Origin of the sequence: Gramella sp. Hel_I_59, assembly GCF_006714895.1 — a bacterium.
Classification (GTDB): domain Bacteria; phylum Bacteroidota; class Bacteroidia; order Flavobacteriales; family Flavobacteriaceae; genus Christiangramia.
Genome location: NZ_VFME01000001.1, coordinates 2,652,888 through 2,710,558, shown reverse-complemented (window position 1 = coordinate 2,710,558; position 57,671 = coordinate 2,652,888). Strand labels below are relative to the sequence as shown.

General features: G+C 36.6%; 59 protein-coding genes (2 of these 59 cut by a window edge). 45 read left to right on the top strand and 14 right to left on the bottom strand.

The features are described from left to right. The 7 genes from JM79_RS12510 to JM79_RS12480 form a co-directional block, all read left to right on the top strand. Window positions 1-19 carry the 3' portion of a nucleotide exchange factor GrpE gene (locus JM79_RS12510; RefSeq protein WP_141878469.1) on the top strand. It extends 575 nt beyond the left edge of the window, so the window shows 19 of its 594 coding nt (coding positions 576-594); the start codon falls outside the window, past its left edge; its stop codon occupies window positions 17-19. A 31-nt stretch (window positions 20-50) separates the two neighbouring features. After that, window positions 51-1,178 (top strand): molecular chaperone DnaJ, encoded by a 1,128-nt coding sequence (dnaJ, locus tag JM79_RS12505; protein WP_141878468.1) that lies wholly within the window; start codon window positions 51-53, stop codon window positions 1,176-1,178. Between the two features lie 206 nt (window positions 1,179-1,384). Next, window positions 1,385-2,314, top strand: a complete 930-nt coding sequence (locus JM79_RS12500; protein WP_141878467.1) for an ABC transporter ATP-binding protein — start codon at window positions 1,385-1,387, stop codon at window positions 2,312-2,314. Further along, on the top strand, window positions 2,307-3,605 hold the full coding sequence (locus JM79_RS12495; protein WP_141878466.1) for an ABC transporter permease: 1,299 nt from the start codon (window positions 2,307-2,309) through the stop codon (window positions 3,603-3,605). Before JM79_RS12500 ends, JM79_RS12495 begins: the two co-directional genes overlap by 8 nt. A gap of 1 nt (window position 3,606) precedes the next feature. Further along, window positions 3,607-4,542: a mechanosensitive ion channel domain-containing protein gene (locus tag JM79_RS12490; protein ID WP_141878465.1), complete on the top strand. Its 936-nt coding sequence runs from the start codon at window positions 3,607-3,609 to the stop codon at window positions 4,540-4,542. Beyond that, complete coding sequence (locus tag JM79_RS12485; RefSeq protein WP_185739497.1) at window positions 4,532-5,431, top strand: DUF6268 family outer membrane beta-barrel protein; 900 nt, start codon at window positions 4,532-4,534, stop codon at window positions 5,429-5,431. Before JM79_RS12490 ends, JM79_RS12485 begins: the two co-directional genes overlap by 11 nt. Beyond that, on the top strand, window positions 5,431-6,597 hold the full coding sequence (locus JM79_RS12480; RefSeq protein WP_141878463.1) for a sigma-54 dependent transcriptional regulator: 1,167 nt from the start codon (window positions 5,431-5,433) through the stop codon (window positions 6,595-6,597). Before JM79_RS12485 ends, JM79_RS12480 begins: the two co-directional genes overlap by 1 nt. Here JM79_RS12480 and JM79_RS12475 read toward each other — a convergent pair. Next, complete coding sequence (locus tag JM79_RS12475) at window positions 6,594-7,199, bottom strand: hypothetical protein (RefSeq protein WP_141878462.1); 606 nt, start codon at window positions 7,197-7,199, stop codon at window positions 6,594-6,596. The genes JM79_RS12480 and JM79_RS12475 overlap by 4 nt on opposite strands. Before the next feature lie 78 nt (window positions 7,200-7,277). On the opposite strand from JM79_RS12475, the gene JM79_RS12470 reads away from it, so the two are divergent. From JM79_RS12470 to JM79_RS12450, 5 genes are all read left to right on the top strand, one after another. Then, window positions 7,278-8,159: a PPK2 family polyphosphate kinase gene (locus JM79_RS12470; protein ID WP_141878461.1), complete on the top strand. Its 882-nt coding sequence runs from the start codon at window positions 7,278-7,280 to the stop codon at window positions 8,157-8,159. A gap of 110 nt (window positions 8,160-8,269) precedes the next feature. Next, window positions 8,270-9,631 carry a M20/M25/M40 family metallo-hydrolase gene (locus JM79_RS12465; RefSeq protein ID WP_260443488.1) on the top strand — a complete coding sequence of 454 codons (1,362 nt, stop codon included), beginning with the start codon at window positions 8,270-8,272 and terminating at the stop codon, window positions 9,629-9,631. A gap of 74 nt (window positions 9,632-9,705) precedes the next feature. Beyond that, on the top strand, window positions 9,706-11,070 hold the full coding sequence (locus tag JM79_RS12460; protein WP_141878459.1) for an MATE family efflux transporter: 1,365 nt from the start codon (window positions 9,706-9,708) through the stop codon (window positions 11,068-11,070). Between the two features lie 3 nt (window positions 11,071-11,073). Then, complete coding sequence (locus tag JM79_RS12455) at window positions 11,074-11,304, top strand: hypothetical protein (protein WP_141878458.1); 231 nt, start codon at window positions 11,074-11,076, stop codon at window positions 11,302-11,304. Beyond that, window positions 11,305-11,871: a phosphatase PAP2 family protein gene (locus JM79_RS12450; RefSeq protein ID WP_141878457.1), complete on the top strand. Its 567-nt coding sequence runs from the start codon at window positions 11,305-11,307 to the stop codon at window positions 11,869-11,871. It begins immediately after the preceding gene. On the opposite strand, the gene meaB is transcribed toward JM79_RS12450, so the two are convergent. Next, window positions 11,868-12,944: a methylmalonyl Co-A mutase-associated GTPase MeaB gene (gene meaB / locus JM79_RS12445; RefSeq protein ID WP_141878456.1), complete on the bottom strand. Its 1,077-nt coding sequence runs from the start codon at window positions 12,942-12,944 to the stop codon at window positions 11,868-11,870. The genes JM79_RS12450 and meaB overlap by 4 nt on opposite strands. Before the next feature lie 104 nt (window positions 12,945-13,048). Here meaB and JM79_RS12440 point away from each other — a divergent pair, with 104 nt between their 5' ends. After that, window positions 13,049-13,477 (top strand): organic hydroperoxide resistance protein, encoded by a 429-nt coding sequence (locus tag JM79_RS12440; protein ID WP_141878455.1) that lies wholly within the window; start codon window positions 13,049-13,051, stop codon window positions 13,475-13,477. 2 nt (window positions 13,478-13,479) lie between these two features. On the opposite strand, the gene JM79_RS12435 is transcribed toward JM79_RS12440, so the two are convergent. Next, complete coding sequence (locus JM79_RS12435; protein ID WP_141878454.1) at window positions 13,480-14,079, bottom strand: DUF2911 domain-containing protein; 600 nt, start codon at window positions 14,077-14,079, stop codon at window positions 13,480-13,482. Window positions 14,080-14,304: 225 nt separating this feature from the next. On the opposite strand from JM79_RS12435, the gene JM79_RS12430 reads away from it, so the two are divergent. Genes JM79_RS12430 through JM79_RS12415 form a run of 4 tightly spaced genes read left to right on the top strand, consistent with a single transcriptional unit; the run spans window position 14,305 to window position 17,491 of the window. Further along, complete coding sequence (locus JM79_RS12430) at window positions 14,305-14,796, top strand: sigma-70 family RNA polymerase sigma factor (protein ID WP_260443429.1); 492 nt, start codon at window positions 14,305-14,307, stop codon at window positions 14,794-14,796. Beyond that, entirely contained in the window at window positions 14,780-15,391 is a 612-nt protein-coding gene (locus JM79_RS12425) for a hypothetical protein (RefSeq protein ID WP_141878452.1), read from the top strand. Before JM79_RS12430 ends, JM79_RS12425 begins: the two co-directional genes overlap by 17 nt. Continuing rightward, entirely contained in the window at window positions 15,372-16,775 is a 1,404-nt protein-coding gene (locus tag JM79_RS12420) for a DUF4097 family beta strand repeat-containing protein (RefSeq protein WP_141878451.1), read from the top strand. The genes JM79_RS12425 and JM79_RS12420 overlap by 20 nt, the downstream gene beginning before the upstream one ends. Window positions 16,776-16,813: 38 nt before the next feature. Continuing rightward, window positions 16,814-17,491 (top strand): peptidoglycan DD-metalloendopeptidase family protein, encoded by a 678-nt coding sequence (locus JM79_RS12415; protein ID WP_141878450.1) that lies wholly within the window; start codon window positions 16,814-16,816, stop codon window positions 17,489-17,491. A 32-nt stretch (window positions 17,492-17,523) separates the two neighbouring features. Here JM79_RS12415 and JM79_RS12410 read toward each other — a convergent pair whose 3' ends face one another. The 9 genes from JM79_RS12410 to JM79_RS12375 form a co-directional block, all read right to left on the bottom strand. Further along, window positions 17,524-18,000 carry a DUF4199 domain-containing protein gene (locus JM79_RS12410; RefSeq protein WP_141878449.1) on the bottom strand — a complete coding sequence of 159 codons (477 nt, stop codon included), beginning with the start codon at window positions 17,998-18,000 and terminating at the stop codon, window positions 17,524-17,526. A 300-nt stretch (window positions 18,001-18,300) separates the two neighbouring features. Continuing rightward, the gene (secA, locus tag JM79_RS12405; protein WP_141878448.1) at window positions 18,301-21,654 is read right to left on the bottom strand and encodes a preprotein translocase subunit SecA; all 3,354 of its coding nucleotides are present in this window, start codon (window positions 21,652-21,654) and stop codon (window positions 18,301-18,303) included. An 87-nt stretch (window positions 21,655-21,741) separates the two neighbouring features. Further along, window positions 21,742-21,963, bottom strand: a complete 222-nt coding sequence (locus JM79_RS12400) for a DUF2795 domain-containing protein (protein WP_008272287.1) — start codon at window positions 21,961-21,963, stop codon at window positions 21,742-21,744. Window positions 21,964-22,115: 152 nt separating this feature from the next. Then, complete coding sequence (locus JM79_RS12395; protein WP_141878447.1) at window positions 22,116-22,688, bottom strand: cob(I)yrinic acid a,c-diamide adenosyltransferase; 573 nt, start codon at window positions 22,686-22,688, stop codon at window positions 22,116-22,118. Window positions 22,689-22,768: 80 nt separating this feature from the next. Then, window positions 22,769-22,942: a hypothetical protein gene (locus JM79_RS16150; protein WP_185739496.1), complete on the bottom strand. Its 174-nt coding sequence runs from the start codon at window positions 22,940-22,942 to the stop codon at window positions 22,769-22,771. 48 nt (window positions 22,943-22,990) lie between these two features. Then, on the bottom strand, window positions 22,991-23,695 hold the full coding sequence (locus JM79_RS12390) for an ABC transporter ATP-binding protein (protein ID WP_141878446.1): 705 nt from the start codon (window positions 23,693-23,695) through the stop codon (window positions 22,991-22,993). 43 nt (window positions 23,696-23,738) lie between these two features. Then, window positions 23,739-24,545, bottom strand: coding sequence for a class I SAM-dependent methyltransferase (locus tag JM79_RS12385; RefSeq protein ID WP_141878445.1), 807 nt, complete (start codon window positions 24,543-24,545; stop codon window positions 23,739-23,741). A 78-nt stretch (window positions 24,546-24,623) separates the two neighbouring features. Then, on the bottom strand, window positions 24,624-24,983 hold the full coding sequence (locus tag JM79_RS12380) for a four helix bundle protein (protein WP_141878444.1): 360 nt from the start codon (window positions 24,981-24,983) through the stop codon (window positions 24,624-24,626). Between the two features lie 70 nt (window positions 24,984-25,053). After that, window positions 25,054-26,928: an ABC-F family ATP-binding cassette domain-containing protein gene (locus JM79_RS12375; protein ID WP_141878443.1), complete on the bottom strand. Its 1,875-nt coding sequence runs from the start codon at window positions 26,926-26,928 to the stop codon at window positions 25,054-25,056. Window positions 26,929-28,185: 1,257 nt separating this feature from the next. Between JM79_RS12375 and JM79_RS12370 the strand changes: the two genes are divergently transcribed. The 3 genes from JM79_RS12370 to JM79_RS12360 are packed head-to-tail and all read left to right on the top strand — an operon-like array spanning window position 28,186 to window position 32,318. After that, the gene (locus tag JM79_RS12370; protein WP_141878442.1) at window positions 28,186-28,974 is read left to right on the top strand and encodes a polysaccharide biosynthesis/export family protein; all 789 of its coding nucleotides are present in this window, start codon (window positions 28,186-28,188) and stop codon (window positions 28,972-28,974) included. Continuing rightward, on the top strand, window positions 28,974-31,442 hold the full coding sequence (locus JM79_RS12365; protein ID WP_141878441.1) for a tyrosine-protein kinase: 2,469 nt from the start codon (window positions 28,974-28,976) through the stop codon (window positions 31,440-31,442). Before JM79_RS12370 ends, JM79_RS12365 begins: the two co-directional genes overlap by 1 nt. 18 nt (window positions 31,443-31,460) lie before the next feature. Further along, the gene (locus tag JM79_RS12360) at window positions 31,461-32,318 is read left to right on the top strand and encodes an ABC transporter permease (RefSeq protein ID WP_141878440.1); all 858 of its coding nucleotides are present in this window, start codon (window positions 31,461-31,463) and stop codon (window positions 32,316-32,318) included. 23 nt (window positions 32,319-32,341) lie between these two features. On the opposite strand, the gene JM79_RS12355 is transcribed toward JM79_RS12360, so the two are convergent. Further along, entirely contained in the window at window positions 32,342-33,082 is a 741-nt protein-coding gene (locus JM79_RS12355) for a hypothetical protein (protein ID WP_141878439.1), read from the bottom strand. A gap of 306 nt (window positions 33,083-33,388) precedes the next feature. On the opposite strand from JM79_RS12355, the gene JM79_RS12350 reads away from it, so the two are divergent. From JM79_RS12350 to JM79_RS12255, 20 genes are all read left to right on the top strand, one after another. After that, window positions 33,389-34,120 (top strand): glycosyltransferase, encoded by a 732-nt coding sequence (locus JM79_RS12350; RefSeq protein ID WP_141878438.1) that lies wholly within the window; start codon window positions 33,389-33,391, stop codon window positions 34,118-34,120. A 487-nt stretch (window positions 34,121-34,607) separates the two neighbouring features. Next, window positions 34,608-35,540: a hypothetical protein gene (locus JM79_RS12345; RefSeq protein ID WP_141878437.1), complete on the top strand. Its 933-nt coding sequence runs from the start codon at window positions 34,608-34,610 to the stop codon at window positions 35,538-35,540. A gap of 2 nt (window positions 35,541-35,542) precedes the next feature. Beyond that, window positions 35,543-36,355 (top strand): polysaccharide pyruvyl transferase family protein, encoded by an 813-nt coding sequence (locus JM79_RS12340; RefSeq protein ID WP_141878436.1) that lies wholly within the window; start codon window positions 35,543-35,545, stop codon window positions 36,353-36,355. 24 nt (window positions 36,356-36,379) lie between these two features. After that, on the top strand, window positions 36,380-37,231 hold the full coding sequence (locus JM79_RS12335; RefSeq protein WP_141878435.1) for a class I SAM-dependent methyltransferase: 852 nt from the start codon (window positions 36,380-36,382) through the stop codon (window positions 37,229-37,231). After that, window positions 37,224-38,015 (top strand): FkbM family methyltransferase, encoded by a 792-nt coding sequence (locus JM79_RS12330; RefSeq protein ID WP_141878434.1) that lies wholly within the window; start codon window positions 37,224-37,226, stop codon window positions 38,013-38,015. The genes JM79_RS12335 and JM79_RS12330 overlap by 8 nt, the downstream gene beginning before the upstream one ends. Before the next feature lie 153 nt (window positions 38,016-38,168). Then, a complete protein-coding gene (locus JM79_RS12325; RefSeq protein WP_141878433.1) occupies window positions 38,169-39,440 on the top strand; it encodes an ABC transporter ATP-binding protein in 1,272 nt (423 codons plus the stop codon). After that, a complete protein-coding gene (locus JM79_RS12320) occupies window positions 39,440-40,111 on the top strand; it encodes a sulfotransferase family 2 domain-containing protein (protein WP_141878432.1) in 672 nt (223 codons plus the stop codon). Before JM79_RS12325 ends, JM79_RS12320 begins: the two co-directional genes overlap by 1 nt. Then, complete coding sequence (locus tag JM79_RS12315) at window positions 40,104-41,021, top strand: methyltransferase domain-containing protein (protein WP_141878431.1); 918 nt, start codon at window positions 40,104-40,106, stop codon at window positions 41,019-41,021. Before JM79_RS12320 ends, JM79_RS12315 begins: the two co-directional genes overlap by 8 nt. Next, the gene (locus tag JM79_RS12310; RefSeq protein ID WP_141878430.1) at window positions 41,018-42,298 is read left to right on the top strand and encodes a glycosyltransferase; all 1,281 of its coding nucleotides are present in this window, start codon (window positions 41,018-41,020) and stop codon (window positions 42,296-42,298) included. Before JM79_RS12315 ends, JM79_RS12310 begins: the two co-directional genes overlap by 4 nt. Before the next feature lie 94 nt (window positions 42,299-42,392). Next, on the top strand, window positions 42,393-43,181 hold the full coding sequence (locus tag JM79_RS12305; RefSeq protein ID WP_141878429.1) for a glycosyltransferase family 2 protein: 789 nt from the start codon (window positions 42,393-42,395) through the stop codon (window positions 43,179-43,181). Between the two features lies 1 nt (window position 43,182). Continuing rightward, the gene (locus JM79_RS12300) at window positions 43,183-44,010 is read left to right on the top strand and encodes a glycosyltransferase family A protein (protein ID WP_141878428.1); all 828 of its coding nucleotides are present in this window, start codon (window positions 43,183-43,185) and stop codon (window positions 44,008-44,010) included. A 4-nt stretch (window positions 44,011-44,014) separates the two neighbouring features. Further along, window positions 44,015-44,872: a glycosyltransferase gene (locus JM79_RS12295; protein WP_141878427.1), complete on the top strand. Its 858-nt coding sequence runs from the start codon at window positions 44,015-44,017 to the stop codon at window positions 44,870-44,872. Next, window positions 44,872-45,759 (top strand): glycosyltransferase family 2 protein, encoded by an 888-nt coding sequence (locus tag JM79_RS12290; protein ID WP_141878426.1) that lies wholly within the window; start codon window positions 44,872-44,874, stop codon window positions 45,757-45,759. Before JM79_RS12295 ends, JM79_RS12290 begins: the two co-directional genes overlap by 1 nt. A gap of 27 nt (window positions 45,760-45,786) precedes the next feature. Then, window positions 45,787-46,689, top strand: a complete 903-nt coding sequence (locus tag JM79_RS12285; protein WP_141878425.1) for a glycosyltransferase family A protein — start codon at window positions 45,787-45,789, stop codon at window positions 46,687-46,689. 40 nt (window positions 46,690-46,729) lie between these two features. Continuing rightward, on the top strand, window positions 46,730-47,776 hold the full coding sequence (locus tag JM79_RS12280; protein WP_141878424.1) for a hypothetical protein: 1,047 nt from the start codon (window positions 46,730-46,732) through the stop codon (window positions 47,774-47,776). Further along, complete coding sequence (locus JM79_RS12275; RefSeq protein ID WP_141878423.1) at window positions 47,773-48,603, top strand: glycosyltransferase family A protein; 831 nt, start codon at window positions 47,773-47,775, stop codon at window positions 48,601-48,603. Before JM79_RS12280 ends, JM79_RS12275 begins: the two co-directional genes overlap by 4 nt. Before the next feature lie 4 nt (window positions 48,604-48,607). Further along, a complete protein-coding gene (locus JM79_RS12270; RefSeq protein WP_141878422.1) occupies window positions 48,608-49,582 on the top strand; it encodes a glycosyltransferase family 2 protein in 975 nt (324 codons plus the stop codon). A gap of 70 nt (window positions 49,583-49,652) precedes the next feature. After that, window positions 49,653-50,402: a class I SAM-dependent methyltransferase gene (locus JM79_RS12265; RefSeq protein WP_185739494.1), complete on the top strand. Its 750-nt coding sequence runs from the start codon at window positions 49,653-49,655 to the stop codon at window positions 50,400-50,402. Next, window positions 50,399-51,139 carry an FkbM family methyltransferase gene (locus JM79_RS12260; RefSeq protein WP_141878420.1) on the top strand — a complete coding sequence of 247 codons (741 nt, stop codon included), beginning with the start codon at window positions 50,399-50,401 and terminating at the stop codon, window positions 51,137-51,139. Before JM79_RS12265 ends, JM79_RS12260 begins: the two co-directional genes overlap by 4 nt. 23 nt (window positions 51,140-51,162) lie before the next feature. Then, complete coding sequence (locus JM79_RS12255) at window positions 51,163-51,939, top strand: FkbM family methyltransferase (protein WP_141878419.1); 777 nt, start codon at window positions 51,163-51,165, stop codon at window positions 51,937-51,939. Between the two features lie 4 nt (window positions 51,940-51,943). On the opposite strand, the gene wecB is transcribed toward JM79_RS12255, so the two are convergent. Further along, window positions 51,944-53,026, bottom strand: a complete 1,083-nt coding sequence (wecB, locus tag JM79_RS12250; RefSeq protein WP_141878418.1) for a UDP-N-acetylglucosamine 2-epimerase (non-hydrolyzing) — start codon at window positions 53,024-53,026, stop codon at window positions 51,944-51,946. Between the two features lie 150 nt (window positions 53,027-53,176). On the opposite strand from wecB, the gene JM79_RS12245 reads away from it, so the two are divergent. The 5 genes in view from JM79_RS12245 to JM79_RS12225 are tightly spaced (at most 20 nt apart) and all read left to right on the top strand, a layout consistent with a single transcriptional unit that may run on beyond the window. Continuing rightward, window positions 53,177-54,448, top strand: coding sequence for a glycosyltransferase family 4 protein (locus JM79_RS12245; protein ID WP_141878417.1), 1,272 nt, complete (start codon window positions 53,177-53,179; stop codon window positions 54,446-54,448). Between the two features lie 12 nt (window positions 54,449-54,460). Further along, window positions 54,461-55,543 (top strand): glycosyltransferase, encoded by a 1,083-nt coding sequence (locus tag JM79_RS12240; RefSeq protein WP_141878416.1) that lies wholly within the window; start codon window positions 54,461-54,463, stop codon window positions 55,541-55,543. Between the two features lie 20 nt (window positions 55,544-55,563). Beyond that, on the top strand, window positions 55,564-56,241 hold the full coding sequence (locus JM79_RS12235; protein WP_141878415.1) for an acylneuraminate cytidylyltransferase family protein: 678 nt from the start codon (window positions 55,564-55,566) through the stop codon (window positions 56,239-56,241). Further along, window positions 56,238-56,879, top strand: a complete 642-nt coding sequence (locus JM79_RS12230; RefSeq protein WP_141878414.1) for a hypothetical protein — start codon at window positions 56,238-56,240, stop codon at window positions 56,877-56,879. Before JM79_RS12235 ends, JM79_RS12230 begins: the two co-directional genes overlap by 4 nt. A 13-nt stretch (window positions 56,880-56,892) precedes the next feature. After that, a protein-coding gene (locus JM79_RS12225; RefSeq protein WP_141878413.1) for an N-acetylneuraminate synthase family protein crosses the window boundary here: on the top strand, window positions 56,893-57,671 show its 5' portion. Its footprint extends 262 nt past the window's final position; 779 of the gene's 1,041 nt are visible here — the first part of the coding sequence; the start codon lies at window positions 56,893-56,895; its stop codon lies beyond the right edge, outside the window.

Sequence of the window (57,671 nt, the reverse complement as noted above, 5' to 3'; positions counted from 1 at the left end):
AGTGGTTACAGGAAAATAAAAACGCTTTTACAGAATTGTAAAAACACAGTATGAAAGAAGATTATTACGAAATATTAGGCGTAAGTAAAGACGCTTCAGCAGCAGAGATCAAGAAAGCATATAGAAAACTGGCTTTGAAGTATCATCCGGATAAGAATCCTGGTGACTCCTCAGCTGAAGATATGTTTAAAAAATCTGCTGAAGCCTATGAGGTATTAGGAAATCAGGAAAAACGTGCTAAATATGATCGTTTTGGTCATCAGGCCTTCGATGGCGGCGGCTTCGGCGGTGGCGGCGGTGGTATGAATATGGATGACATATTCAGCCAGTTTGGTGACATCTTTGGCGGTGGCTTTGGCGGAGGCGGAGGTTTCTCCGGTTTCGGCGGCGGCTTTGGTGGAGGACAGCGACGTGCAAAAGGGAGTAACCTTAGAATTCGTGTGAGCCTAAACCTTGAAGAGATTGCCAACGGTTGCGAAAAGAAGATCAAAGTAAAGCGTAAGATTCAGGCTTCTGGGACTACTTATAAAACCTGTACTACGTGTAACGGGTCAGGTCAGGTGACCAGAGTCACTAATACCATACTTGGTAGAATGCAAACTGCTTCTCCATGTACTACATGTGGTGGGTCAGGACAGATCATTGACAAAAAACCCGAAGGTGCAGATGCTCAGGGGCTGATTATGAAGGAAGAAACTGTTTCTATTAAGATTCCAGCAGGAGTTGAAGATGGAATGCAGTTAAAGGTTTCTTCAAAAGGAAATGATGCTCCGGGTAACGGAATTCCTGGTGATCTGCTAGTTGCGATCGAAGAGAAGGAGCACCCGAGCTTACAACGTGAAGGTGATAATCTTCACTATGACCTTTATATAAGTTATTCTGAAGCAGCACTTGGTACTTCAAAAGAGATTGATACGGTAACTGGAAAAGTTCGTATCAAGATCGAAGAAGGAGTGCAGTCTGGAAAGATTTTACGTCTTCGTGGTAAGGGTATTAGTAGTATTAATGGCTACGGAAAAGGAGATTTGCTGGTTCACGTAAATGTGTGGACTCCAAAAACCTTAAATAAAGAACAGAAAGAATTTTTCGAGAGAATGGCTAATGACGATAACTTCCAGCCGAATCCAGAGAAAAGTGACAAGTCATTTTTTGAAAAAGTAAAAGATATGTTTTCATAAAATCCAATTTTAAGAAAATTTTTATATATTTGATTATCGCTAAGTCTTTTAGCGATAATTTTTCTTTTTCATAGCAATTTTTTTCCCATCCTTAATTTATTGAGGGTGGGTTTTGTTTTTAGGGACTTTTTTGAATAATAAAATCTTCATAATCGACTTTTTCTCTATTGCTATTTCTATATCTTTAACATATTATAAAGAACTCTATGGATAATCTTTTGGTTGCCGAGAATGTCTACAAGCGCTTCGGAAAATTTACAGCTCTCAACGATGTTTCTCTAAGTATCCCACGCGGAAGTATTTTTGGACTTTTAGGTCCCAATGGTGCAGGAAAAACTACCTTTCTCAGGATAATTAACCAGATCACCATGCCAGATGAAGGCAAGGTATATCTTGATGGCAAACCATTACATCCAGATGATATCGCCCATATTGGCTACCTGCCGGAAGAAAGAGGGCTCTACAAATCCATGAAAGTTGGAGAACAGGCACTATATCTGGCAAGATTAAAAGGATTGAGTAAAGCTGAAGCTAAAGAACGGCTTAAATACTGGTTCGAAAAGCTGGAGATAGAGGAATGGTGGGATAAAAAAATCCAGGAATTGTCTAAGGGAATGGCTCAGAAAGTACAATTTGTGATCACCGTTCTACACCGTCCAAAGCTTCTGATTTTTGACGAACCCTTTAGTGGGTTCGATCCGGTGAATGCGAATCTTATCAAAGACGAGATACTGCAATTAAGAGAAGAAGGAGCTACTATTCTATTCTCTACTCATCGTATGGAAAGCGTGGAGGAGCTTTGCGATTATATAGCACTAATCCATAAATCGAATAAATTACTGGATGGCCCAATCAACGAGATCAAAAAAGCATATACTTCAAACACTTTCGAAATTGGTTTGGAAACGGCAGATAAAAATGCTTTGTATGCAGACCTGCAGTCAAAATTTGAAGTTGGACCCGCTAAGTACAAGAGTATTCAGGATGATCTTAAGCTGACCATCAAAGTTGGTGATAAAGACAATTCTAATGAGTTGCTTAGATATTTACTCAGCCAGGCGAAGGTGAACCATTTTGTGGAGGTAATTCCTTCAGTAAACGATATTTTCATTAAAACTGTGACTCAGAATGCGTAATTTAAAGTTGATCATTAGCAGGGAATATCTTGCCCGGGTACGCAATAAGACCTTCATTGTGATGACATTTTTGAGTCCGCTCATCTTTGTGGGAATGATCATGTTGATCGCTTATTTGAGTATGCTCAATAGTACCGATCAAAAGATCATTGGAATTCATGATGATACAGGAATTTTTGCTGAAGAGTTTAAAGATGGAGAGCAGGTTCAATATCTGGATCTATCAGAAAAAGATCTTCAGCTTGCCAGGACTCAGGTGCTGGAAAATGAATATTTCGGACTCATCCATATCTCTCCCCTCAATTCTATTAGCGGCAAACCAGATACGATCGAATTCTTCGGAAAAGAGACACCCGGTTTTGGAACTATAGAGAATATAGAGAAAACCATTTCAGATAAATTAACCCGTAAACAACTAATTGATAAAGGAATAGATGTTTCAGAAATAGATAAAGCGAGAGCAGATGTTAGCGTGGATATCCAGAATTTCTCAGGTGAGAAAAGTTCGAAAATGTCTAATTATATCAAGATGTTCTTTGGTGGTGCAGCCGGTTATCTGCTTATGATGTTCATTATCATTTATGGTAATATGGTCATGCGTAGTGTGATTGAGGAGAAAACCAATAGGATTATTGAGATCATTGTTTCTTCAGTAAAACCCTTTCAATTATTACTGGGGAAGGTTCTGGGAACCAGTCTTGCGGGACTAACCCAATTCGTAGTCTGGGTAATTCTTGGAAGTGTACTATTATTAGGATTGTCTACTTTCTTAGGTATTGATCCTATGGCAGCACAGACACCGGCCACTGTGGCGATGGAAAATGCTGGGAATCCAAAGATCAATCAGCTTGTGATCGATATTCTGAAGTTACCGTATGCCAGCCTGCTTAGTTTCTTTGTGATCTATTTTATTGGCGGATACTTTTTGTACAGTTCGGTTTATGCGGCGATTGGAGCTGCGGTAGATAGTGAAACTGATACACAGCAATTTATGTTTCCGGTTATTCTACCTCTTATTTTAGGGATCTATGTAGGTTTCTTTTCCGTAGTGGAAAATCCGCACGGGACCGTATCAACCATATTTTCATTTATACCTTTCACATCACCTATTGTAATGCTCATGCGTATTCCGTTTGGGGTGCCATGGTACGAGATCTTAATTTCCATCATTATTTTAATTGGAACTAATTTCGCAGTACTTTGGTTATCGGCAAAAATTTATCGTGTGGGAATATTGATGTACGGGAAAAAACCAAGCTATAAAGAATTGTATAAGTGGCTTAAGTATTAGAATGCAGGACGATCAATCTACAAAAGAGAAAGTTACAGAAGTAATTGAGGAGGATATCTGGGGTTTGATACAGGATTTCTGGAACGCCGGATTCAGTTATCAGATAGGAGGCGATGATGTAAAGATCACCGTTGGAATGGTCATTATTGTTATCCTGTCCTTTCTATTGACCAGCGTGGCATTACGATTAATTCGATCTTTCATCACCTCAAAATTGATGGACGAAGACAAGATGAAGTTTATAAGCGTCTTCAAATTCATCAAATACTTTGTTTATCTTACGGTGATCCTGATCACTTTAAGCTCCACGGGTGTAGATGTAACTATCTTGCTTACAGCTTCTGCCGCGTTATTTGTTGGACTTGGTCTGGCTTTGCAGGAATTATTTCAGGATGTAATTGGTGGTATATTTATCATTCTTGATAAATCACTTCTGGTTGGAGACATTATAGAAATGGATGGCCGGGTGGCCCGGGTATTCGAAATTAAACTAAGAACTACCAGGGCTCTTACGAGAGATGATAAGGTAATGATCATCCCAAACCATAAATTTATAAGCGATACAGTATATAACTATACGCAAAACCATAAAACCACCCGGGAATCGGTTAAAGTGGGAGTTGCTTATGGAAGTGATGTTGAAAAAGTTAGAACAATCCTTCTGGAATGCGCAAAGGAGCAGAAAGGTATTTTAAAGAAGCCTGAGCCATTCGTGCTTTTTGAAGATTTTGGAGATTCTGCTTTAATGTTTGCGTTACATTTCTATGTGTCAGACAGCTTTGTAGACCCTAAGGTGAAGAGTGAATTGAGATTCAAGATCAATGATAAGTTCAGGTTGAACAATATCACCATTCCATTCCCGCAGCGAGATGTACATATGTTTTATCCGCCAGGGAATAAAATTCCTAACAATCAAACTACTGAGAATGATGCATAAGTCCTGGATTTTGATACTATGTTTGCTGGGTTTTTCTTTTCTGAATGCCCAGACAGCTGATCTTGCCAGGATCGAATACACTTATTTTCCGCAGAAAAATTCAGATAACTCCTTCCGAAGGTTTAGAGCACAGGTAGCCTATCCTATTGCTTTAAAAAAAGATGGTGCTTACCTGGTGCCGAGCGTAGAATACAGGAACGTAAATTTCAAATTTGAAGATCCTACAGGATTTCAAACAACAGATCTTGATAGGTTTCAGTCTTTTACCGGTTCTTTAGGTTACACTTTTAAATTTGGTAACGACTGGAGATTCGGTGCCGAAGGAGGATTGAAGATAGCTTCAAATTTTTCTGAAAATACCATACTGGCAGATGATCTTATCTATACTGGTTCTGTATTCTTTGTGAAAATAAGAGATAAGGAAGAGGTAGAAATTCCTTGGAGACTTATTCTTGGGTTACGTTATAGTACTACTACCGGGTTTCCATTTCCATTGCCTATCGTGAGCTACTATAGAAAATGGGCAGAAAACTGGTCATATACGGTCGGAATCCCGAAGACCAATATGAAATATCATTTTAGCGAAAACAGTGAATTACAGGCCTTTGTTACGTTGGATGGATTTTTCGCGAATATTCAAAGAAATATTGACACTCAGCCTTTAGTTTTTAATGATAGACCAAAGGCAGAAAGTATATCCATGACAATATTGCTGAGTGGTTTAGGTTATCAATATAGCATTACCGACCATTTGAAGCTTTATATTTATGGCGGACATACTTTATTGAATGATATAAGGTTGCGTGATGCAGATCGTGAGGATCTGTACACGATCAATGAAACAAATACATTTTACGCGAGAAGCGGAATAAAATTTACAATATTCTAATGGCAAAAATATTACTGATAGAAGACGAAGCAAGCATAAGACGAGTGCTGAACAAAATACTGAGTGAAGAAAGTAAGGATTATCATGTAACCGAAGCTGAAGACGGACTTGCAGGAATGGAACTGGTGAAAAATGAAGATTTTGACCTGATCCTTTGTGACATCAAAATGCCGAAAATGGATGGTGTGGAAGTACTTGAAGCGACTAAAAAGATCAAGCCAGAAATTCCTGTTGTAATGATCTCTGGACATGGAGATCTTGATACCGCTGTAAATACCATGAAGGCCGGAGCTTTTGATTATATTTCAAAACCACCGGATCTTAATAGATTACTGAATACTGTTCGAAATGCACTTGATCGCAAAGAACTAGTCGTGGAAAATACTCGACTGAAGAAAAAGGTAAGCAAGAACTATGAAATGATTGGGGATTCTGAAGAGATCAGCAGGATCAAAGGCATGATTGAAAAAGTTGCTCATACCGATGCAAGGGTTCTTATTACCGGTCCAAATGGAACAGGAAAGGAACTTGTTGCGCACTGGTTGCATCAGAAGAGTGATCGCTCTAAAGGACCTATGATCGAGGTGAATTGTGCTGCGATCCCTTCAGAATTGATCGAAAGTGAACTATTCGGACATGTAAAGGGAGCTTTTACTTCAGCAAATAAAGATAGAGCCGGGAAATTTGAAGCGGCTAATAAAGGAACTATTTTTCTCGATGAGATTGGGGATATGAGTATGTCTGCTCAGGCAAAAGTTTTAAGAGCCCTTCAGGAAAGTAGAATTTCAAGGGTTGGAAGTGACAAGGATATTAAAGTAGATGTAAGAGTAGTCGCGGCCACAAACAAAGACCTTAAAAAAGAGATCGAGGAAAATAATTTCAGAGAAGATCTTTACCATCGTCTTGCCGTGATCCTTATCGAAGTTCCTGCTTTAAAAAATAGAAAAGACGATATCCCGCTCCTGGTAGAACATTTTAGTGAAAAGATCGCTACAGAACAGGGAACTAATAAGAAAGAATTCACTTCAGAAGCTATCGAAATGCTAAAGCAAAGTGAATGGCGTGGAAATGTACGAGAACTTAGAAATGTGGTGGAAAGGCTTATTATTCTTGGTGGTAAGGAAATTACCAGGGAAGATGTGGAGCTCTTCGGAAGCAGGTTCTAAGGTCTTTTATTTCTAGGCTTTTTAGGATCGTACTTAAGAAAATACATGGTGTCTCCACTTGGATGGTCCCATTCATGAAAAAGATCAAAACCAACCCGTTGGTAAACGATAGCATTCGTTCTACCGCGGGTTTCTGCATATAATTCCAGACCTGTATCATGTGCAGTTCTAAAGAAAACATCTTTCATTTCCTTTCCTACCTGCGTATCTGCGCCTCGGTATTCCTTTAGAATTCCCCAGAACCAGCAGTATAGATATTCACCTTCCTGAGGACGTTGATTCTTAATGTACTTCTGTGTCTTGAGAATGTCTAGCGCATTTTTCACTCCGGTTACATTAGCAACCAGCTTGAGTTGAGACCATAGATCTTTCCAGATATTATTATCCTTCTTACTGGTTTTGAAAAGAATGGCGATACCCTGGCGATTTTCAGAAACGATAAGTGCATCTTTCTCAATTGCCTTTTCTACCATATGCGTAGCGAGATACCTGAATCTCTCGTCACGGTTTTCATCATTTTTAACGACATCCATAGAAGAAGGGATCTCCTTTAAAAGTGTAGTGACCTTATCGATGATATCTTTTCTCTCTAATTTGTCCAAGCCGAATGAATTTGTGGCGAAGATAAAAAAATTAACTTTTATAAAGATCGTATCTTTAGTGGTTCATTTAATAATCTTATGAAGAAAATAGACCATACCCAGCTCAAAGTAACCGGTAATATTAAACTAAAAGAGAAGCCTACAAAGATTGAGATGGAAGCTTCAGAAGATAAAATTAAAGATAAGCTCATAGATGTACGCAAAAAGCTTGGCGACTGGCAGGATGTACTTTATGCGCACCATAAATATAGCGTGCTGGTTTGCCTGCAGGGAATGGATACTGCGGGAAAGGACAGTTTGATCAGGGAGGTTTTTAAAGACTTTAATAGTAGGGGAGTGGTGGTGCACAGCTTTAAAACACCTTCTCACAAGGAGCTAAAGCATGACTATTTGTGGCGTCATTATATCGCTTTGCCCGAGCGTGGTAAATTCGGCGTGTTCAATAGAACTCATTACGAAAATGTGCTTGTCACAAGAGTCCATCCCGGGTATATCATGAATGAAAATATTCCTGGCATCAACAGCGTTGAAGATATAGATGAAAACTTCTGGGATCAGCGTTTCGAACAGATCCGGAATTTTGAGGATCATATTGCACATAATGGAACGATCATTTTTAAATTTTTCCTGCACCTTTCCAAAGATGAGCAACGTGATCGATTATTGAGAAGGCTGAATAAGCCCAGCAAGAACTGGAAATTTTCTCCGGGTGATCTTAAGGAAAGAAAACTCTGGGATAAATACCAGGATTGTTATGAAGCTGCGATCAATAAAACTTCTACGGAAAATGCTCCGTGGTACATCATCCCGGCAGATGATAAGCCAACGGCAAGATACCTGGTTGCAAAGATTCTGAAAGATGAACTTTCAAAATATAAGGAAGTGCAGGAACCGGAACTTGCTCCGGAAATCCTGGAAAATTTAGATCAATACAAAGAAGAATTAAATGCTGAAAAATAGCAACTTCAGTTTTTGAACTGTTTAAATTCTTTTAATTTGCGACCAAATCCCAATTAATGAAAAAATTACTCTGTACCCTGGCGCTGTCTTTCTTCGGAATTCATTCAGCAATGATCGCGCAATCTTCAGATTCTCTAAATATCAGGAAGATCTATGATATGTCGCTGCTAAATGGAAAAAGCTATGAGTGGCTGGATCATCTGTCCAATCAAATAGGCGGTCGTCTATCTGGTTCTTTCAATGCTGAACAAGCGGTGGATTATACCAAAAAAGAACTGGAGAATTTAGGTCTTGACAAAGTCTGGTTGCAACCGGTGATGGTTCCAAAGTGGACTCGCGGAGAACGGGAATTTGCTTACGTACAAACAGGTCCTGGCGATACCCGTAATGTGAATATTACGGCTCTTGGTGGTTCTATTGCTACTGCTGAAGGTGGTACGAAAGCACAGGTGATAGAAGTACAGGGATTGGAACAATTAAAAGAATACGGGGAAGAGAAGATAAAAGGAAAGATCGTTTTTTATAACCGACCTATGCGCGCAGATCATATACTTACTTTTGAAGCTTATGGTGGTTGTGTGGATCAACGTTATTCTGGGGCCGAGGAAGCAGCTAAATATGGAGCTGTTGGTGTTATCGTACGTTCTATGAATCTTAGAATGGATGATCTACCACATACCGGTTCTATGAGTTATGGTGAGTTAACAGAAGATCAAAAGATACCGGCGGCGGCGATTTCTACCAACGACGCCGCATATCTAAGCAGTATGCTAAAGATTCAGAACGACCTGCAGGTCTATTTTAAAATGAATTGTAAGAACTTTCCAGATGTACAATCATATAATGTAATTGGTGAAATTACTGGTTCTGAAACTCCAAATGAGATCATGGTAGTAGGTGGTCACCTTGATTCCTGGGATCTTGGAGATGGTGCTCACGATGATGGTGCAGGAGTGGTGCAATCTATGGAAGTCCTTAGATTACTGAAAGAAACCGGGTATCAACCTAAAAAAACGCTACGTGTTGTATTGTTCATGAATGAAGAAAATGGTCTTCGTGGTGGAAATAAATATGCTGAGGTTGCAAAGGAAAAAAATGAAGATCATGTATTTGCGCTTGAAAGTGATTCGGGAGGATTTACTCCAAGAGGGTTTACTTTTAACGCGAGCGATTCTCAATTCAATAAAGTTCTGTCCTGGAAGCCACTTTTCGAGCCTTACCTGATCCATTATTTTGAAAAAGGAAGTGGTGGAGCTGATATTGGTCCGCTTGAAGGTGGCGATACGGTGCTTGCTGGATTGAGACCTGATTCCCAACGCTATTTCGATTATCACCATGCCGCGAACGATACTTTTGATGCGGTGAATAAAAGAGAACTGGAATTGGGTGCGGCAACAATGGCTTCCCTGGTTTATCTTGTAGATAAATACGGACTGGAATCTATCTCCAATACACCGCAATTGAAGAAGTAGGAAGAGAATTATTTTAAGGTCATTTCTTTAAAAGATATTTAAAGGCTCTACCTTTGCAAACTTAAATTCAAGCTTTGCAATTATCAGCTTATACGAAAGAATTCGGTAAAAACCTGAACATCGCCTACCCGGTGATGCTCGGGCAATTAGGGCATGTGATGGTAGGCCTTGTTGATAATTTGATGATCGGGAGATTGGGTGCCGCTCCACTGGCTGCAGTTTCCCTGGGAAATGCCCTGGTTTTTATAGCGATGTCTCTGGGTATAGGCTTTAGTTTTGCTATTACTCCGCTTATTGCTGAAACCGATGGTGCGAATGATGTAGAAGGTGGGCGAAGCTATTTCCACCACGGTCTTATTCTGTGTACTCTGAATGGCTTGTTCTTATTTATTATTCTGCTTATCGCAAAACCTCTGCTGTATTACCTTGATCAACCACCAGAGGTAGTGGACCTAGCCATTCCTTATCTTAATATTGTGGCTCTTTCCATGTTGCCGTTAATGGCCTTCCAGGCGTTCAAACAATTTGCAGACGGACTCTCACAAACCAGGTATGCGATGTATGCGACCTTACTGGCGAATGTGGTGAACGTTATTTTCAACTATATACTTATTTATGGGATCTGGATCTTTCCACGACTGGAGCTTGAAGGAGCTGCCTGGGGAACCCTGATCTCAAGATTTTTTATGCTCTGGTTCGTTTGGGAGATCCTCCGTAGGAAATCCAAATTTGCCGAATACTTCAAATGGTCTAAAAAGGAAATGCTGAAATGGAGTATTTTCAAAAGACTGTTATCCCTAGGATTTCCGACAGCTTTACAAATGCTTTTCGAAGTAGCTATCTTTACCGGAACGATCATTCTGGCTGGAAACCTGGGAACGAATCCGCAGGCTGCAAACCAGATCGCTCTCAACCTGGCAAGTATGACCTTTATGATTGCGGTTGGTTTGGGTGTAACGGCAACTATTAGAGTCGGCAATCAGGTAGGATTAAAGAAATACCGGGAACTAAGACGAATAGGAATATCGATTTTCCTGTTGGTTTTCCTTATTGAAGCTGTATTCGCACTTTTATTTGTACTGCTGAAGGATATTTTACCAACATTTTATATAGACAATGCTGAAGTGATCTCACTTGCCGCACAATTGCTGGTGATAGCAGCCTTATTTCAATTAAGTGATGGCATACAGGTCGTGATCCTTGGCGCTTTGAGAGGACTACAAGACGTAAAGATCCCCACGGTATTCTGTTTTATCGCTTACTGGATTATCGGATTTCCGGTGAGTTTCTATTACGGCCAGCCAGAAAGGCTTGGTAGTATGGGAATCTGGCTCGGTTTACTGGCTGGTTTAACAGCTTCAGCTATTATGTTATATTTCCGATTTAATTATCTAAGCCGAAAATTGATTAGAACTATAGAAGCAAAATTAAACACATAAACTATGGAATTACCAAAGTTCATATTAGGTGATAATACTGATTATCCTGAATCTATTTTTGTGGTACATACCGAATTCCCACGCTTTGTTATCGACCTCAAAGACGATGAAGTAGAATGGCTGGAAGAATTTGATAAAGAGGATGAAAAGGAATTATCTGGTGAAATGGAAGGCATCATTAAAGATGCTTCTGAATTTTATGACCGCGAAGTAAGCAGGTACGAAGAGAACTAAATGGAGAAATTAGTAGCCCTGGACAAAGAACTTTTTCTGTATCTCAATAACCTGGGTGCAGAAGAGTGGGACTGGCTCTGGATCGCGATCAGTGATAAATGGATGGCGATTCCATTATACGCGCTATTGCTCTATTTGATATTTCGAAAATTCGGATGGAAGGCCACGCTGCTTACGATGGTGGTAGTAACACTGCTCATTACGGCTACAGATCAGCTGGCAAATTTATTTAAACATGGATTTGAAAGACCCAGACCATGCCGGCAGGAAGGAGTCATGGAATACGCCAGGTATGTTGCAGAACGATGTGGCAGGTTCGGTTATTTCTCTGCTCATGCTGCAAATTCAACTGGAGTGGCTGTTTTCCTCGGACTTTTATTCCGAAGAGCGTATCCAAAAATGCTTTTATTATTGAGTATCTGGGCCCTTGTGGTTTCATATAGCCGGATCTATCTGGGAGTACATTATCCAGGAGATGTAGTTACCGGTATTTTGATAGGAATAAGTTTTGGATTCTTATTCCATGAACTAAGGAAATATCTTTTTCTGAAGTTTCTGAAAGACTAGGATAATTTCAGCAGTGCACGGGCGGCAGTGAATGCAGTAGTTTTATTTTCTTCAATCAGTCTGAGTTGCTTTTCAAGTTCTATTTTAACCTTAGCATCATTGTAAAACTGACTTTTCAGGTGATCGTTAATACTCTGAAATAACCAGAACTTGTTCTGTTCCTGCCTGTTGTGTTCGAAATGGCCGTTATTGTCGGTGGAATTTTTAAACTCCGTAATCATTTCCCATACTTCGGAAATCCCCTTTTCGTATAAAGCACTAATTAATTGTACCTGTGGTTTCCACTCACTCGGTTTTGGCGGGTAGAGTTGAAGCGCACGTTTGAATTCGAGTCTTGCTTCACGGGCAGCTTTTTGATTCTCGCCATCAGCTTTATTAATTACGATCGCATCTGCCATTTCTACGATACCGCGTTTAATTCCCTGTAATTCATCACCGGCACCAGCCAGTTTCAGCAGTAAAAAGAAGTCGGTCATACTATGAACTGTCGTTTCACTCTGCCCAACACCAACGGTTTCAATAAGAATGACATCAAATCCTGCTGCTTCACAAAGCAGAATGCTCTCCCTTGTTTTCCGAGCGACACCTCCTAAAGAATCCCCACTTGGCGAAGGACGAATAAAGGCATTTTTCTGAGTGACCAGTTTCTCCATTCGGGTTTTATCTCCCAGGATACTTCCGTGAGATACCGAGCTACTGGGATCTACCGCCAGAACCGCAACCTTTTTTCCCTGATTTATAAGATAGGAACCAAAACTTTCGATGAAAGTACTTTTTCCAACTCCGGGAACTCCGGTAATCCCAACGCGAATCGATTTCTTGGCGTGGGGCAATGCTCCTTCCACGATTGCTTCAGCCATTTCTTTATGCTTCAGTTGATTGCTTTCCACCAGAGTGATACTTCTTCCTAAAGCAGTCTTATTTCCTTTCAGCAAATCTTTCAGCAAAGATTTTTCCGAACATTTTTTGCGGCGGGAATCTCTTATTCTTCGGGCAGATTCTGCACTAACATTTCCTGAGGAATTATTGCTTTGAGATTCGCTTAGCGCAGACTTATGCTGATGTTCGTTCAAAATGAAGCGGTAATTTTTATGAGAAAATTATGACTAGCTTTTTCAGGCATCTTTAAATGCTTGGTATATTGGAGAAAACTAAATTACTTAAATTATTTTACGCAATGAAGAATTTGTATAAAACTACAGTCACTACTCAGGGAGGTCGTAACGGGCATACTCGTAGTGAAGATGGTATACTGGATATGGAATTGAGAAAACCTAAAAGCCTTGGTGGTGAAGGTGGAGACTATTCTAACCCGGAACAATTATTTGCAGCGGGATACTCCGCATGTTATGGTAGTGCTTTGGAGCATGTTGCAAAACAACACAAGATCGATCTTGGAGATTATAGCGTTACAGCTACAGTAAAACTAGGTCAGACAGATTCTGGAAATCTTCAGCTTTCTGCAATTCTGGATACCTACATTCCAGGAGTTGATGTGGAAACGGGTGAAAAGCTGGTAAATGAAGCTCACGAAGTTTGTCCTTATTCCAGAGCTACCAGAGATAACATCGACGTTACTCTAAACCTGATGCTGGACGAAGACTAATATCATCCAGATATAATAGTATTAGTTGAGGCGCCTGCAGGCGTCTCTTCTTTTTTTATAGGGATCTCTATTTTTACCTGATCCCAGACAAGTTCCATGGAAATAAAGTCGCCGGCTTCTTCAAAGGAAATAGTGAATTGCTCGGTAATTTCAGCAGATTTCTCAACTGGTCTCTCCAATACCAAAGCATCAAATTGCGGATCTCTATAAGCTTTTTTATCCATGTCTATTCCCCAGGGATACATTTGATCGTTAAAGATCACCTTCCAGCTATCCTGCTTCGGAATGCTCCAAAGAGTATATTTTCCAGCTTTCAATAGACTTCCATCAACTAGAATATCTGAAGAGGTTTCAAAAGTTGTAGCTTCGTTTGCACCGGTTCGCCAGACTTCATCATAAGGTACAAGTTTACCGAAGATCTCGCGATCTTTTCTGTAGGGCCGGTTGTAAAATACCTCCAGTCCTATCCCGTTCTGCTCATAAGTAGCAACATCCTCAGGACTATGAGCTTTCGTAGTATATCTCATTATAAGCATTGTAAGTAAACCAGCGATGATCAATCCTCCGGCAATACTCAAGCCTGTTTTTAGTTTAGAGTTCATTTTCTAGCATTTATTATAACCTATCCAATAAACCTGCCATAAGGTTTACTTGCGCTAATCGCTTTAAATGTAAGAATATAGAGCGATTGTGAAATAAATTTCGGAATTTTTGCAACGCGGACTTTATTGGTTCGTCTTTAGAATGAACTAACCCATCAAAAACCAATCAAATTGATACAGCATAAGCTAATAGAAGCTTGCCAAAACAACAGCCGCAGGGCCCAGTTGAAGCTGTACAACAAATATTGTGACGGGATGTACTATGTGGCGTTGAGATTTATGAAGGATACGATGGAGGCCGAGGATGCCATGCAGGAAGCATTTATCAAAGCTTTCTCTAAGTTACATCAATTCAATGGCGAGGTCACTTTTGGTGCCTGGTTAAAGAAGATCGTGATCAATAAATGTCTGGACAAACTCAAGGCAAGAAAATTGGAACTGGTAGCCATCAACGAGCAAACGCTTGGTACCGTAGAAGAAGAGAATGACTGGCAGGTGGATGACGGGATCGGGATAGAAGAAGTGAAATTGAAAATGCAGGAGCTGCCCGAAAAATACAGGTATCCTTTGATGTTGTTTTTAGTGGAAGGCTACGATCATGAAGAAATAAGCGAAATCCTGGATATAACCCAGGTGGCATCCAGAACTCTGGTGCATAGAGGAAAAAAGAAATTGCAGGAAGAATTAAAATACTTGAGTCATGGGACAGGATATTAGGAAGATGTTTCAGGAGAAGCCGGAACAGGAAGAACAGAAACTTCAGTCAGGGCACCAACAACGCTTTGAAGATCGATTGAATAAGGCTATGCCAGTGGAGAAAAAGAAGAACAATTTTTATTTCCTCCAGATAGCCGCAGGACTTATGATCGCACTTGCTGTGGGAGCATTCTTATACTTCAGTAATAACGAAGCTGAAACAGTGAACTCACCGCAAATTGTGGAAACTCCTTCCGAAGAAAAAGTAGAAAGTGAAGAAGTTCCCGGAACAGACTACAGGTTGAGCGATGTCTCCCCTGAGTTTAAGAAGATCGAAGATTATTATATGGCCAGTTTAAATATACAATTGGCTAAACTGGACATGACGCCAGGAAATAAAGAACTTATAGATGCATTTATGAGAAAACTGGAAACTCTGAATGATGAATACATCGCACTTAACGCGGAAATTCAGGAGACCGGTTTGAATGAGGAAACAGTGGAAGCTATGATCGCGAACTTGCAGCTTCGACTGGATCTTCTGAAGAAATTGAAGAACAAATTAGATGAAATCGAACAATCAAAAGACCTTAAAAATGAAAACTATCAAGCATAAATATATGTTATTGATGCTGCTCTTTATCACGGCAGGATCGTTTGCTCAAACAAGCAAACTGAAGAATTCCTATAAGACTTCAGCAAATGTGACCGTGGAACTGGATTCCAGGTATACCAATATCATTGTAGAGAACTGGGATAAGAACGAGGTTGCCGTGGAAGCCTATCTAAACGGAAATTCCGGTAACAAAAAAGCTACGAAAGAACTACTGGAAAACTGGCAGGTAAAAACCTCGAAAAATGGTGATCGTGTAAAGATCAAATCCAGTGGAGGAGGTAACACCAATATGAACATGAATCTTGACCTGGACCTTTCAGGACTTGAAGAGCCATTGTCTATGCTGCCGGAAATGCTGCAACCTATGATGAATGAACTAGTGGGGCCTTTATTGGCTAATATTGCACAAAATCCGCTACCGGAAGGTTTTGCTGATGATATGGAGGAAATGAAATTCGATTATAGCGCTTATAAAAAAGACGGTGACAAGTACCTTGAAAAATGGGAGTCTAAAATGGACAAAAAGTTTGGCAAGGAATACGAAGCGAAGATGGAGAAGTGGGCTGCTGAGGTTGAGAAGAATTCTGAAGAATGGGAAAAAGAATATGAAGTGAAGATGGAAGCCTGGGGCAAGGATTTCGAAAAAGACATGGAAGCCTGGGGTGAGAAATTCGGAAAGAAAATGGAAGCCTGGGGAGAAAACTTCGGAAAACAGTTCGAAGCCAATATGGAAGCTAATGGCGGACTTATGTTTACCGGGAATAGTGACGGAGTTTCATCAAAAAATCAGAAAACCATCAGGATCAAAGTTCCGAAGGATGCAAAACTGGAACTGAACGTTCGTCATGGTGAGTTAAAACTTGGGAGTACCATAAAAAATCTGAAAGCCGATCTGTCTCACAGTCGGCTGTCAGCCAATAGACTCACTGGAAAAGATACAAGGGTAAAGGCAGCGTACACACCGGTGAAAGTCGCTTACTGGGACTATGGAGTGCTTTCAGCAGAATTTGTGAAGAACTGTATAATAGACAAGGCGGTGAGTATCAAGCTGGAGTCTAATAGTAGCGATGTGGTAATCAATGAACTTCAAAAAACAGGAGTGCTTAGTGGTAGCTTTGGAAAGCTGGACATTAAAAATCTTGGTTCAGGATTTCAGGATCTTAATATCAGTCTGGAAAATAGCGATCTGGAACTCAGTGTACCTGAAACTGCTTTTAATTTCAGTTTCAATGGAATGCAAAGCAATATTAAGCACCCAGCCGGCATGAAGTTGAAATCCACAAAATCCTATGATAACGAGATGCTGAATGGTTACTTTAAATCGAAAAACGGAAGCGGTAATATTACGATCAAGGCAAATTATAGCGATGTATTGATAAATTAAGATCTAGCCCTTACATTTGGCTTACTAAGCTGAACGCAATGATGGAATTTTCCGAATTTATAAAGAGTCTTACTTCAGAATTCACACCAGTTATAGGTGGAGAGTATGCACAGGAAGACTATGAGTATATTGATCTCTCACAAAATAACAGAGATCTGCTGAAACTGGAAGTGGCATCATCTGCCGCTTTTTCGGTTTTCATAGATGAATTTCTGAGAAACCGATCGGCTAAAGCTGCGTATGGTGGTTATAATGAACTACGAACTTTGTATAACCGTAGTGAATTGTTCAATCATTCGAGTTCGAATAGAAATATTCATATAGGGCTGGATGTTTGGGTTCCTGCTTATTCAGATATCATAACTCCGCTAGATGGGGAGGTGCATAGCTTTCAGGATAATTCAAATTTCGGAGATTATGGACCTACGATTATTTTAGAGCATCAGCTTGATGGACAGTCATTCTATACCTTGTACGGACATTTATCCCGCGCCTCACTGGATAATTTGGAAACAGGAATGCAATTCCAAAAAGGAGATAAAATTGCTGAACTCGGAGATTACGCCGAAAATGGCGATTATGCACCGCATTTACATTTTCAGATTATCAAAGATATGCAGGGCAGGACAGCAGATTATCCAGGCGTGGTTCGAAAAGAAGAGCTTGAAGATTATTTGCAGAATTGTCCTGATCCTAATCTATTATTGAAAATTTAGAAGCCTCTCTTCGGAATTATATACCTAGCAATCTATTTTCTTCGAATGAACAGCGCAACAATGGCTGAGGTCACCACTCCAACAACCAGCGCAAAGAAGAACGACTGAAGGATATAGGAAGTAAGATTAAAATATTCTTCCGCAGCTTCACGAGTCATACTGCCTCTTTCAACTGTATGATCTATAATATTCGGAAAGTATTCTGGTGTTATGAAAGTGTGAGTGATATACTGCGCCAGCGGAGTTAAGATAGCCACGACGATGCTCACCACAATTCCAGAAATGAATCCCTGAGACCAGTTCATCTTACCTTCGAAGAAATTCTTCCTTTTATCCAGCAACGCGAGTACGTAAATTACGATCGCTACAATTCCAAAGAAATTAGTGTAGATCGCATGCTTGGCGATAAGTTCATCATGCCAGCCCAGGGATTTTTCCAGGAACATCCATAATAAGGATACTATGCTAAAAATTATTCCCCATTTAATTTCGATCGCGAAGCGTTTCATACTGATGATTTATTTTGTTAAAATTACTAAAAAAATACATTAGTAGAAATCCGAAACCTGTTTTAAAATCTGATTCTAATAAGGGTTTTAGTCTCATTTTTTGGAGAGTGTTCATTCATGAATAGGGTTAAAATACTCAGGCAACGTCACCACCTTAAGATAGTATGGAGCACTGAGTCTGCCGAAGTGCGGTTATTTACTCTGTTTTAACTAATCCATCCATAAAAAGCTCAATCATATTAACGCATAAAAAAAGCCTGAAGTTTTACTTCAGGCTTCTATATATAAGATCAAGTTCTATTAGTCTACAAGAACCCAGTCTCCTTTATCTAACAATGGGATCGCTTGTTTGAACTTCATGTCTTTAGTTTCACCACTTAATACGTTCTTTAAGGTAACCTTATCGTTTCTACCAATTTTAGGTCGGTCTCTAGTGATGGTTTCAGTAATCTCCGGTTTACGCTGAGTATTACCAACCGCGCGACTTTGAGCAGCACGTTCATCCATATTGGGGATCTCTTCCTTCTTAGTTTCAACTTTCTCTTTCTGTTGAACCTGCCTTGCTTCCTGGATATTAGGAACGCTCGCCGTTGGAATCTCTCCTTTGAATAGGAAGGACATCACATCACGGTTTACGGTTTCCAGCATTGCTTTGAAAAGTTCAAAAGCTTCGAACTTATAAATAAGCAATGGATCCTTCTGCTCATGAACAGCTAACTGAACACTCTGCTTTAACTCATCCATTTTTCTTAAGTGAGTCTTCCAGGCTTCATCAATGATCGCGAGAGTAATATTCTTCTCGAAATCTTTAATTAATTGCTTTCCTTCAGTTTCATAAGCTTTCTGAAGATTAGTAACTACGCTTAATGTTTTCGTGCCATCCGTAAAAGGAACAGAAATACGCTCGAAGTTATTTCGCTCATCTTCATGAACCTGTTTGATAACCGGGAATGCACGTTCAGCATTATGAGCCATCTTAGTATCGTAATGTGAGTATGCAGCCTTATAGACCTCTCCAGCAAGCTTCTGAGGGGTCATTTTTTTGAATTCTTCTTCGGAAACAGGAGAACTCATAGAGAAATTCCTGATCAATTCAAATTCAAAATTCTTATAATCCTCAGCTCCTTTATTGGTTTCAGCAATATTTTCAGAAATATCAAAGATCATATTGGCAAGATCCACACGTAACCTGTCTCCGAATAGAGCATGGTAACGACGCTTATAGATCACCTCACGCTGAGCGTTCATAACATCATCATATTCCAGCAAACGCTTACGAACTCCGAAGTTATTCTCCTCTACTTTCTTCTGAGCACGCTCAATAGACTTGGAGATCATGGAATGCTGAATAACTTCACCTTCTTCCAGACCCATACGGTCCATTAGTTTGGCGATTCTTTCAGAACCAAACAATCTCATCAGGTTATCTTCAAGAGACACATAGAACTGAGAACTACCCGGGTCACCCTGTCTACCAGCACGACCACGCAACTGCCTGTCCACACGTCTCGAATCATGACGCTCGGTACCAACAATCGCCAGACCACCAGCTTCCTTCACTTCCTTGCTCAATTTAATATCGGTACCACGACCAGCCATGTTAGTGGCGATAGTTACGATACCGGCATTACCAGCTTCAGCAACAATATCGGCCTCCTGCTTGTGACGTTTCGCGTTCAATACGTTGTGAGGTACATTCCGTAGCTTCAGCATACGACTGAGTAATTCCGAAATTTCAACGGAAGTAGTACCAATAAGTACCGGTCTGCCCGCATTCGAAAGATCGGTCACATGATCGATCACCGCATTATATTTCTCGCGTTTGGTCTTATAAACCAAATCTTCTTTATCATTTCTGGCAATAGGTCGGTTGGTTGGAATTTCCACCACATCAAGTTCATAGATCTCCCAGAATTCACCGGCTTCAGTTACCGCGGTACCCGTCATCCCCGAAAGTTTGCGGTACATTCTAAAGTAATTCTGAAGCGTTACCGTAGCAAAGGTCTGTGTTGCATCTTCGATCTTCACATTTTCCTTAGCTTCGATCGCCTGGTGGAGTCCGTCACTATAACGACGACCATCCATGATACGACCGGTTTGCTCATCTACGATCTTCACTTTGTTATCCATCACTACATACTCTGTGTCTTTTTCGAAGAGGGTATAGGATTTTAGTAACTGGCGAAGCGTATGAATACGTTCACTTTTAACCGAATATTCTCTGAATAATTCTTCTTTCTTTTCAGCTTCTTCTTCTGCAGAAAGACCTTCTTTTTCGATTTTTGCGATCTCCATACCAATTTCAGGCATCACGAAAAAGTCAGGATCATTTTCTCCGGAAAGAAACTCAATCCCTTTATCGGTAAGATCGATCTGATTGCTTTTTTCTTCGATCGTAAAATACAGCTCGGCATCCACCTTCGGCATTTCACGATTATTATCCTGCATATAGTGATTCTCGGTTTTCTGCAATAATTGCTTAACACCTTCTTCACTCAGGAATTTGATCAATGCCTTATTCTTCGGAAGACCACGATATACTCTCAATAACTGAAAACCACCTTCTTTGGCGTCACCTTCCTTGATCAGTTTCTTAGCTTCAGCAAGTACTTTTAAAAGATATTTACGCTGAACTTCAACGATATTAGCGATCGCAGGCTTCAATTCCATAAATTCATGCGTATCACCTTTAGGTACAGGACCAGAAATGATCAATGGAGTACGGGCATCATCAATTAATACTGAATCCACCTCATCCACGATCGCATAATTATGCGGGCGTTGTACCAGATCATCGGGAGCATGAGACATATTATCTCTCAGGTAATCAAAACCGAATTCATTGTTGGTTCCGTAGGTAACATCAGCATTATAAGCTTTTCTACGAGCGGCAGAGTTTGGACGATGGTAATCAATACAGTCTACACTTAAACCGTGAAACTGAAAGATAGGGGCCATCCACGCGCTATCACGTTTTGCCAGGTAGTCATTTACAGTCACCAGGTGTACTCCGTTTCCGGTAAGAGCATTCAGGTAAACAGGCAAAGTTGCCACAAGGGTTTTACCTTCCCCGGTATGCATCTCTGCAATTTTCCCCTGGTGCATAGCCACACCACCAATAAGCTGAACGTCATAGTGGATCATATCCCAGGTTACCGGCTTTCCGGCTGCATCCCAGGAGTTGTTCCAGATGGCGTGATCACCTTCAAGATTTACATAATCTTTTTCTGCGGAAAGTTCTCTATCGTAAGCAGAGGCCTGAACCTTTAATTGCGGATTATTACAGAAACGTTTTGCTGTCTCTTTAACAACTGCAAAGGCTTCCGGAAGAATATCGTTTAGAACTGCTTCAGAAAGCTCGTAAGATTTATCTTTAAGCGCATCAACTTCAGCATAGATATCTTCCTTACGGGTGATATCATCAATTTCATCAGCTTCCTTATTTAGCGCTTCTATCTTATCTCTAACTTCTTTAGTAGCATCAGAGATCTGAGTTTTAAATTCAGATGTTTTTGCACGCAATTCATCCAGGCTCATCGCTTCGAACTTAGACTCAAGAGCCTTGATCTTATCTACGATGGGTTGAATCGATTTTACGTCTTTCTTGGATTTATCTCCAACGAAAGCTTTTAATACGGTATTTAAAAAACTCATAGTGGTTTTTTTATTTAAGGGGTTCAAATTTACGCAAAAAAAAAGCCTCATGATTGAGACTTTTCCCTAATTTCTACGTGTTATATTTTAATATTCATCCTCATTCCAGAGGTAATCTTCATCTGTTGGATAATCCGGCCAGATCTCTTCAATAGAATCATATGAATCACCTTCATCTTCTATTGCCTGTAAATTTTCGACAACTTCAAGCGGTGCTCCTGTTCTAATTGCGTAGTCTATTAACTCGTCTTTGGTGGCCGGCCAGGGTGCATCACTTAAATAAGATGCTAATTCTAAAGTCCAATACATTGATTAATCGGGTTTTAAATTTTGGCAAAAATAATTTTTTTGCTCTAATAGCCAAGAAAAAAATCTATTATTTACTCAATAATGATAAGAACGTAAAGATTTCGATCATTATTTGCATTATTCACAATGAATATGATGAAAATCTAATTGAATTAGGATTTTTTTGGAATCCATTGAATTTCTTCAGCTTGCAAGGAATGAGACAACATCCGTGCCAGCACAAACAGGTAGTCTGAAAGTCGGTTTAAATAAACCAAAACCTGATCCTGAAATGGTTCAATGTCATATAAGGCGGTAGAAATACGTTCGGCTCTTCTACAAACGCAACGTGCTATGTGACAGAATGACACGCTTTGATGTCCGCCAGGTAATACGAAATGCGTCATTTCAGGCAACTCCGTATTCATCTCGTCGATCGCATGTTCCAGTTTTTCAATATCAGCATCAGATACTTTAGGGATATTCAAACGATCCTTTCCATTTTTGAGTTTTTCCTTTTCAGGATCTGTAGCCAGCACCGCTCCAATGGTAAATAACCTGTCCTGTATTTCTATTAGTAACTGCTTGGTGTTATCATTCACTGGCTGATCTCTTAGAAGTCCTATGTGTGAATTTAACTCGTCTACCGTTCCGTAGCTTTCAATACGTATATGATGTTTGGGAACCCTGGTTCCTCCAAATAATGAAGTGGAGCCCTTGTCCCCGGTCTTGGTATATATTTTCATTGCAAATTTTTATCAGGATAAAAGTACGAAGTTAGTGGAGCTAAGAAAAATAATGAGGATAGCTTAACATTCAGAAAAGATTAAAGAGTACCAGATTCCTGCTCTTTTTTACGTTCGTGATAGCGTTTTCTGAAATTCCGGTTCTTTCGCTCTTTTTTGATTTTTTTACTACGGTTGGAGTTCCATAGAAAAAATGCGAGAATAGCTACAATAATGAGTAGGTATAGCCAGGTTTCCCTATCAAGGTCGATCATAAGATTTGTTTAGAGATCTAAATTTACAAAAAACCTGAAAAATCTGATCTAAACTGTAGGAGTATGCACTCTTTTACGTTCATCGGTTTCTATTCTACCATCTTTTAAGCGGATTACGCGATGTGCATGCTCGGCGATCTCTTCTTCGTGAGTAACCAGGATTACGGTATTTCCTGCAGCATGAATATCATCAAAAAGGTTCATGATCTCTACGGAAGTTTTTGAATCCAGGTTTCCGGTTGGTTCATCTGCAAGGATGATGGAAGGTTTATTAACCAGCGCACGTCCAACTGCCACACGTTGTCGCTGTCCACCCGAAAGCTGATTGGGTTTATGATCCATTCGGTCACCAAGTCCCACACTGCGGAGTACTTCTTCAGCACGTTCTTTACGTTGAGATTTTGTCGCCCCGGCATAGACCATTGGTAAGGCCACGTTATCTAAAGCGGTAGTTCTGGGAAGTAAATTAAAAGTTTGAAAAACGAATCCAATTTCTTTATTCCGAATTTCCGCAAGTTCATCATCACTCATCTTACTGGCATCCTTTCCATTCAGAATATAAGACCCGGAAGTTGGAGTATCCAGGCAGCCCAGAAGATTCATTAAAGTAGATTTTCCGGAACCTGAAGGTCCCATGATCGCGACATATTCACCTCGCTCAATATCCAGATCGATACCTTTTAGAACTTTTACGACTTCCTGTCCCAATGGGAAATCTCTGGTGATCGTACGAATTTCGATTACTTTACTCATGGATTTTAATTTACGCTTGTTTGACGGTGATTCAACTAATTTGTTACACCCTTATTGTAAAATGCTCTTTTACCTGTTCACTTCGGAAGAATATAAAACCCCATTGAAAAGTATCGATCGAAACCCGAACCTGCGGATGAGCGATAATTTCTTTCCAGGCTTCCTGCATGTCAGCAGACCAGTGGATGTCATCAAATATAAAGACAGAATCATTATGCGCAAGAGGTAATAATGTGCGGAAATAGTCCAGTGTTGCCTGTTTTTGATGATTTCCGTCGAAATAAATAAGGTCAAATTTCTCTGAAGTTTTCTGTCCGATTTTTGTTGTTCGGACTTTACCAGTTAGATCAGAAAGAACATTTTCAATTTTATCAAATCTCAAATCAACATTATTTAGATCAAATTTTTCAAAATGTTGCCGGGCGATTTTTGCGGTTTCTTTGCAACCTTCTATAGTGGTGAGTTCTGTGAATTTATTTGCTGCAATTGCTGCGGAAGCTATTCCAAGAGAAGTTCCCAGTTCCATAGCATTCCCGATCTTTAAATAATTAACGATCCTGAATAATAATTTCGCCCGAAATAGGGTGATTCCGGCATTTTTAGCAATTGCGTGTATCGGTCTTCGATTGGAACTAAAAACCCTGCTTCCTGCACCAAAATCTTCTACTTCGATAATTTCTCTATTCCGAAGAAGATCATTGCGGTAATCTTTAATTATATCATATTCCGAATGTTCCGAAGTATCATAAAAACATCTGGTCACTAACTCATAAACAAAAGGGGAGTGGAGTCCGTGTTCGTTCTGACTCTTTAAAAGGAATTTTATATAGGCTTTGAGTTGGAAGAGCATGAAATTGGTTATGGGTTCTCAGTTGTAGGTTATGCGTTTCATGTTTCTAAATAAAGAATTATGGAAAAGAAAAATATACTATTTCCATTCTCTTTCAACATATTTTATAAATGAATAGATTTTTGCACCCAGAATTTCATAATTGGCTTTGAGTTCTTTTGTCCCTTCAATTTCATAGAGACGATCAATCATTTCTAATTGAGATAAACACTCGAGCAACGAAGCGTGAGAATAGATTAAATATTTGAGAAAATCCTGCTTATAAGTAAGTCGGCCATAGCCTTCAATGATATTATCCTTGATGCCTTTAGAAGATCTCCGAATCTGGCTTCCCTGTTCATAAAGTTCAAATTTTGGAAGTTTCAAAGAAATGGCATGTACTTCCAGAGCATATTCAAATGCTAAATTGTAAATATCCAGATCTTTATAACTTTTCATTTTTCTATCTTAACAGACAACAGACAACAGACAACAGACAACAGACAACAGACAACAGACAACGTTTAAATTACCCTTCCAACTTCTCCATCAATTCGAACCAGCGCATGGTTTTAGTTTCAATCTCGTCTTCAACTTTTTTCAGGTCTTTAGATCTTTCAGCAACCTCATCAGCGCTAAGTTCTTCCAGGAAGCTTTGCTGAATTTTCTCTTTCTTCTTCTCCAGTTTTGCGATCTCCTTTTCCAGTTTACTGTATTCCTTTTTCTCGTTATAGGTTAGAGAAGCTCCGGAACTACTTGATTTGAATTCCTTTTTGTCTTTAACTTCAGAAGTCTTTTCTATTTGAACGTTTTCAGCTTTAGGTTTAGAGGCCTGGTATTCTCTGAAGTCGGTGTAGTTTCCTGGGAAATCTGTGATCGCGCCGCCACCTTCAAAAACAAAGAGGTGATCGGTAATTTTATCCATAAAATACCGGTCGTGAGACACCACGATAATACATCCTGGAAAATCCATCAGGAAACTTTCAAGGACATTCAGTGTAAGAACGTCCAGATCATTGGTTGGCTCATCGAGAATAAGGAAATTTGGATTCTGAATAAGAACAGTACACAAGTAGAGACGTTTCTTTTCACCACCACTCAGTTTTTCCACAAAGTCGTATTGCTTTTTTCTGCTGAAAAGGAAACGTTCCAGCAATTGTTCCGCAGAGATCTGTCGGCCCTTTTTAAGCGGAATATAATCTCCAAACTCTTTGATCACCTCGATCACTTTCTGTCCCGGTTTGATCTTAATACCTTTCTGAGTATAATATCCGAATTTTACGGTTTCACCGATAACGATCTTCCCGGTATCCGGTTCAAGACTTCCCGTAAGCATGTTTAGAAAAGTAGATTTCCCAGTACCATTTTTCCCTATGATCCCAATTCGTTCACCTTTGAGAAAATTATAACTGAAGCTTTCCATCAATTGCTTTCCGCCTAGTTCCTTAGAAATATTGTGGATCTCCACGATCTTGCTTCCAAGACGTTCCATATTGAGTTCGAGCTGAACCTTATGATCCTGCCGGCGTTGTCCCGCACGATGTTTGATTTCATGGAAATCCTCGATTCGAGATTTCGATTTGGTAGTACGCGCTTTAGGCTGGCGACGCATCCATTCCAGTTCCTTTTTATACAACTGCTGAGCCTTGTCTGTATTGGTAGCTTCCTGCTGATGTCTTTCTTCTTTTTTATCCAGGTAATAGGAATAGTTTCCTTTATAGGTATATAATTTGCCATCTTCCAGCTCCACGATTTCGTTGCAAACCCGCTCCAGAAAGTAACGGTCGTGAGTCACCATAAAAATGGTAAAATCCTGTTTTCTGAAATATTCTTCCAGCCATTCGATCATGTCCAGATCTAGGTGGTTGGTAGGTTCATCGAGAATGATAAAGTCAGGTTTTTTAAGAAGCATTCTGGCAAGGGCGAGGCGTTTCTTCTGTCCTCCGGAAAGGTTTTTAACAACTGCCTGCAGATCTTCAAGATTAAGCTTGAAGAGTATTTGTTTGAATTCAGTTTCAAAATCCCAGGCGTTATTGGCTTCCATGGCATCCATGGCATTCTGAAGAGCATCAGAGTCTTCAGGATTTTCCATGGCCTTTTCATATTGAGCAACAACTTTTAAGGTTGGATTCTCACTCGAAAAGATACTTTGCTCGATGGTAAGCTCGGGATCAAGATCAGGTTCCTGGGAAAGGAAAGCAACGCGTATGTCATTTCGATAGATCACCTGCCCATCATCTGGTGAATCGGTTCCCGCGAGAATGTTCAATAAACTGGTTTTTCCTGTTCCATTCTTGGCAACAAAACCAACTTTCTGATCTTTATTTATTCCGAAGCTAATTTGTTCAAAGAGAACACGTTCGCCAAATGATTTCGCAACATTTTCTACTGAAAGGTAATTCATATTATTGTTATCGGTTCTATGTTGTCCGTTAGAGCCTCAAAAGTACGATAGGCAAATGACAATTGACTATTGATAGTTAAAAATGGATAATTATTTTGTTGGCATGTTTGCCATTGCTCATCTTTCGACAAGCTCAGGATGGTAATGAATTAACTCAATCTACTTAATTAGGACTGTGTAGCACTGAGCCATGTCGAAGTGCGGTTTTGTATGCACTGCATTATTTTACTGAAAATTGCTTATCTTTTGACAAACTCAGGATGGCACCACTCTCAAATTCAAGTATTCTTTTTCAGTAGTTTGCAGCACTGAGCCTGTCGAAGTGCGGTTTTTGATCGAATGCGACTAGTTCCAACCTTCGACAAGCTAAGTCTGGCTTTTACATTACAGATATTATTTATTTACTAATTGCAGCACTGAGCCTGTCGAAGTGCGATGTTGTAGATTTACACCTATTACAGCACTGAGCCTGTCGAAGTGCGGCTCAATATGCACGCTGTTGGTTCAATGAAAATTGCTCATCCTTCGACAGGCTCAGGATGGCATTGAATTTAGCACCTGTATTTTTCACAAGTTATTTTCATCACTGAGCTTGTCGAAGTAGGGCTTGATATGCACTGCATAGGTTTACTGAAATTTGCTCATCCTTCGAGAGGCTCAGGATGGCATCATTCTCACAGATATAATTTAGTTTATTAGTTGTTGCACTGAGCCTGTCGAAGTGCGGCTTGATCTGTACTGTATTGGTTTACTAAACATTGCTCATCCTTCGACAGGCTCAGGATGGCAATGAATTTAGCATCTTTACTTTTCATAAGTTATTTGTAGGACTGAGCTTGTCGAAGTGCGGATTGATATGCACTGCATAGGTTAATTGAAAATTGTTCATCCTTCGACAGATTTAGGATGTCAATGAATGTAGCACTGGTCTTGTTGAAAAATTATTTGCAGCACTGAGCCTGTCGAAGTGCGGTTTTCTACTGCATTTTAAATACTCCAGCCCTAAAGAGATACCACCAACCATGAACTATAGACCCCAAACAACAAACTATTAACACCAACTACCAACCACTCTCCACTTTCCTCTCTCAACCCAAAACCCAGAACCTCAAACCCCAAACTAAGAATACCATACCCCCGAACAACCTCCACACATAACCCACAACCCCCAACTCACCATCCCAAACATAATTCCACCCCAAAGTTTCGTTATTTGCTCGTAAAAACTATATTTGTTAAAACAATGTGAAGCCCTCTATGCGATTTAAATCTTTTTTGTTTTTATTCGCTGCAATATTAGCCTTAACCTCCTGCGTATCTAAAAAGCAGATGTCCTATCTTCAGCAATATGATGAAGAAGTGGACAGTATTATTCAGGTTCAGCGATTGCGCAAACCTTACCGTATCCAGACAGGTGATCTTTTGAGTATTAGAGTGAAGGCCCTGGACCAGGAATTGGTAGGTATGTTTAACCCCATAGACGAAAGTAATCCGAGTGCGACTACCGAGGAAAGAGTTTATTTTGATGGGTTTACGGTAGATGATCACGGAAATATCCGCGTGCCTACTATGGGAGAGATTAATGTTCTGGGATATACCGAAAAGGAAGTACGGGAGAAAATAGAGGAAAAGCTACTCGAAGAATATTTTAAAGAAGAAGCTAATATATTCGTGACCGTAAAACTTGCCGGAATACGTTATACTACTCTGGGAGAAATTGGTCAAGGAACACAGGTTATTTATAAAGAGCAGGTGACCATTATGGAAGCAATTGCAGAAGCTGGAGGGATCACCGATTACGGAGACCGGGAAAATGTGCAGATCATAAGGCAATATCCTCAGGGGGAAGAAGTACATATTATAGATGTTTCAGATATTGATGCTCTTAAAAGTCCGTATTATTATATACAACCAAATGATATGATCGTAGTGAATCCTTTACCAAGGAAAGCATTAGGTCTTGGGACTACGGGTCTGGAAGTTTTTAGGACTGTAACTAGTCTGGTTACATTAGTAACCTCTATTTATTTTTTAACTACCAGGTAATGGCAAATGAAGAAGATCACATATCAGATGTAGGTTCCACTTTCGACTTTAAAGGTTTTATCTTAAAAGTTATTAGTTACTGGAAGCTTATCCTTCTTTCTGTAGGAATTAGTCTGGCCGTAGCCTATTATAATAATGTTCGTAAACTCCCGGTTTACCAACTTGGAAATACAATTTCAATTAAGGATGATCAAAATCCCTTTTTTACTTCTAATACCAGCCTAACTTTTAACTGGGGTGGGACTTCAGACAAAGTAAATACCGCAATGACGATCTTAAGGTCAAGATCACATAATGAAGCGGTAGTTGAAGAACTACAATTTTATATAAACTATTTAGAGGATGGTGAATACCAGCGCGTAGATGCCTATGGGAAAACACCTTTTAAAATAATTGCAGATAGTGCAGCCTTTCAGGCCAACAATGTTACTCTGGAAATTAAAATGCTGGATGATCTAAGCTATAATCTTAAAGTCAAAATACCAGCCAACCTTGCCAGGACTAATTATAAGACACAGGAGACTGATAACCGAAGGGTTGAAGCCAGGGACTTTAATAGAAATTTTAAAATAGGGGAGCACCTAAGGTTACCATTCTTTTCCGGTTATGTTTTAAGGACAGATAATGCCTTGCAGCCAGAAAAAGTGTTTTATACAAGCTTTTTAAATTTTAACGGGGCTGTAGGGAGATATCGAGGAGTCAATATTCAACCTCAATCGGCGGGTTCCTCAGTTTTAAATCTAAGTCAAATAGGCTTAAATAAAGCCAGACTGGTAGATTATCTAAATGGTTCAGTTGCAGTATTGAGTAAAAATATGCTGGAGCGAAAGAATCTTTTCGCCACTAAAACAATTCGCTTTATAGATAGTAGTCTGGCGGTTCAGTCAGAACAATTACAAGAAGTACAGGCAGAGCTAAATAATTTCCGTAATAGCAATTCCATATTGGATATCTCTGCAGAAAGTTCAGAACTAACAGGGAAACTATCAACTTTAGATGCGCAGAAAGAAGGTTTAAGAAGGCAATTGGCCTATTATGAGAATCTCGAGGAATATCTTCAAACCAGAGAGGATTATTCTAATGTGCCAGCCCCTTCGGTTGCGGGTATTTCTGAAAGTAGTATTTCTTCAGGAGTAAGTAAAATCATTCAGCTAGCGGAAGAGCGAAGTAATTATCAGTATACTTTAAAAGAGAACTCCCCGGTTTTTGATGATATCGATAGGCAGATAAATTCAGTAAAGTCTATTCTTTTGGAAAATATCAATTCGTCTAAGGGACTTTTAAGGTCAGAATTGGGAGATATTAATGGTCAAATTGGTAGATTAGAAGAAGAAGTTAAAAAGCTACCCCAGGAGGAGCAGGACCTGCTTAAAATCCAAAGAAAGTACGCGATCAATGAGCGTACCTATAATATGTTCCTGGAGAAACGAAGTGAAGCAGGACTTATTAAAGCAGCAAATGTAAGTGATGTATTAGTTATTGATAAAGCTAAAGATACTGGAGGAGGAAGGATTGGGCCGGATACACAATTGAATTATGTAATGGCCATATTAATTGGCGGATTGATACCATTGACCTTTGTATTTCTACTTGTGTTTCTGAACACCAATATTCATAATGCCCAGGAAATTACCCGATTATCACCAATTCCAATACTAGGATTAATAGGTAAAAATAAGATGGATGGAAATCTGGCAGTTTTTAACTCTCCAAAATCTTCTATTGCAGAAAGTTTCAGGGGTTTAAGATCCAGTTTACAATTCATGTATAAGAGGCAGGGTGTTATGGGATCAAAAACCGTAATGATCACCTCATCTGTCTCAGGAGAAGGGAAAACCTTTTGTGCGATGAACCTGGCGACAGTTTTTGCACTTAGTGAAAAGAAAACGGTACTTGTTGGGGTGGACCTTAGGAAACCAAAGATTTTTGATGATTTTCAGTTGAATAATGATTTAGGGATCGTTAATTATTTAATAGACCAGGCCTCGGCTGAGGAGATCGTGCAAAAAAGTAAAATTCCGTATTTAAATGTAATTACCTCAGGGCCTGTACCGCCTAATCCTTCTGAATTACTCTTAACAGAGAAAATGGATAAGTTAATTGAAAATCTTAAGCAGGATTATGACTATATAATTCTAGATACTCCACCTATAGGGATGGTTGCGGATGCCCTCAACCTGGTGAAACATGCAGATGCCACCTTATATATGGTTAGACAGGACTACACTAAAAGAGGAATGCTGGAAACGATTAATCAAAAATACGCTAAGGGAGAAATTAAAAATATCAGTTTTGTTTTAAACCATTTTGTACATAGTGCCAAATATGGCTATGGCTACGGCTACGGCTACGGCTACGGCTACGGGTATGGGTATAATCGCTATGCAAAAGGTTATTATGGAGCTGCACCTACAAGGCTTTCCCAGTTAAAAGCCTCCTGGAAAAAATTTATGAGAAATTTTGAATAGAGTGTATTGGTAACAAGTATGGAGAAGGATCAGAATTGGTTATATGAGATAAGTCCTAAGAGAAAACTTATAGATCTAAATTTTAAAGAGATCTGGAACTATCGTGACTTACTAATCCTATTTGTAAAGAGGAATATAGTAACAGTCTATAAACAAACAATATTAGGGCCTCTTTGGTATTTTATACAGCCCATTTTTACTGCTTTGACCTTTACATTAGTATTTAATAATATAGCTAATATCCCCACCGGTACCGTTCCCGCTTTTTTATTCAATCTTACAGGAATTACCGCCTGGAATTATTTTAGCCAATGTTTCGTTGGAACTTCAAATACTTTTCGTGCAAATGCAGGTATTTTTGGTAAGGTCTATTTCCCACGAGTAATTATGCCTTTGTCCAATGTGATCACAAATCTTTTTAAATTTGGAATCCAATTAGGGATCCTGCTTATTACTTATTTATATGTGATATGGAACGGAGCCGATGTTCACCCCAATTATAACCTGATATTACTACCCGTTTATATTTTGATGATGGCTATGTTAGGCCTTGGCATGGGAATGATCATTTCTGCTTTTACAACAAAATACCGTGATCTTACCATACTGGTAGGCTTTGCCACCTCCCTTTTGGTTTATATATCTGCAGTTCCCTATCCTTTGAGTGAGGTATCTAATAAGATGCCCGATTATGCGTGGATAGTAAAATATAATCCATTAACACAAATAATTGAAGGTTTTAGATATATGATTCTGGACACCGGAACCTTTACCTTGGTAGGATTAATTTATACTTTTAGTATTTCAGTGCTATTATTTATTTTTGGATTGATCATTTTTAACCGAACTGAAAAAAACTTTATTGATACTGTTTAGGTTTCAGTAATTTATAAGGATCACTAATGGTTACAAACTATTTCAGGAAATTTAATATTATAATAGTCAAGTAAGGATTCAATTTCTGCCATGGAGGTAGAATTTGGTTTATTTTTAAAGAAGTTTTTTAAATTTGTTAGTCTCTTTTTTTGATGGAAAAGAAATCTTAATGTTGAATGTTTTTCCAGATATTTGCCTCTTAGAACGCCCCCACTATAATGCTGAATAAAACTTTCATCATTTAGTTTAGAATTGTTGTTCCATTTTTCGGCATCTATGATCTCTATATCAGGATTATTCTTTCCAAATGCTATCATATGACCATTTTCATAAGGAGCTTTATCTTCTTTTGCCACAGGCTTATCTCCGTTTTTGATCACTTCATCAAGATAGCTTAAAGCTTCCCTGGAGTTTTTCATGAAGATCACTCCTGAGTTAATGCGCCCTGAAAATCCATGAGACATAAAAATTTTCTTTTCACTTAGCTTTTCCATTTCCTCAATAAAAGAAGGTGTACGTGGTCTTACTTCACAATCAGCATCTATAAATGCTACCCATTCGTAGTGGCATTGGAGTGCTGTTCTTAGTAAAAAGAGCTTTAACCAGGCAGCTTCAGTTGGAAGAAGCATCCTGGGAGTCTTGTCTATTAAGAGATATTGAAAATTATGTTTTTTGCAATAGTCCTGCTGGGTTTTTATACAAGGTTTGAAAAGGCTGGAGTAACCTTCAAGAGCAATTGAAAATACGAGAACTTTACTGTGCATTACTTTTTAATTTCTGTTTCATCCTGATATTAGGAGGATATAATATTTATCCTTGTAATAATAAGCTTTTGCGATTCTAAGATTTTTTAATTGAAAATGTACCTGTTTTAAAAAAAATGGATCAAGTTTCTTTGTTAAAATCGAAATATCACAAATTTGGTATAATTAATTAATATTAATTGATGATCATCTTAGGTTAATTCAATTCCTTTGTTTTAGTAAAAGGGTTATTCGAGTAATAATTTAATAAAGAATACTTTAATCCCAGTGATGAATTAATTTTTAACTTAAATTCTAACTACTTAATTGAAATCAGAGAAAGAAATAGCTCTTTTTATTCCTTGCTACAATGAGGAAGAAAGATTGAATATAAAAGCATTTCAGTTATTTATCAAAGAGACATCTGTAAAGATGGATTTCTACTTTATAGATGATGGGAGCCTTGATAACACTGCTGATATTATTTCAAATAACTTGATAGATAAAGAAAATGTTCAGCTTATAAAGTTGGATAGGAATCGTGGAAAAGGTAATGCTTTAAGAGTAGGAATGCTCCAGAGTTTGCTCAGGAACTATGAGTTTTATGCATTTATTGATGCAGATTTGGATGTACCGTTGGATCAGGTTTGTTTACTTCATAAGGAATTAATTAAATCTTCAGGATTAATTGCAATAAGCAAAAGAAACCTAAAATCAAATTTCGATATATTTAATCTGAGGTCTATTGCGAGTTTGTGTATGGTAAATCTTGCCAATAGAATAATTGGTTTTGAAAATAAAATAAAAGATACTCAATGCGGGTGTAAAATGCTGCATAGGGAGATCGTTGAAATTTGTTTTAAAGATGAATTTATTTCAGAATGGTTATTTGATATTGAAATCTTCCTGCGGTTAAAGAAAGAGGTAAAAGGGGCGAGAGAAAGAATTTTTGAAGTAAAATTACACATTTTAAATAAGAATGGAAGGTCAAAATTTAGATTTAGACAGAACTTCAAAATAGCTCATCAATTATATCGGATTAATAAATTTTATAATTAAGATGAATTTTATTAAGCCTATTTACTTATTATCATCTTTAATTATCATTTCTATTTTTGTTATTCCATTTATATATATATCGAATTATGTGATATTAGTTTTAGATGATTTATGCAGAGCCCCTGTTACTTCACAGAATATTATTCAATTAATACAAGATTGGTATTTAACTCATAACGGACGTTTTATTAATTCTATTTTGAGCCTTTTGCCAGTTTATAATTTGGATATATACCGGATAATAGTTGCATTGTCATTTCCATTCTTAGGATTTGTATTATATGATTTTCTTCAAAAACTTTTTAAAATATATGAGTTAAGGTTAGATATAACAGAAAGGATCTTTCTTTCAAGTCTTCTATTCGTCGTATTAATAGCGGAAATACCCTCTTTATTTGAATTCTTTTACTGGTACGCGGCAGAGACAGTCTATCTATTTAGTTTTATTGCATTTCTATATTTTCTGCTATTACTTTTCAGGATTTATATGGAATTATCCTGGAACTTATTTGTTGGACTATTTCTCATCATTTTTCTCAATGGAAACAATGAATTGTTTCTTGGTTTTAATAATATAATTCTTCTTTCCTTATTAGTTCGCTGGTTTTTAAAACGTAAAGGCATCAATTTTAAGATCCTGCTTTTAAATATTATTAGTTGGATAACATCTCTCATATTTTTACTATCTCCCGGTACTTTATCCAGAAGAGGAGAATTGGGATATGAGGGGGATATTTTTGTAAGTATTAAAGTAGGTTTATTATATGGAGGAAGGTTTATTTTAGAAAACCTTATAGAAATTCCCAATTTGTTGTTTTTTCCTATTGTTTTTTTATTGATAAGTAAAAATCGTATCAAGTTTAACAAGGTAAAAACCTTTCATCCGGTTCTGTTATTGTTTATCTCTTATTTAAGCATAACATCATTTTATGGACTTAAATTTTATGCAACTGGTTTAGTTGAAAGAGATGTTGGTCGTGTTGGGAATATTTTGCATCTCGTGGTTTTAATTTTTGTCTTATTAAATATGGTTAACCTGGCTGTTGTTTTAGGAAGAAAATGGAAAATACACGATTTCTATAAAAAATACCTACCTCCTATACTTGTTATATTACTGATCATTTTTATTTTTTTTAAAAATCAGAATTATGTGGATTTGAGGCAGGATTTGATTCAGAATAATTTTCATGAATTTGAAAAGGCTGTTGAGCAAAGAAATAATACTATCGTAAAAACTAAAGGCGATACATTGGTTTTAAAACAAATTCAAGGAACTTTACTATTGAAATCTGGAGATGAAATGCTCATATCTAAGGAATGGCCGAGAACGTGCTTTCTAAGATATGTGAATAAAAAATATGGTAAATCTTTTCAAGTACTTCAGGTAAAAAAGTCAGACAATACTAATCATCTTAACTAGGAATGGAAAAAAGGAGTATTCCACTCTTTTACTGGAGTGAACAAAAATTTATCTTTAAGGATAAAGAAAATTACGGAGATCTGCTTTCTAAATATTTAGTGGAAAAGATATCAGGGAAAAAGGTGAAATTTATCCATCCAAAAAAACAGGCCTGGTATAAAATAAATAAAAAACATTTCCTGGTTATAGGTAGTATCCTCCATCATGCAACACCTAAAAGTATTGTTTGGGGAAGCGGAATTATAGATAGGGAGCATGAGATTCCTGAAGCTGATTTCAGGGCTGTTCGCGGACCAAGGACCAGAGATTTTCTATTGAAAAAAGGCTATATATGTCCGGCGGTTTACGGAGACCCTGCTATTTTATTACCGGATCATTATGCACCCGATGTTCAAAAACAGTTTAAATTAGGCGTAATACCTCATTATCATGATCACGAAACGGCCAAAGAATTATTTGCGGGAAATAATGATGTGATGGTGATAGATCTCATGACCCTGGATGTTGAAGAAGTTACCCGGGAAATATTAAGCTGCGAACGCTGCATTTCTTCTTCTTTACACGGATTAATAGTTTCGCATGCTTATCAAATACCTTGTGTTTGGGTGGAATTCTCAGATAAGTTATTCGGGGATGGAGTTAAGTTTGTAGATTACTTTCAGTCGGTTGATTTAAAAGAATACAAACCCAAATTTGTAAACGAAGCAAGTCTTCAAAATAATATTGACTTTTTTCAGAATGTACAGGAGTTGCCAGATAAGGAAAGGCTAGGTGAGATAAAAAAAGCCTTAATGGATGCCTGTCCCTTTAAATGAGAAGGGTTTTTAATACGATATTAAATGCAGAAAGAAGATCGAAATCAGAAAAAGAACAAGGACTTTTATGAAAAGGTCTATTCCGGTTATTCAATTAAAAATATTTTATGGTGGCTAAATAATCTGGAGGGATATCTTGATTTTGCAACAACACATGAGACCAGCTGGTTTGCACTTTATAAAAATAATTTCCGGGATAAACTTTCCGGTTCAAAGGTGCTGGAAATGGGGTGTGGAGATTGCAATAATGCGGCCATAATGGCGGCCCTGGGAGCAGAAGTTTATGCGAATGATATCGCACCTTCCAGCGGTGAGATCATCGAAGAAATAAATAAAAACTATAATTTTAAATATCCTATTAAATTTATAAAAGGTGATTTCCTGGAAAATAAGTTACCAGCAAAGAGTTTCGATCTGATAATAGGGAAGGCCTTTTTACATCATTTAAATATTCCTGTTGAAACACTTTTTTTAAAGGAAACAGCCCGGTTATTAAAAGAAGACGGTGAAGCAAGATTCTTTGAGCCCGCAGTAAATTCCAAATTACTGGATGAAATTAGATGGTACGTTCCTGTAAAAGGAAGACCTTCAAAAATAAGTACGGCGGCATTCAAAAAATGGAAGGAAGAAGACCCACATCCAGATCGAAGTTTTAGTTCAGCACATTTTGAAAAGGCAGGAGAGCAATTCTTTAAAGAGGTTGAGATACTTCCTGTGGGTAGTCTGGAGAGATTTGGACAGCTGATGAAAACAGGTAAGAAGAGGGAAAGTTTTAGAAAAAAAGCCCTTAGTAAGGAGAAGTATATACCTTATCCTGTAAACAGGTATTTTGCAAAAAGCCAATTGATCACCTACAGAAAACCTATAAATGAATAAGAAAGGTCTTTTGAGTCGCAGCAAAGTCCTGCTCTTAAAAAAGCTATATAGAGCACCAGATAGATCAGATATTGAAACTCTGGTACTAAGTCTTAAACCCTGGAAAACAGAAAATGAACTTATACGACTTGGAGGTGAAAAGGATGGCGGGTATCTTCTTCCTGACGATCTGAAAAATATAGCGGCTTGTTTTTCTCCGGGGGTAGGAACCAGAAGCAGCTTTGAAAAAGATTGTGCAGCTCTGGGCATGAAGGTATTTATGGCCGATGGATCTGTGGAGAAGCCCGTTATCACAGATGACAGCTTCCATTTTGTGAAGAAATTTATAGGTAAAAATACCAGAGGTGAGTTTTTGAGAATGGAAGATTGGATTGGATTAACTGAAGTTAATTTGAATAAAGACCTTATCCTTCAAATGGATATTGAGGGTCATGAATATGATGTAATACTGGACACACCTCAGGAGATCCTGGCTAAATGCAGAATGATCATAATTGAATTCCATATGCTAACTTCCATGGAGTATCCCTATTATTTTCAGCGGATAAAAAAAATCTTTGATAAGCTATTAAAAGATCATGTTTGTGTACATATACACCCCAATAACTGTTGTGGTTCTAAAAGGATTCATGGAATAGAAATCCCTGGTGTTGCGGAGTTTACTTTTTACAGGAAAGAACGTTTTAATAGGAAAACAAAAGTAGATAAGTTGCCACATCCCTTAGATCATGATAATCTGGATAATTCTGAAAGTCTTGTACTTAATGAAGTCTGGTACAAATAGCTTATAATTCTCTGGTCCGTTAAAGTCCTGTTTTATAAGGAATGCTTATTTTTAGGCACTATATGGATGCATTTAGAATCTATAGTCTGATGTCTGGCTTTCTAAAATTTTAATTTCCTTTGAGCCTATTAGTATGAGGATAAATAATATTATATGAGCATAATCCTTAAAGCCGAAAATATTTCCAAACAATATCGTTTGGGAACTGTTGGAACCGGAACTCTGGGTGATGACCTTAAACGATGGTGGTATGGGGTGAGGGGCAAAGAAGATCCCTTTTTAAAAGTGGGAGCTTTGAACGACAGGCAGAGTAAAGCTAGTGAAGATTATGTTTGGGCATTAAAGGATATTAATTTCGAGGTAAACCAGGGTGAAGTTCTTGGGATCATAGGGAAGAATGGTGCCGGGAAATCCACCTTATTAAAATTGTTATCCAGAGTGACCGCACCAACTACGGGCAGTATAAAAACAAAGGGTCGAATAGCTTCCCTTTTAGAAATAGGTACAGGCTTTCATCCGGAACTTACGGGCAGAGAGAATATATTTATGAACGGAGCGGTTTTGGGAATGAGAAGGTCTGAGATCAAAAGTAAGCTTGATGAGATCATTGCATTCTCAGGTTGTGAAAAGTATATAGATACGCCTGTTAAAAGGTATAGCAGTGGGATGACGGTTAGACTGGGTTTTGCCGTGGCAGCGCACCTGGAGCCTGAAATTCTTGTAGTAGATGAAGTGCTTGCCGTGGGGGACGCTGAATTTCAAAAAAAGGCCATCGGGAAAATGCAGGACCTCTCAACCGGAGAAGGAAGAACGGTGCTTTTTGTAAGTCATAATATGACTTCAATTCAAAAGCTATGTGATAAACTTTGTGTTATTGAGAACGGAAATCTTAGTTTTTTGGGCGACGTAACTACAGGAATAAGGGAGTATTTAAAGAAGGAATCATTTGGACTAAGGGCTATGGCAGATATTAATGATAATAACCATATCGTTAATATTAAGAGAGTAGAATTATTAAACAAAGATAGAGTCACATCGATTTATGCATTTGATGAAGAAATCTTTATAAAAATGTATTATTCCGTTAAAAGTTTATCAAAAGGTTTCGTGTTTTTTGTAAGAGTTATTGATGAAGAAGAAAATATAATTTTTACATCTTGGGATTCGGATTGTCGTAAAGATCTCAGGGTGGAAAATAAAAATGAGCTTTATACCATTGGGTGTTTTTTGCCTACAAAATTTTTGAAACCCGGTAAATATAGTGTAACTATTGGATGCCATATACCATTCATCGAATCTATAACGTTAGAAGAGAGTATAGTTTCATTTGAAATTACAGGTGTTAACTTTTTTAAAAATTATTCACGGAAAGGTATTGTTTCGCCTATTCTTAATTGGAAATCGCCAATAAATGCGGATGAATAATGATATACTTAAAAAGAGTTGAATCTTTTCTTAGCAATATCAATAAACAGAAAATACTGTTTGTGTGGATTCCAAAAAATGCAGGTACTAGTGTATTTGAGAGTTTGAATCAATCCTTAAATATGAAGCAATTTTTAAAAGTGTCAGAGGCACGGAATAATTTTTACAATCATGGAGCAGCTACTTTTGGTCACATTGATATTGTTAAATTAAAAGAAAATGGTATAGTTTCCTTAAAATATTATAATACATCTTTTAAATTTTGTTTTTCAAGAAATCCTTATGATAGATTTCTATCCCTATTTCATTACTTTCAAATAGTCGAAAGAATTCCACTAAATTATAATTATCAGGATTTAATGAACACAATAGTCAAAGGTATTGATCCAATAGGGCTATATAATTTCAAAGGATTGAGTCAATGTAATAAGCAATCCGATTGGATAAAAGGAATTAAAATTGATAAAGTTTATCAATTTGAAGATATTGGAAGAGCATTTGATGATTTGTCTAATATTACTGGTAAAAATATTCAATTAATCCATAAGAATAGTTCTAGTAATAGCAAAGATAGAAGGAATGAGTTAAATCCAGAAACAGTGAAAATGATCCAAGAGTTTTATGAAGCAGATTTTTTACAATTTAACTATTCTTTCAATATAAATGGATAATACAATCCAATCACCGTTTTCAACAAATCGTCGAGCCATGCTCTTAAAAGAAATTAAAGTTCAAAATCTCATTGAAGATTATAGAGTACAGTTAGGAATCGATGTTAGTAGACATTTTCAAGGATTAAATAAATTTGCATTATATCAATGTTTAGACACCGAGTATCGATTTTTTTATCCATATAATATTGGAGGGGATAGTAAATTTTATGAAAACTTAGAAAAGTATGAATGGTATTATATGCCATGGAAATGGGAACATCAAAAAATAAAAGGTCAGCTAAAAGGAAAAGAAAAAATTCTTGAGGTTGGCAGTGGAGGATTAGGCTTTTTATCTAAAATGAAGGAATCAGGTTTCAATGTAACTGGACTTGAATTAAATAAGAATAGTTTAAAAAAAGCTAAATTTTTGAACTTAGAATTACATATGGAAACGGTTCAAAATTTTTCTGTGAGAAATCAAGAAGTTTTTGATGTTGTTTGTTCTTTCCAGGTCCTAGAGCATATTTCCCAAGTAAATTCCTTTATTAAGAGTCAATTGGATTGTTTAAAACCTAGTGGTACTTTAGTAATTTCTGTGCCAAATAATAAATCATTTATTAGGAAAACAGAAGGTGGTATTTTAAATAAACCACCTCATCATATGGGATTATGGGATGAGAGGTCCTTGCGAAACTTGGAATCAATTTTTAATTTAAAGGTGGAAAAAGTATTTTTTGAACCACTTCAGAAGTATCACTATGACTGGTATGTGAATTCTGTTCTTATTCCATTTATAAATAGAAACAAATTATTACTTAAAATTTATAATAAATTTGGAAGTAGGAAGATTCTTATTAGAATAATAAGTGTTATTAGTAAATATATTAAAGGCCATTCAATATTGATAATTTATAAGAAAAACGATTGAAAGTATTAATTGTAAATACATTTGATTATGGTGGTGCTGCGACCGCTTGTAAAAGATTACATCTGGGTTTACTGGCCGAGGGTATCAATTCTAAAGTCCTTTTAAAGAATAAAATTAATGACTGGCCTGAAAGTCACTGTTTTGAACCTGTAGAAAGTTCACCTGGTCTTAATCAAAGAATGACAAGAAAAGTTAGAAGGCTTTCCCAGGAATTCAAGCTTACAAAACCTTCACAGATATCCAGTCCTGAAAAGGATTTTTTGAATAACAGAGAAAATGGATTAGAAATGTTCAGTTTTCCAAGTTCTCATTTAGATATTACTCAATCACCATTGTATAAAGAGGCGGATATTATCAATCTGCACTGGGTGGCAAATTTCCTGGATCTGGGTTCCTTTTTTAAAAAGAATACAAAGCCGGTAGTCTGGACCTTACATGATATGAACCCCTTTAGTGGTGGAGAACATTATGAAGAGAAATACCTCAATTTGAATGAGTTTGGGGAACCATTGGAACGGGAATACACTAAGATTGAATTAGAATTCATAAAGAGGAATTTAGAATTTAAAAAATCGATATTTTCTAAAACTCCTAAACTTCAAATTGTCTCTCCTTCTAAGTGGCTTATGAAAGAAGCTTTATCCAGTGAAGTATTTGGTGAGTTTGATGTAAAACATATACCTTATGGATTAGACTCGGAGGTTTTTAAACCTTTGGATAAAGCTTACAGCAAAGAAATTTTAAATATTCCGCAAGGAAAAAAAGTGATCTTATTCGTCGCAGATTCTTTAAGTAATCAAAGGAAGGGTTTCGAGTATCTTAGAGGGGCATTTCAAAAGTTAGATCGCCATGGTATTGTATTATGTGCAGTCGGAAAAAAAGACTTAAAAAACAGCTCCGAAAATATTATAGAATTAGGTTCGATAAAAGATGAACGTTTAATGAGCGCCGCATATTCGGCTGCAGACGTCTTCGTTATTCCTTCTATAATGGATAACTTACCAAATACAGTCTTGGAGTCATTAATGAGTGGAACTCCTGTAATTGGGTTCCCAATTGGGGGAATACCTGATATGATTGATCATGGGCAGAATGGTATATTGGTGGATAAAGTGTCTGTTAACGCACTTAAAACAAGTATAGATTATTTTCTAGAGCATGGCGTCCAAAAGGATATAAAGGAGATCATTAGAGATGCACAACAAAAATATGATCAAAAAATACAGGCCAGAGCCTACATTGATCTGTTTTCTGAATGCCTTGAAAAAACTAATTAATAAAGAGCCCTTATTACAGGACAGAATGGAGCTATCTGGCAAAACTCTTAATGATCTGTAAGCTAAAGTATTAAAAAGGCTTACACTGAAAAATATGGATAAACGACCATTATTAACCATTATTACGATTAATAAAGATAACCTTCAGGGCTTAAAAAGGACAGTTGAAAGTGTTCTGGAGCAAACCTGGCAGGAATTTGAATATTTGGTTATAGATGGTGCTTCCCAAGATGGTACAGTAGAATTTCTAAGATCTAGAAATTCAGGAATTGATAAATTTATCAGTGAGAAAGACTCCGGGATCTATAATGCCATGAACAAAGGGATCAAAATGGCTAATGGTAAATATGTGCTTTTTCTTAATAGTGGAGACCATTTCCTGCAAATCGAAAGCCTGGAGAACACTTGTCAATTTTTAAGATCTTATGATTTCATTTATTTTAATTTAAAAGTGATAATGGCTCAAGAGAGTTTTATAAAGAATTATCCTGATCAGCTTTCCTTTTTGTATTTTCTGGAAGATACTTTACCTCATCCTTCAACCTTTATTCGAAAAGCAATTCTAGAAAATAATGGCTTTTATGATGAGAATTTAAAAATTATTTCAGATTGGAAGTTCTTTCTTCTAAGTATATGTAGGAGCAATGCTAGTTATATACATATAGATAAAACATTATCTGTATTTTACTTAGATGGAATAAGTTCGAAGGAAGATAACAGCGAAATGATTGTTGAAGAAAAAAAAGAAGTATTAGAAAATTTTTTCCCATTATTTCTTAATGATTATTCTGAGTTGAAAAAATTAAAAGAATCCTTAGGTGAATTGAAAAAGTCCAGAAAAATTCAAATCTTGGTAAAAACTGGTCTTTTAAATAAGTTTTAGAATGAACCCTATTATTTCAGTTATTATTCCATGTTATAATCAGGCTCAATTTCTGGGGGAGGCTATTCAGTCTGTATTAGACCAAACGTTTAACAATTGGGAATGCCTGGTTATAAATGATGGAAGCCCGGATGAGACAGAAGCGGTAGCAAGGGAATGGGTGAATAAGGATAAGCGAATACAATATTTTTATCAAGAGAACTTAGGAGTAGGTAGTGCCAGAAATTTCGGCATTGGGAATTCAAAGGGTAAATTTATTCTCCCTTTGGATGCAGATGATCTTATAAGTGAGAATTATCTTGCTGCATGCCTTGAAGAAATTGAGGATCCGGATGTTAAAATCGTGTATGGTAAAGCAAAATGTTTCGGGGAATTAGATGAAGAACTGGATTTGGGAAATCCTTCTCTTGCCAATCTCTTGATCAAGAATAGAATTCATTGCAGTGGTTTATATAGAAAAGATGACTGGACAGTCAATAAAGGCTACGATGTAAATATGAAATATGGTTTTGAGGATTGGGAGTTTTGGATACAGATTCTAAAAAGAGGAGGACATGCAAAATTATTGGAGCAATGTACATTATTTTATAGGATCAAACCAGTTTCTAGAAGTACTAAGATAAATATGGATACAATTTCCAAGCAATCCATGCAGAATTATATTTTTGAAAAACATATTGAGCTCTATGGTTATTCCTGTTCTTTTGAAGTGTATCAGGACAAACTTAAAATTGAGGAGAAATTGATTAATTTTCATACTGTAATATCATTTAAGCAACTTTCTAGAGTTATTATCCAAAAACTACGAAGTAAGTTTAGGCTAAAATAGGAATATGAGAAAGACCAGGGTTTCTATAATAATTTGCTCCAGATCTCGGAATATTTCATTTGAACTAGAATTAAATATCCGCGAAACCGCTGGTTTTGAGTATGACCTAATAGTACTAGATAACTCAAAAAATGATCTTTCAATTTTTCAGGCCTATAACCAGGGAATTGAGAAAAGTAAAGCTGAAGTTATATGTTTTGTGCATGAAGATGTATTATTTCATACTAAGAATTGGGTCAGCATACTGGTTGATTTATTTGAAAGAGACGAGAATTTAGGGATCATTGGAATTGCTGGCAGCCAGATAAAAACCAAAAGCCCTTCAGGATGGTGGAATTGCCCTGAACCCTATAGATCTGCAAATCTCATTCAACATTTAGACCAGGGGCGTAAGGAACATTGGAATTATGGTTTCAATGATAAGAAATTAAGTCAAATGGTAGTGGTAGATGGCGTTTTTATGGCGCTACGTAGAAACAGTGAAATAAGGTTTAATGAAGCCCTGAGTGGTTTTCACCATTATGATCTTTCTATCTGTCTTGATTATAGTAGAATTGGATATGATATTATGGTGACAAACCAGATTCTAATTGAACATTTCTCTTTAGGAAATTTAGACCGAAATTGGTCTAAATCTGCTATAGAATTTGAGAAAATCTATAGTAAATCCTTACCGGTACGCACTCATGAAATTTCTGAAAAAGCTTTGGATAGACTGGAATACGCAAATAGGTTTATTTTTATTGAGAAACTTCTTTCTTATAAAATGTTTGATCTGGCATTTGAACAATGGATGAAATTAATTCAAATTAAACCATTATCCAGGCAGAACTTTTTAATCCTTAAAAGCATTTTCAAATAATGTTGGCTATTGTAATCCCATATTACAAAATAGATTTTTTTGAGGAAACTTTGAAGTCTCTATCTAATCAGGAAAATAAAGATTTTCATGTCTACATAGGTAATGATGCCTCTAAGGATGACCCTTCTCATCTAATATCTAAATATGAGTGTTATCTTTCAATTACTTATAAAAGATTTGAAAAGAACTTTGGTTCCAGAGACCTGACAGCTCAGTGGGATAGGTGTATTAATATGATTGGTGATGAATCCTGGATCATGATACTTGGTGATGATGATTGCCTTGGGCCTGATACGGTCATTAGCTTTTATAGATGTAACAAAGACATTGAAGAAAACTCAAAACTGGTAAGGTTTGCTTCAAAAATTCTTTTCAGTGATGGCTCAAGTTCTGAAGTTTATAAGCATCCAAAACTTGAAAATGCTGGCGAATCTTTTTTAAGAAGGTATTATGGGCAAACCAGAAGTTCTCTTTCTGAATATATATTCTTTCGGCCTTCCTATGAAAAATATGGGTTTTATAATTATCCCTTAGCCTGGCATAGTGATGACAGAGCCTGGTTAGAATTCTCGGAAGGTAAACCTATCTATAGTATAAATGAAGCAATAGTCTATTTCAGGCATTCTAATTTACATATTACCGGAAGGGATGATAACCTGAAGGCTAAAGATCTTTCCTCGATGGGTTTTTATAAATATCTTTCCAAAAAGAAGAATTTTTCAAAAGAGCATAGGTTACTATTTGCCAGAAATTTCGAACGCTATGCCAGGAAAAATGGTCAATTGGGATCAATTAAGTGGCTTCAGTTAATCTATATTTATATGCTTAGCTTTGACACCACAGCTTTTATTAAGCTGCTAAAACGAATTTTAAAACAGCCGGCCTGAAAATTAATTACGAAAGCCAACTTATAAATGAACAATCCTATTATATCAGTTATAATCCCGGTCTATAACAGGGAGCATTTAATCGGCGAAACTCTTGATTCTGTATTGGAGCAGACTTATACAAACTGGGAGTGCATTATTGTAGATGATGGCTCTAATGATAATACGGCTTATGTGGTAAGATCTTATGTAGAAAGGGATGATAGATTCAAATTCTTTTTGAGGCCGGAAGACAGGAAGAAAGGAGCAAGTCCCTCTCGTAATTATGGGCTTGAGAATGCTAAGGGTGTTTATATCCAATTCCTTGATTCTGATGATCTGTTACATTGCTCGAAATTTGAGGAACAATTAAAGGTGCTGATAAAAGAACCGGCCTTAAGTATTGCTACCTGTAAATGGGGTAGTTTCAGAGACCCTGCCAGACTTAATGTAAAGCATGAATATTATTCTTATCAAAATTTTAAAGATAGCCTGGAGCTTTTATATGGTTTTGGAAGAAAGAATGAATATTTTCCGCCTATTGTATATCTCGTGCCTAAAGAAGTGATTGATAAAGCCGGTTATTGGGATGAAACAATTGTGAAAAATCCAAATGATGATGGTGAGTATTTCACACGGGTAATGCTGAACTCTGCAAATATTTTTTTTTGTGATACCACCGAGGTTTACTATAGGGCAGGTGATGAATCCAGGTTAAGTTTGCTGGATGAAGAACAGAAAATAAGGAGCGTTATAGAGAGCTGGAAGATGATCAATTCAAATCTATCCAAATACCCTAAAATACGGATGATGTATGTAGGGAACGGAATTGAGAATATTTATAACACGATCTGTGATTCACGCCCAGATCTTATCGAGGAATATTCTGAATTTTTTAAAAAGAGAAAATCACAATTATCCTGGTATCAAAAACTGAAAAATAGTTTATAATTATTATTTTAAGATAGAATAATTCCTAAGCCTTTAGATATTGAAAATATTTCTTCCATTTAAAAAGGAACTTAATCCCTACTTAGAAGAGATCATAGCGTTTTCAGATAATTCTTTTAATTATAGTTCTTACGATGAATATGATGGGTCTTATGATATTGTAAATATTCATTGGCCTGAGGCCTTATTCCAATGGAAAGAACCTACAGAAAGTGAGCTGAAAACCCTGGAAGAACAAATGATACTTTGGAAGAAAGGATCTTTGCTGGTCTATACTAAACACGATTATCAAAGGAATAAAGGCACTACCGTAAATTTTTCTAAATTATTCGAATTAGTTGAAAAATATACCGATGTTTTTATACATCTGGGTCAGTTTAGTAAAGATCTTTACAGCAGGAGATATCCAAAGGCTATCCATGAAATTGTTAATCATCCCCTGTATAAGAATCATTTTGAAATACATGATAAAATAAAAGCGAGGAAACAGCTTGGAATTAATGAGAATGCCACTGTTATAATTGTTCCGGGTACCATAAGGACTTATCAGGAGCGGGATCTAATCCTTAATGCCTTTAAAGATCTGAAGTTACCAGGGAAAGTTCTGATTTGTACTAATGTGCATTCAGAGATAAGGTTTGATTTTCCGGGAAGAGTGAAGCTTAAGAGAGTTTTTGATGTCAAGAATTATCTTGTTGATAAATTTCGTTCCAAACATCAACCTCCCAAATATTTGTTTACCTACGGTATGGTGCCAAGAAAGGAGTTGGAGTTAAAAATGTCAGCTGCAGATTTGGTTATCATACCACGAATAAATACTCTTAATTCTGGCCTCGTTTTTTTAGGTCTGACCTATGATAAGATCACTGTTGGTCCTGCCTGCGGTAATATTAGAGAACAGATCATAGAGTTAGGTTATCCATTGTTTGATCCTAAATCTATATCTTCCCTAAAGAAAGCTATATATAAAGGCCTGGAAATGAAAAATGAAGGTAAGCAATCGCATCCCGAAATATTAAAGAAATACGAGTCGGAAAATGTAGCGAGAGAAATGGACAGGGTTTTTAAAAATATACTGAATAGATGACACCTAAGGTTTCTATAGTAATTGCATGTTATAATGATCCTGATATAGTAAAGGCGGTTAATTCTGCTTACGAGCAGACTTATGGGAATAAGGAAATTATAGTGGTAAATGATGGTTCAGATAAGAAAACAGTTGATGCAACAGCTTCAGTTAGTGATAAAATAGATATTCTTTTAGAGCAATCCAATCAGGGACAGAGTATAGCGAGAAATAATGGAATTGAAAGAGCCAGTGGAGAATTAATTCTGAATCTTGATTCAGATGATCAGTTTGAACCTGTATTTTGTGAAAAAGCAGTGGAAATTTTCAAAGAGGATCCTGAAATCAAAATAGTTAGCTGTTATGCCAGACGCTACAATGAATCCGAGACTATTGATGTTTTCAATACAAGGGGTGGTGATATACAGAGTTTTCTTTTTTCAAATTCTGCCTTAGGAAGTTCAATGTTCAGGAAGGTAGACTGGAAAGCTTGCGGAGGCTATGAAGAAAAATTACCAATACTCGGTTTTGAGGATTGGGAGCTGTATGTAAATATCCTGAAAAAGGGTGGTTTTGCTCATGTGATTCCGGAAGTTCTTTTTCATTACCAGGTTCGGAAGGGATCAACCACAGATAGAATAAGGACACAAAAATATGATAAGTTCAGACATATCATTTTAAAACACAAAGAACTATATTCCTCTAATTTTGAAGGTTTGGTAGAACATTTTATCGATAAATTAAAAAATTCAGAATCTGAAAGGCTGAGAATAACACAAAAGCCAGATTTTAAGGCTGGGAGTTTCCTTTTAAGACCTCTTAGATTTCTAAAAGGAATGATCAAATAGTTCTATGGAAAGTAAAGGTTTAGAACCTAAAGTTTCGATCATAATGGCCACGTTTAATCGTGCCCATTTGATCATGGATGCTTTATCGTCTATAAGGGAACAGACCTATTCTAATTGGGAATGCCTGGTCATTGACGATGGAGGAACTGATGGGACTTTGCAAGTTTTAAAACCTATTCTGGAAACAGATAACAGGTTTAAATATTTTAAAAGAAATGGGGGCCATGCTAAAGGGCTACCCGGTTGCCGTAATTATGGATTGGATATAGCTTCAGGTTGTTATATTGTTTTTTTTGATGATGATGATATCGTTCATCCCCGTAATCTGGAAGTTAATGTAGAGATCTTAAACTCTGAAAATAAGGCTTTCTGTAGATATGATAAAAGGCCCTTCTTCAATGAAAATCCGGTGATCTCTATTAATGATATTCAAAAGGACTATACAGTAAAAGGGATATGCAAAAATGAACTTGAAGAAATAATCACCGGAGAAATTCCATTTGCGTCATGTACCGTAATGTGGGATAAAAAGTGTTTTGAGTTCGAAAGATTTAATGAACAATTACAATATGCCGAAGAATGGGAGTTATATTCCCGGATAGTATCTGCAGGCTATGAAGGAGTGTCTATTAATAAGATCTTATATTATAACCGAAAACATCCTGAATCAAATACCGGAGAATTTTATAACAATGATAAGTTACGTTTAGATTCAAAGGTAAATGCGTCAAGATTGATAATAAAAAACCTAAAGCTAAAGGGATTACTTACAGAGAATTTAAATAAATACTTTATTCGACTTAGTTTCTTCTTAAAGGAATATGAGCTTTTAAATTTTGTATTAAACCAGTCAAATTCAGGTTTCCTTATTAGGGCAAAATATATATTAGGTTATAAGTTCTACCCAATATTAAGACCTGTTTTTATTTTTAAGGATAAATTGTTGAAGCTGAAAAATAAATTAATACACAATCTTTAACCGTTAATAGTCAATGACCAGGCATCTTATAAAAATCTATAAAAGTTTATTCAAAAGGCCTTATAACAATGTGAGTGCTTATTTAAATAAAAGAGGAGGTAAAAGAAAGTGTAATATTTGCGGAAATAATTTTAAAGAATTTATAAAATATCATGGGGGTAATAAAAGAATTCCCGAATTCCGGAAAAGGCTAGACCTGGTAGATAGTGACAGAGATAATTTTGGTTGCCCGTATTGTTATTCTTTTGATAGAGAAAGACATCTTTTTTTATATTTTGATAAATTGAATATGTGGGAAAAATTATCAAACTCCCGGATCTTACATTTTGCTCCCGAGAAAAATTTACATCAGAAAATTGAAGGCCTAAAACCAAAGAAGTATGTGATGGCTGATTATGTTCCAAAAAGTGATAAAATTGAAATGCTAGATGCCACCAATATATCTTATGCAGATAATTCATTTGATTTTATAATCTGTAATCATGTGCTGGAACACATTCCAGATTACAAAAGAGCTATGCACGAAATATACCGGGTCTTGGCGTCTAACGGAGTTGCTATACTTCAAACTCCATATTCCAAAGTACTAAGTTCTAATTTTGAGGATGAAAATTTAAATACAGAAGAGCAACGATTATTTTTTTATGGAGAGAAGGATCACTATCGGATTTTCAGCGAGTTTGAATTTTTTGAAGATCTGAAAAACGAAGGGTTTTCACTGGATATTGTTAAGCATACAAGTGTATTCAGTAAAGATGTTTCATTTTATTATGGTGTTAATAGAAAGGAAGATCTAATAAGAGTTATAAAAAATACATGATGTCATTAAGCTTCCAAAAGTATTTTGATAAAGTATTCTTACGTAATAAATTACCCATTAACTCAATTCCTTTTTGGATAAATAAATGTCTTGACAGGAAGTGTCGAAATATTATTCAGATAGGTTCCAATGATGGCTCAAAAGGTGATCCACTGCATAAGTTGATATTAAAAAGGAAAAAATGGGAAGTACTCTTTGTGGAGCCGGTTCCTTATCTATTTGATAGATTAATAAAGAATTATCCAAACGAAAATAGATTCAGCTTTGAAAAGTTGGCGATTAACGAGGGAAAAACAGAAACATTTTACTATGTGGATTCTAAGGCGAAGGAGGATATTACTGACTTACCTTTCTGGTATGATCAATTGGGATCTTTTAATAGATCAAATATTGTAAATCATTTAGAAGGAAGGCTGGAGCCATATATTAAAGAAATTGAGATCAAAGGAACAAGCTTAGAGGAGCTATTCAAGAAAAATAATATAGAAAAACTGGACCTTCTGCATATTGATACGGAAGGCTATGACTGGAAAATTTTGAAGCAGCTGGATATTGGTAAGTATCATCCTACCATTATTCTTTTTGAGCATAAACATCTTTCAGAGGCTGAGAATATAGATTCGGTTAAATTTGTAGACACTCGTTACCATATTTTAAAATTTGCTTCAGATTATTTATGTATAAAAAAAGAGGTAATGCAACAGAAGGATATGGAATTTGTTAATAATCTAATATAATAGAATATCAAAAAAACTATTCTATGATCAAATCACTTTTCAAAAGATCTTTGTTGTGGAAAAGGATAAAAAATAGTTCTCTATATTTCAGATTATTAGATCCTTCAGGATATGATAAATATGAGCAGGAATTAATGTTTTACAAATTCCTTTTAAAAAAACATAGTTCAAAAAATCATTTGATATTTGATGTAGGAGCGAATATGGGAAGAAAAAGTTTTTTTTTCTCTAAAATATCGAAAAAGGTAATTGCATTTGAACCTTCTCAGCGTCTATTCAACTTTTTATCAAAACGTTTTGCAGGATCAAACGTAGAGGTATTACAATATGCTTTGAGCAGTGAGCCAGGATTAAAAAACTTTTTTATTACCGAAACTAATCAGGCCTATAATTCATTAAGTGAAAAGCATATTAAAACTACAGCTTCAAATAGTGGTGTAGCAAATGGTGAAATTACTACAGCTAAAGTTGAAACAAGAACTTTAGACTACTTTATTGAGAATTATGGAATTCCAAAATATATCAAAATAGATGTTGAGGGCCATGAGGAAGAAGTTATTCAAGGTCTAAAGATGCCTGTTCCTATTATCAGTTTTGAAGCGAACCTGCCTGATTTTTACGATGAGACAATAAGGATACTTAGTTACCTTAACGAAATATCTTCTGGTAACTATGTTTGCAATTGTAGCGCAGAGAGCTTATTCATTTATGATAATTTTTTATCAATAATAGAATTGAAGAAAATATTAAGAAGCGAACAACTTGGTTACATTGAAATTTTCGCTGTGATGAAAGAGTAAAGGTTTACAAATTAAAATCTTTTAGAATTTTTATAATTCTTTCGCCGGATTTGCCATCCCATAATTCCGGAATTTGTCCTGTTTTCCAATCATTAGTGAAAACTGTAGAAATTGCCTTTCTAATTTTTTTCTCTTCTGTTCCTACTATTACATTTGTTCCTATTTCTACTGTTTCCGGTCTTTCTGTATTTTCTCTGATGGTTATACAAGGAATATTTAATACAGTGGTTTCTTCAGTGATTCCTCCTGAGTCGGTAATCACACATTTAGCATTTGCTACTAAAAAGTTAAATTCTAAATAGGAAATAGGTTCAGTAAATTTGAAATTGTCTAAGCAGATGTTTTGCTCCTTTAAAAATTTTTTAATTCTCGGGTGAGCAGGGAATATAACCGGAAGATTCCTGGCGCACTCATTTAAAAGCTCTAATAACTTCTTAAGTTTTACAGGATCATCTACATTAGAAGGTCTGTGCAGGGTTAATACAAAATACTCATTTTTGGAAAGAGCCATATCTTTCCATATAATAGGTTTTCTAAATTTGGGTTGAAACTTCAATAAGGTATCGATCATGGTGTTTCCTACGAAAAAAATATTTTCTTTGGATACTCCCTGTTTCAACAATAGCCCGGAAGCATTTCTTGAGGTAGTAAAATAATAATCTGAAATGCTATCGATAAGAATCCGGTTGATCTCTTCAGGCATAGACTTATCGTTTGAACGTATCCCAGCTTCCACATGAGCGACCTTCACACCCAGCTTGCTTGCGGAAATAGCACAGGCCATACTTGAGGTCACATCCCCAACAACTACACAAAGATCCGGCTTATTTTCATTTAATAAAGCTTCATACCTCATCATTATATTTGCTGTTTGTTGAGCCTGTGTACCACTTCCCACCCCCAGGTTTTTATCTGGATCTGGTATTTGTAACTGATCAAAAAAACTTTCACTTAAATTTTTATCGTAGTGTTGGCCGGTATGGATCAATCTAAATTCAATTGAGGCATTATCTTGTTGTATGGCATGAATTAACGATGCAATTTTCACAAAATTAGGTCGGGCTCCTGCAATTAGATCAATTATCATATTGGGCATGGTAGATCTACAAATCTAAAAAATATCATGTGGTAATTTTTAATAAGACCGAAAATACACCTATTATAGCTCAAATATTGAAGCTAGCTTAATTAGAATTCAAATTTCTTAATTTTAAATAACATTCATTTTTTTAGAGCATTGACAAGAGAGAAAATTTTAATATTAGCAGAGTCTTTAGATGTAGAAGATAGTAGTGGCACCAAGGGAAGGGTGGCGCTTATAAGAAATCTGAATAGTTTAGGATATCAACTAAAAGTTTATCATTATACCAGAAAGAATATTCAGATTGATGAAATAGAATGTGTATCAATAAAAGAAAACAGAAGTAGTCTTTTATTCCTGTTAAGCAGGATGGAACGATATGCGAGATATATATTAAAACTAAAACTGTATAAGCCGCTTGAAAACGTGTTTGGTTTTTCTTTTACATTGCTCAATGATCGTAATAGTATCGTAAAGTCATTAAAGAAAATTGAAAAATGGGATCCTGATCTTATAATTACATTAAGTAAGGGAGGAAGTTTTAGGCCTCATCATGCAGTATTGAAAATGCCTGAATTGCATTCTAAATGGATGGCTTATATGCATGACCCTTATCCTATGCATTGGTACCCGCCACCATATCCATGGTTTGAGCCAGGGTACCGGCAAAAAGAAAAATTCATGAAGCAGGTTGCTGATAGGTGTTTTAAGGCAGTATTTCCATCACAGTTGCTACTCGAATGGATGGGAGATAAATATGAAGCTTTTAAAAAAAAAGGAGTGGTAATACCTCATCAGTTGGATCAGTTGGATATTCCTAAAATGGATGTCCCAAGATACATAGACTTTAATCGTTTTAATATTGTTCACGCGGGAAATCTGATACGGGGACGTGAACCATTTGGTTTGATTTCAGGGTTTAAAAAATTTTTGGATAATAATCCGGAGGCTAAAATTAATACCAGGTTATTAATGATAGGAGGCGCGAATTATTATTCTGATTATCTTAAAAAAAATGAAGATAGAATTGATCAGATAATTTTAAGTGATAGAAAATTGTCATTTGAACTTGTTCAAAATATTCAGTCAAAGGCTTCGATAAATGTAATTCTTGAAGCAAAATCTGAGATAAGTCCGTTTCTGCCAGGTAAGTTTCCACATTGTGTAAAAGCGAATAATCCAATATTGTACCTGGGACCCAAGAAAAGTGAGTCCCGACGTCTGCTGGGTGAGGAATATAAATATTGTTCAGAAATTGATAACGAAGAACTTATAGCGGATCTAATTTCAGAACTTTATGAAGAATGGAAAATTGCTGGGAATAATTTAGAACTGAATAGACCAGATCTTAATTATTATCTTTCGAAAGACAATCTGGAAAAGACAATGAAAAGTATATTTAATAAAGATGGCTATTTATCTGTTTAACACAAATTATATATGATAACTATTCTTTTTGCTTACCGAAACAGAGATCTGGATCGAATTCAACTAGCAATGGAATCGTTGAAGAAGCAGACAAAAAATAATTTTAAAGTCATTTTTGTCGATTATGGGAGTGATGATGAATATTCTCTTCCATTAAAGATCCTACTTGAAAATTACTTATTTGCCGATTACTACTATGTAGCGCATTCCGGATTACTTTGGAATAAAAGTAAAGCATTTAATTTTGGAATAAGAAGGGCAAAAACTGACTATATTCTCACCGCTGATATAGATCTGATCTTTCATCCTGAAACGATTAAATACCTTGATAAATTAGCAGATCCTTCTTCCTTTACTCTTTTTAAATATGGTTATTTGCCTGAAAACTTAGAGTTAGATCAAATGCGAAATACTCCTTTTTCTGATCTAAAGCCAGGGCATTTTGGTGAAGTTAATGGAGTTGGCCTATATCCCAAAAAAGCTCTTGAAAATATACATGGGTTTGATGAGTTTTATCATTTCTACGGGCTTGAAGATGAAGATCTGTTTTTAAGACTTGAATTAGCCGGTTATAATAGGTACAGAGAGGAAAGAACTATATTTCTTCATCAGTGGCATGCAAGATATCCTTTTAAAAACGATGATATTCTCATTGTTAACCCGAGGCTGAAAAATGCTATGAGAATTAATCAACAACATTTTTTGTTTTGTAAAGAAGAAAAAAAACATATCCCATATAATCAGGAAAATTGGGGTATAGTATATAAAAAAGATGATCGTGATAGTCTAAACGAACCGGATTTAGAGTTTGATATTATTAATTCCTCGGCATCCGTAATTCACTTTATAAATGAATTCCTGCCATCCTGTGAAGGAAAAATGGTTTCAGTAAAAGTAGCCGACGAAACCAGTAGTTTTAGCCTGAAGAAGAAAATAAAAAAAATAATAGGTAAGAAAAACCAACCACTTCTTACGATGAAAGAAGTGAACGATTTAATTTTACAAAAAATAGTCTTTAATTATCGTCACCATAATTATCGATATGCTATAAGTAATGATCTTAGGTCTATTCATTTTACAGTAGATTTAAGGTGAATTCAATAGAAACCAATATTTTGAAAAGGAAAACAAAAACCTTAGCTATTATTCCTGCAAGAGGAAAATCAAAGCGGTTAAAAGGTAAAAATTTACTTTGTCTTGGACCTGATACACTCTTAGAACACAGTATAAAGTATGCTTTGGCGAATAGAGATATTATCGATAAAATTATAGTGTCTACAGATGATGAGAACATAAAGAAAAAAGCATTACTGTATGATGTTGAGGTGATTAATAGGCCTGAAGATTTAGCTACAGATACTGCCACTACTGCAGATGCACTGCTTCATGTTCTTGAGAGTATTGATGAGCTTTTTGATAATATAATTTTGTTACAGCCAACAAACCCATTACGTCCAGGCGATCTATTAAAGAACAGCTTTAAAATATTCAGGAAAGAGCAACATGACAGCCTTTTTACAGTAAGCCTTAATAATCAAAAATTTGGTAAAATTGATAACGGAATATTTAAACCCTTCAATTATGTGCCTGGTCAGCGAAGTCAGGATCTAGAGCCATTATTTTATGAAAATGGATTATTATATATTGCAAGAGTAGATGCAGTGAAAAAAGGAGATTTGATTTCAGAAAAAAGCTTTCCTTATGTTGTTGAACATCCATTTGCGCAGGTTGATATTGATCTTCAGGAAGATCTCGATTTTGCTGATTTTCTTTATAAAAAATATTATGAATGAGCACTACAAATACAGTTGAACAAAATTACAAACGATTCTGTAAGCTGGATGGAAGTGAATATATAGCTACAGGTTTTGCTCTCTCAATAATTATAAAATTGATTGAGAGATTTAATGTAAATTCAGTTTTAGAGCTGGGTCTTGGTATAGGTGCAATTGCAGATACCGTTCTAAAATTCTCTGAACAACGCAATTGGAACTTAAAATATGTAGGTACAGAAGAAAATGAATTCTGTAATAATGTCTTAAAAGAAAATATCCAGTACTATTCTAAATTAGAGCGTCATAGTAAATTATCAGAGTTAGATCTAAATAATTCTTTCGACCTTATTATTATTGACGGAATAGATGATAACCTTCAACTAATTAAATCCTACTGTAAAAAGAGATCGATCATATTTATTGAGGGAGACAGAACGCCCCAGGCTAATATTATAATGTCAATATTTCCGAAGGCAAGACATGTTAACGTGATCACCTTAGAAAAGAACAAATCATACTCTCATGGAAATCCAGATTTTTTCATTGGCGGAGGGCGAATCATCTTTATAAATCCGGATTCGAAAATGACATTATTTTATTGGCAAGTGCGGATAGCAACTTATATTAAAAGAAGATTACGAAAAATTTTAAAGTAATTACTAGAACTACATGCAACCGGAAATTGAAATAGGAGGAAGAAAGATAGGTCCAAATCAAGAACCATTGGTAATAGCTGAAATAGGAATAAACCATTCAGGTTCTTTAAGTATTGCTAAAGAGATGGTGGACTCAGCTAAGCGAGCAGGAGCTGAAATGATAAAGCACCAAACTCATATAGTAGAAGACGAAATGAGCTCAGAAGCCAAAAATGTAATTCCAGGGAATGCAGATATTTCTATTTATGAAATAATGGCAAATTGCGCTTTAGATGAGGATGATGAGTTGGACTTGAAAAATTATGTAGAAGGTTTAGGAATGATTTTTATTTCTACTCCCTTCTCAAGAGCGGCTGCTAATAGGTTGCAGGGCTTTGATGTTCCCGCTTTTAAAATTGGAAGTGGAGAATGTAATAATTATCCACTTCTAGAACATATCGCAAAATTTGGAAAACCTGTCATACTTAGTACAGGTATGAATACTATAGAAAGCGTAAAGAAAGCTGTGGCTATTTTCGATCTTCACAAAGTACCACTGGCTTTGCTGCATACCACTAATCTATACCCAACGCCTCCTAACCTAGTTAGACTTGGAGCAATGCAACAATTAAACTCATCTTTTCCCGACAAGGTCTTTGGATTGTCTGATCATACGCTTAATAATAATGCCTGTTTAGCGGCTGTTGGCCTTGGAGCATCTATCCTGGAAAGACATTTTACCGATCATAAAGATCGAAAAGGTCCGGATATCTTATGTAGTATGAATGAGCTTGAATGTCGGCATTTAATTAG

Excerpts from the sequence above, each read along its gene's own strand:
- JM79_RS12345 (WP_141878437.1), top strand. The coding sequence starts at position 34,608 with ATGGAATTATCCTGGAACTTATTTGTTGGACTATTTCTCATCATTTTT.
- JM79_RS12375 (WP_141878443.1), bottom strand. The coding sequence starts at position 26,928 with ATGAATTACCTTTCAGTAGAAAATGTTGCGAAATCATTTGGCGAACGT.
- JM79_RS12325 (WP_141878433.1), top strand. The coding sequence starts at position 38,169 with ATGAGCATAATCCTTAAAGCCGAAAATATTTCCAAACAATATCGTTTG.
- JM79_RS12390 (WP_141878446.1), bottom strand. The coding sequence starts at position 23,695 with ATGAGTAAAGTAATCGAAATTCGTACGATCACCAGAGATTTCCCATTG.
- JM79_RS12415 (WP_141878450.1), top strand. The coding sequence starts at position 16,814 with ATGATGGAATTTTCCGAATTTATAAAGAGTCTTACTTCAGAATTCACA.
- JM79_RS12465 (WP_260443488.1), top strand. The coding sequence starts at position 8,270 with ATGATCGCGCAATCTTCAGATTCTCTAAATATCAGGAAGATCTATGAT.
- JM79_RS12420 (WP_141878451.1), top strand. The coding sequence starts at position 15,372 with ATGAAAACTATCAAGCATAAATATATGTTATTGATGCTGCTCTTTATC.
- secA (WP_141878448.1), bottom strand. The coding sequence starts at position 21,654 with ATGAGTTTTTTAAATACCGTATTAAAAGCTTTCGTTGGAGATAAATCC.
- JM79_RS12240 (WP_141878416.1), top strand. The coding sequence starts at position 54,461 with ATGATAACTATTCTTTTTGCTTACCGAAACAGAGATCTGGATCGAATT.
- JM79_RS12355 (WP_141878439.1), bottom strand. The coding sequence starts at position 33,082 with ATGCACAGTAAAGTTCTCGTATTTTCAATTGCTCTTGAAGGTTACTCC.
- JM79_RS12440 (WP_141878455.1), top strand. The coding sequence starts at position 13,049 with ATGAAGAATTTGTATAAAACTACAGTCACTACTCAGGGAGGTCGTAAC.
- JM79_RS12385 (WP_141878445.1), bottom strand. The coding sequence starts at position 24,545 with ATGCTCTTCCAACTCAAAGCCTATATAAAATTCCTTTTAAAGAGTCAG.
- JM79_RS12470 (WP_141878461.1), top strand. The coding sequence starts at position 7,278 with ATGAAGAAAATAGACCATACCCAGCTCAAAGTAACCGGTAATATTAAA.
- JM79_RS12500 (WP_141878467.1), top strand. The coding sequence starts at position 1,385 with ATGGATAATCTTTTGGTTGCCGAGAATGTCTACAAGCGCTTCGGAAAA.
- JM79_RS16150 (WP_185739496.1), bottom strand. The coding sequence starts at position 22,942 with ATGATCGACCTTGATAGGGAAACCTGGCTATACCTACTCATTATTGTA.
- JM79_RS12295 (WP_141878427.1), top strand. The coding sequence starts at position 44,015 with ATGAGAAAGACCAGGGTTTCTATAATAATTTGCTCCAGATCTCGGAAT.
- JM79_RS12300 (WP_141878428.1), top strand. The coding sequence starts at position 43,183 with ATGAACCCTATTATTTCAGTTATTATTCCATGTTATAATCAGGCTCAA.
- JM79_RS12435 (WP_141878454.1), bottom strand. The coding sequence starts at position 14,079 with ATGAACTCTAAACTAAAAACAGGCTTGAGTATTGCCGGAGGATTGATC.
- JM79_RS12395 (WP_141878447.1), bottom strand. The coding sequence starts at position 22,688 with ATGAAAATATATACCAAGACCGGGGACAAGGGCTCCACTTCATTATTT.
- JM79_RS12230 (WP_141878414.1), top strand. The coding sequence starts at position 56,238 with ATGAGCACTACAAATACAGTTGAACAAAATTACAAACGATTCTGTAAG.
- JM79_RS12340 (WP_141878436.1), top strand. The coding sequence starts at position 35,543 with ATGGAAAAAAGGAGTATTCCACTCTTTTACTGGAGTGAACAAAAATTT.
- JM79_RS12305 (WP_141878429.1), top strand. The coding sequence starts at position 42,393 with ATGGATAAACGACCATTATTAACCATTATTACGATTAATAAAGATAAC.
- JM79_RS12495 (WP_141878466.1), top strand. The coding sequence starts at position 2,307 with ATGCGTAATTTAAAGTTGATCATTAGCAGGGAATATCTTGCCCGGGTA.
- JM79_RS12360 (WP_141878440.1), top strand. The coding sequence starts at position 31,461 with ATGGAGAAGGATCAGAATTGGTTATATGAGATAAGTCCTAAGAGAAAA.
- JM79_RS12330 (WP_141878434.1), top strand. The coding sequence starts at position 37,224 with ATGAATAAGAAAGGTCTTTTGAGTCGCAGCAAAGTCCTGCTCTTAAAA.
- JM79_RS12320 (WP_141878432.1), top strand. The coding sequence starts at position 39,440 with ATGATATACTTAAAAAGAGTTGAATCTTTTCTTAGCAATATCAATAAA.
- JM79_RS12255 (WP_141878419.1), top strand. The coding sequence starts at position 51,163 with ATGATCAAATCACTTTTCAAAAGATCTTTGTTGTGGAAAAGGATAAAA.
- JM79_RS12285 (WP_141878425.1), top strand. The coding sequence starts at position 45,787 with ATGAACAATCCTATTATATCAGTTATAATCCCGGTCTATAACAGGGAG.
- JM79_RS12425 (WP_141878452.1), top strand. The coding sequence starts at position 14,780 with ATGGGACAGGATATTAGGAAGATGTTTCAGGAGAAGCCGGAACAGGAA.
- JM79_RS12270 (WP_141878422.1), top strand. The coding sequence starts at position 48,608 with ATGGAAAGTAAAGGTTTAGAACCTAAAGTTTCGATCATAATGGCCACG.
- JM79_RS12400 (WP_008272287.1), bottom strand. The coding sequence starts at position 21,963 with ATGTATTGGACTTTAGAATTAGCATCTTATTTAAGTGATGCACCCTGG.
- JM79_RS12480 (WP_141878463.1), top strand. The coding sequence starts at position 5,431 with ATGGCAAAAATATTACTGATAGAAGACGAAGCAAGCATAAGACGAGTG.
- JM79_RS12275 (WP_141878423.1), top strand. The coding sequence starts at position 47,773 with ATGACACCTAAGGTTTCTATAGTAATTGCATGTTATAATGATCCTGAT.
- JM79_RS12450 (WP_141878457.1), top strand. The coding sequence starts at position 11,305 with ATGGAGAAATTAGTAGCCCTGGACAAAGAACTTTTTCTGTATCTCAAT.
- JM79_RS12410 (WP_141878449.1), bottom strand. The coding sequence starts at position 18,000 with ATGAAACGCTTCGCGATCGAAATTAAATGGGGAATAATTTTTAGCATA.
- JM79_RS12365 (WP_141878441.1), top strand. The coding sequence starts at position 28,974 with ATGGCAAATGAAGAAGATCACATATCAGATGTAGGTTCCACTTTCGAC.
- JM79_RS12455 (WP_141878458.1), top strand. The coding sequence starts at position 11,074 with ATGGAATTACCAAAGTTCATATTAGGTGATAATACTGATTATCCTGAA.
- JM79_RS12370 (WP_141878442.1), top strand. The coding sequence starts at position 28,186 with ATGCGATTTAAATCTTTTTTGTTTTTATTCGCTGCAATATTAGCCTTA.
- JM79_RS12335 (WP_141878435.1), top strand. The coding sequence starts at position 36,380 with ATGCAGAAAGAAGATCGAAATCAGAAAAAGAACAAGGACTTTTATGAA.
- JM79_RS12315 (WP_141878431.1), top strand. The coding sequence starts at position 40,104 with ATGGATAATACAATCCAATCACCGTTTTCAACAAATCGTCGAGCCATG.
- JM79_RS12485 (WP_185739497.1), top strand. The coding sequence starts at position 4,532 with ATGATGCATAAGTCCTGGATTTTGATACTATGTTTGCTGGGTTTTTCT.
- JM79_RS12260 (WP_141878420.1), top strand. The coding sequence starts at position 50,399 with ATGATGTCATTAAGCTTCCAAAAGTATTTTGATAAAGTATTCTTACGT.
- JM79_RS12380 (WP_141878444.1), bottom strand. The coding sequence starts at position 24,983 with ATGAAAAGTTATAAAGATCTGGATATTTACAATTTAGCATTTGAATAT.
- dnaJ (WP_141878468.1), top strand. The coding sequence starts at position 51 with ATGAAAGAAGATTATTACGAAATATTAGGCGTAAGTAAAGACGCTTCA.
- JM79_RS12490 (WP_141878465.1), top strand. The coding sequence starts at position 3,607 with ATGCAGGACGATCAATCTACAAAAGAGAAAGTTACAGAAGTAATTGAG.
- wecB (WP_141878418.1), bottom strand. The coding sequence starts at position 53,026 with ATGATAATTGATCTAATTGCAGGAGCCCGACCTAATTTTGTGAAAATT.
- JM79_RS12290 (WP_141878426.1), top strand. The coding sequence starts at position 44,872 with ATGTTGGCTATTGTAATCCCATATTACAAAATAGATTTTTTTGAGGAA.